At 68.1% G+C, this 53,860-nt stretch carries 60 protein-coding genes (2 of these 60 cut by a window edge); 36 read left to right on the top strand and 24 right to left on the bottom strand.

The window, feature by feature from the left end:
* Together ADE01S_RS01545 and ADE01S_RS32010 are read left to right on the top strand one after the other, a co-directional pair.
* On the top strand, window positions 1–189 hold the 3' end of the coding sequence (locus tag ADE01S_RS01545) for an oxidoreductase (protein ID WP_062679695.1). 990 nt of this gene lie to the left of the window's left edge; the window shows 189 of its 1,179 coding nt (coding positions 991–1,179); its start codon lies beyond the left edge, outside the window; its stop codon occupies window positions 187–189.
* A gap of 67 nt (window positions 190–256) precedes the next feature.
* Entirely contained in the window at window positions 257–727 is a 471-nt protein-coding gene (locus ADE01S_RS32010) for a YMGG-like glycine zipper-containing protein (protein ID WP_062679867.1), read from the top strand.
* A gap of 84 nt (window positions 728–811) precedes the next feature.
* Here the strand turns inward: ADE01S_RS32010 and ADE01S_RS01535 are convergent, their stop codons facing one another.
* Window positions 812–1,714, bottom strand: a complete 903-nt coding sequence (locus ADE01S_RS01535) for a LysR family transcriptional regulator (protein ID WP_062679694.1) — start codon at window positions 1,712–1,714, stop codon at window positions 812–814.
* A 92-nt stretch (window positions 1,715–1,806) separates the two neighbouring features.
* Between ADE01S_RS01535 and ADE01S_RS01530 the strand changes: the two genes are divergently transcribed.
* From ADE01S_RS01530 to ADE01S_RS01515, 4 genes are read left to right on the top strand one after another with little or no spacing between them, the layout of a single operon-like run.
* On the top strand, window positions 1,807–2,601 hold the full coding sequence (locus tag ADE01S_RS01530) for an SDR family NAD(P)-dependent oxidoreductase (protein WP_062679693.1): 795 nt from the start codon (window positions 1,807–1,809) through the stop codon (window positions 2,599–2,601).
* Window positions 2,602–2,613: 12 nt separating this feature from the next.
* Window positions 2,614–3,435, top strand: a complete 822-nt coding sequence (locus ADE01S_RS01525; protein WP_062679692.1) for an SDR family NAD(P)-dependent oxidoreductase — start codon at window positions 2,614–2,616, stop codon at window positions 3,433–3,435.
* Between the two features lie 25 nt (window positions 3,436–3,460).
* On the top strand, window positions 3,461–3,973 hold the full coding sequence (locus tag ADE01S_RS01520; RefSeq protein ID WP_062679691.1) for a carboxymuconolactone decarboxylase family protein: 513 nt from the start codon (window positions 3,461–3,463) through the stop codon (window positions 3,971–3,973).
* Between the two features lie 45 nt (window positions 3,974–4,018).
* Window positions 4,019–4,984 carry a tripartite tricarboxylate transporter substrate binding protein gene (locus ADE01S_RS01515; RefSeq protein ID WP_062679690.1) on the top strand — a complete coding sequence of 322 codons (966 nt, stop codon included), beginning with the start codon at window positions 4,019–4,021 and terminating at the stop codon, window positions 4,982–4,984.
* Between the two features lie 28 nt (window positions 4,985–5,012).
* Here the strand turns inward: ADE01S_RS01515 and ADE01S_RS01510 are convergent, their stop codons facing one another.
* The 5 genes from ADE01S_RS01510 to ADE01S_RS01490 are packed head-to-tail and all read right to left on the bottom strand — an operon-like array spanning window position 5,013 to window position 9,918.
* Window positions 5,013–5,837 carry a polysaccharide deacetylase family protein gene (locus ADE01S_RS01510; protein ID WP_062679689.1) on the bottom strand — a complete coding sequence of 275 codons (825 nt, stop codon included), beginning with the start codon at window positions 5,835–5,837 and terminating at the stop codon, window positions 5,013–5,015.
* Window positions 5,834–6,694: a polysaccharide deacetylase family protein gene (locus ADE01S_RS01505; RefSeq protein WP_082775665.1), complete on the bottom strand. Its 861-nt coding sequence runs from the start codon at window positions 6,692–6,694 to the stop codon at window positions 5,834–5,836. Before ADE01S_RS01505 ends, ADE01S_RS01510 begins: the two co-directional genes overlap by 4 nt.
* 16 nt (window positions 6,695–6,710) lie before the next feature.
* On the bottom strand, window positions 6,711–7,826 hold the full coding sequence (locus tag ADE01S_RS01500; protein WP_062679688.1) for a C45 family autoproteolytic acyltransferase/hydrolase: 1,116 nt from the start codon (window positions 7,824–7,826) through the stop codon (window positions 6,711–6,713).
* On the bottom strand, window positions 7,823–8,848 hold the full coding sequence (locus tag ADE01S_RS01495) for a Bug family tripartite tricarboxylate transporter substrate binding protein (RefSeq protein ID WP_075873451.1): 1,026 nt from the start codon (window positions 8,846–8,848) through the stop codon (window positions 7,823–7,825). Before ADE01S_RS01495 ends, ADE01S_RS01500 begins: the two co-directional genes overlap by 4 nt.
* Before the next feature lie 53 nt (window positions 8,849–8,901).
* Window positions 8,902–9,918: a Bug family tripartite tricarboxylate transporter substrate binding protein gene (locus ADE01S_RS01490; RefSeq protein ID WP_062679686.1), complete on the bottom strand. Its 1,017-nt coding sequence runs from the start codon at window positions 9,916–9,918 to the stop codon at window positions 8,902–8,904.
* Window positions 9,919–10,039: 121 nt separating this feature from the next.
* Between ADE01S_RS01490 and ADE01S_RS01485 the strand changes: the two genes are divergently transcribed.
* Window positions 10,040–10,933: a LysR family transcriptional regulator gene (locus ADE01S_RS01485; RefSeq protein ID WP_062679685.1), complete on the top strand. Its 894-nt coding sequence runs from the start codon at window positions 10,040–10,042 to the stop codon at window positions 10,931–10,933.
* Window positions 10,934–11,019: 86 nt separating this feature from the next.
* Here ADE01S_RS01485 and ADE01S_RS01480 read toward each other — a convergent pair whose 3' ends face one another.
* Window positions 11,020–11,997 (bottom strand): Bug family tripartite tricarboxylate transporter substrate binding protein, encoded by a 978-nt coding sequence (locus ADE01S_RS01480; RefSeq protein WP_062679684.1) that lies wholly within the window; start codon window positions 11,995–11,997, stop codon window positions 11,020–11,022.
* 42 nt (window positions 11,998–12,039) lie between these two features.
* Window positions 12,040–12,525: a MaoC family dehydratase gene (locus tag ADE01S_RS01475; protein ID WP_062679683.1), complete on the bottom strand. Its 486-nt coding sequence runs from the start codon at window positions 12,523–12,525 to the stop codon at window positions 12,040–12,042.
* Window positions 12,526–12,775: 250 nt separating this feature from the next.
* On the opposite strand from ADE01S_RS01475, the gene fabG reads away from it, so the two are divergent.
* The 7 genes from fabG to ADE01S_RS01440 are packed head-to-tail and all read left to right on the top strand — an operon-like array spanning window position 12,776 to window position 19,638.
* Window positions 12,776–13,522 carry a 3-oxoacyl-ACP reductase FabG gene (fabG, locus tag ADE01S_RS01470; protein WP_062679682.1) on the top strand — a complete coding sequence of 249 codons (747 nt, stop codon included), beginning with the start codon at window positions 12,776–12,778 and terminating at the stop codon, window positions 13,520–13,522.
* A 22-nt stretch (window positions 13,523–13,544) separates the two neighbouring features.
* Window positions 13,545–14,741 (top strand): CaiB/BaiF CoA transferase family protein, encoded by a 1,197-nt coding sequence (locus tag ADE01S_RS01465; protein ID WP_062679681.1) that lies wholly within the window; start codon window positions 13,545–13,547, stop codon window positions 14,739–14,741.
* A gap of 28 nt (window positions 14,742–14,769) precedes the next feature.
* Window positions 14,770–16,023 carry a thiolase family protein gene (locus tag ADE01S_RS01460; protein WP_062679680.1) on the top strand — a complete coding sequence of 418 codons (1,254 nt, stop codon included), beginning with the start codon at window positions 14,770–14,772 and terminating at the stop codon, window positions 16,021–16,023.
* A gap of 24 nt (window positions 16,024–16,047) precedes the next feature.
* The gene (locus ADE01S_RS01455) at window positions 16,048–16,908 is read left to right on the top strand and encodes a MaoC/PaaZ C-terminal domain-containing protein (RefSeq protein ID WP_062679679.1); all 861 of its coding nucleotides are present in this window, start codon (window positions 16,048–16,050) and stop codon (window positions 16,906–16,908) included.
* A 25-nt stretch (window positions 16,909–16,933) separates the two neighbouring features.
* Entirely contained in the window at window positions 16,934–18,085 is a 1,152-nt protein-coding gene (locus ADE01S_RS01450; RefSeq protein WP_062679678.1) for a CaiB/BaiF CoA transferase family protein, read from the top strand.
* 54 nt (window positions 18,086–18,139) lie between these two features.
* Complete coding sequence (locus tag ADE01S_RS01445) at window positions 18,140–19,015, top strand: IclR family transcriptional regulator (RefSeq protein ID WP_062679677.1); 876 nt, start codon at window positions 18,140–18,142, stop codon at window positions 19,013–19,015.
* A gap of 35 nt (window positions 19,016–19,050) precedes the next feature.
* Window positions 19,051–19,638: a GrpB family protein gene (locus tag ADE01S_RS01440; protein ID WP_062679676.1), complete on the top strand. Its 588-nt coding sequence runs from the start codon at window positions 19,051–19,053 to the stop codon at window positions 19,636–19,638.
* Window positions 19,639–19,645: 7 nt separating this feature from the next.
* Here the strand turns inward: ADE01S_RS01440 and ADE01S_RS01435 are convergent, their stop codons facing one another.
* Window positions 19,646–19,825, bottom strand: a complete 180-nt coding sequence (locus tag ADE01S_RS01435) for a hypothetical protein (RefSeq protein WP_062679675.1) — start codon at window positions 19,823–19,825, stop codon at window positions 19,646–19,648.
* A 247-nt stretch (window positions 19,826–20,072) separates the two neighbouring features.
* Between ADE01S_RS01435 and ADE01S_RS01430 the strand changes: the two genes are divergently transcribed.
* The 6 genes from ADE01S_RS01430 to ADE01S_RS01405 all read left to right on the top strand — a co-directional run bounded on the left by ADE01S_RS01430 (window position 20,073) and on the right by ADE01S_RS01405 (window position 26,018).
* Entirely contained in the window at window positions 20,073–21,209 is a 1,137-nt protein-coding gene (locus ADE01S_RS01430; protein ID WP_062679674.1) for a CaiB/BaiF CoA transferase family protein, read from the top strand.
* A 33-nt stretch (window positions 21,210–21,242) separates the two neighbouring features.
* Window positions 21,243–21,884, top strand: coding sequence for a TetR-type transcription factor C-terminal domain-containing protein (locus ADE01S_RS01425; protein WP_062679673.1), 642 nt, complete (start codon window positions 21,243–21,245; stop codon window positions 21,882–21,884).
* A gap of 96 nt (window positions 21,885–21,980) precedes the next feature.
* On the top strand, window positions 21,981–22,751 hold the full coding sequence (locus tag ADE01S_RS01420) for a crotonase/enoyl-CoA hydratase family protein (protein WP_062679672.1): 771 nt from the start codon (window positions 21,981–21,983) through the stop codon (window positions 22,749–22,751).
* Window positions 22,752–22,759: 8 nt separating this feature from the next.
* A complete protein-coding gene (locus ADE01S_RS01415) occupies window positions 22,760–23,770 on the top strand; it encodes an NADPH:quinone oxidoreductase family protein (protein ID WP_062679671.1) in 1,011 nt (336 codons plus the stop codon).
* A 64-nt stretch (window positions 23,771–23,834) separates the two neighbouring features.
* Window positions 23,835–24,791: a Bug family tripartite tricarboxylate transporter substrate binding protein gene (locus ADE01S_RS01410; protein ID WP_062679670.1), complete on the top strand. Its 957-nt coding sequence runs from the start codon at window positions 23,835–23,837 to the stop codon at window positions 24,789–24,791.
* Window positions 24,792–24,878: 87 nt separating this feature from the next.
* Window positions 24,879–26,018: a CaiB/BaiF CoA transferase family protein gene (locus tag ADE01S_RS01405; protein ID WP_062679669.1), complete on the top strand. Its 1,140-nt coding sequence runs from the start codon at window positions 24,879–24,881 to the stop codon at window positions 26,016–26,018.
* A gap of 45 nt (window positions 26,019–26,063) precedes the next feature.
* Here ADE01S_RS01405 and ADE01S_RS01400 read toward each other — a convergent pair whose 3' ends face one another.
* Window positions 26,064–26,435, bottom strand: a complete 372-nt coding sequence (locus ADE01S_RS01400; protein ID WP_062679668.1) for a tRNA-binding protein — start codon at window positions 26,433–26,435, stop codon at window positions 26,064–26,066.
* Window positions 26,436–26,595: 160 nt separating this feature from the next.
* Between ADE01S_RS01400 and ADE01S_RS01395 the strand changes: the two genes are divergently transcribed.
* A complete protein-coding gene (locus ADE01S_RS01395) occupies window positions 26,596–27,195 on the top strand; it encodes a nitroreductase family protein (protein WP_062679667.1) in 600 nt (199 codons plus the stop codon).
* A 99-nt stretch (window positions 27,196–27,294) separates the two neighbouring features.
* Here the strand turns inward: ADE01S_RS01395 and ADE01S_RS01390 are convergent, their stop codons facing one another.
* The 4 genes from ADE01S_RS01390 to ADE01S_RS31420 all read right to left on the bottom strand — a co-directional run bounded on the left by ADE01S_RS01390 (window position 27,295) and on the right by ADE01S_RS31420 (window position 31,210).
* The gene (locus ADE01S_RS01390; RefSeq protein WP_062679666.1) at window positions 27,295–28,647 is read right to left on the bottom strand and encodes a CsgG/HfaB family protein; all 1,353 of its coding nucleotides are present in this window, start codon (window positions 28,645–28,647) and stop codon (window positions 27,295–27,297) included.
* 61 nt (window positions 28,648–28,708) lie between these two features.
* A complete protein-coding gene (gene lpoB, locus ADE01S_RS01385; protein ID WP_062679665.1) occupies window positions 28,709–29,323 on the bottom strand; it encodes a penicillin-binding protein activator LpoB in 615 nt (204 codons plus the stop codon).
* Window positions 29,324–29,342: 19 nt separating this feature from the next.
* Window positions 29,343–30,662, bottom strand: coding sequence for a COG3014 family protein (locus ADE01S_RS01380; RefSeq protein ID WP_131828755.1), 1,320 nt, complete (start codon window positions 30,660–30,662; stop codon window positions 29,343–29,345).
* Window positions 30,663–30,880: 218 nt separating this feature from the next.
* Window positions 30,881–31,210, bottom strand: a complete 330-nt coding sequence (locus ADE01S_RS31420) for a hypothetical protein (protein ID WP_131828756.1) — start codon at window positions 31,208–31,210, stop codon at window positions 30,881–30,883.
* A gap of 89 nt (window positions 31,211–31,299) precedes the next feature.
* Between ADE01S_RS31420 and ADE01S_RS01375 the strand changes: the two genes are divergently transcribed.
* The 10 genes from ADE01S_RS01375 (at window position 31,300) to ADE01S_RS01330 (ending at window position 39,009) form a co-directional block, all read left to right on the top strand.
* Entirely contained in the window at window positions 31,300–31,800 is a 501-nt protein-coding gene (locus ADE01S_RS01375) for a cupin domain-containing protein (protein WP_062679663.1), read from the top strand.
* A 40-nt stretch (window positions 31,801–31,840) separates the two neighbouring features.
* Complete coding sequence (locus ADE01S_RS01370; RefSeq protein ID WP_082775650.1) at window positions 31,841–32,155, top strand: NIPSNAP family protein; 315 nt, start codon at window positions 31,841–31,843, stop codon at window positions 32,153–32,155.
* A 10-nt stretch (window positions 32,156–32,165) separates the two neighbouring features.
* Window positions 32,166–33,107, top strand: coding sequence for a 3-hydroxyacyl-CoA dehydrogenase (locus ADE01S_RS01365; protein WP_062679661.1), 942 nt, complete (start codon window positions 32,166–32,168; stop codon window positions 33,105–33,107).
* Window positions 33,104–33,628, top strand: a complete 525-nt coding sequence (locus tag ADE01S_RS01360) for a TRAP transporter small permease (RefSeq protein WP_062679660.1) — start codon at window positions 33,104–33,106, stop codon at window positions 33,626–33,628. Before ADE01S_RS01365 ends, ADE01S_RS01360 begins: the two co-directional genes overlap by 4 nt.
* A 2-nt stretch (window positions 33,629–33,630) precedes the next feature.
* Window positions 33,631–34,899, top strand: coding sequence for a TRAP transporter large permease (locus ADE01S_RS01355; RefSeq protein WP_062679659.1), 1,269 nt, complete (start codon window positions 33,631–33,633; stop codon window positions 34,897–34,899).
* 27 nt (window positions 34,900–34,926) lie between these two features.
* Window positions 34,927–35,910, top strand: coding sequence for a TRAP transporter substrate-binding protein (locus ADE01S_RS01350; RefSeq protein WP_062679658.1), 984 nt, complete (start codon window positions 34,927–34,929; stop codon window positions 35,908–35,910).
* Window positions 35,911–35,920: 10 nt separating this feature from the next.
* Entirely contained in the window at window positions 35,921–36,712 is a 792-nt protein-coding gene (locus tag ADE01S_RS01345; protein ID WP_062679657.1) for an alpha/beta fold hydrolase, read from the top strand.
* Window positions 36,709–37,515 carry an aspartate dehydrogenase gene (locus ADE01S_RS01340; RefSeq protein ID WP_062679656.1) on the top strand — a complete coding sequence of 269 codons (807 nt, stop codon included), beginning with the start codon at window positions 36,709–36,711 and terminating at the stop codon, window positions 37,513–37,515. The genes ADE01S_RS01345 and ADE01S_RS01340 overlap by 4 nt, the downstream gene beginning before the upstream one ends.
* Window positions 37,516–37,525: 10 nt before the next feature.
* Window positions 37,526–38,293, top strand: coding sequence for an SDR family oxidoreductase (locus ADE01S_RS01335; RefSeq protein ID WP_062679655.1), 768 nt, complete (start codon window positions 37,526–37,528; stop codon window positions 38,291–38,293).
* An 83-nt stretch (window positions 38,294–38,376) separates the two neighbouring features.
* Complete coding sequence (locus ADE01S_RS01330) at window positions 38,377–39,009, top strand: TetR/AcrR family transcriptional regulator (RefSeq protein WP_062679654.1); 633 nt, start codon at window positions 38,377–38,379, stop codon at window positions 39,007–39,009.
* Here the strand turns inward: ADE01S_RS01330 and ADE01S_RS01325 are convergent.
* The 10 genes from ADE01S_RS01325 to ADE01S_RS01280 form a co-directional block, all read right to left on the bottom strand.
* Window positions 38,909–40,336: an MmgE/PrpD family protein gene (locus ADE01S_RS01325; RefSeq protein ID WP_062679653.1), complete on the bottom strand. Its 1,428-nt coding sequence runs from the start codon at window positions 40,334–40,336 to the stop codon at window positions 38,909–38,911. The genes ADE01S_RS01330 and ADE01S_RS01325 overlap by 101 nt on opposite strands.
* On the bottom strand, window positions 40,333–41,211 hold the full coding sequence (locus ADE01S_RS01320) for an alpha/beta fold hydrolase (RefSeq protein WP_062679652.1): 879 nt from the start codon (window positions 41,209–41,211) through the stop codon (window positions 40,333–40,335). The genes ADE01S_RS01325 and ADE01S_RS01320 overlap by 4 nt, the downstream gene beginning before the upstream one ends.
* Window positions 41,212–41,215: 4 nt before the next feature.
* Window positions 41,216–42,097: a polysaccharide deacetylase family protein gene (locus tag ADE01S_RS01315; RefSeq protein ID WP_062679651.1), complete on the bottom strand. Its 882-nt coding sequence runs from the start codon at window positions 42,095–42,097 to the stop codon at window positions 41,216–41,218.
* Between the two features lie 14 nt (window positions 42,098–42,111).
* Entirely contained in the window at window positions 42,112–42,861 is a 750-nt protein-coding gene (locus ADE01S_RS01310; RefSeq protein WP_062679650.1) for an ABC transporter ATP-binding protein, read from the bottom strand.
* Between the two features lie 7 nt (window positions 42,862–42,868).
* A complete protein-coding gene (locus tag ADE01S_RS01305) occupies window positions 42,869–43,711 on the bottom strand; it encodes an ABC transporter permease (protein WP_082775649.1) in 843 nt (280 codons plus the stop codon).
* A gap of 47 nt (window positions 43,712–43,758) precedes the next feature.
* A complete protein-coding gene (locus ADE01S_RS01300) occupies window positions 43,759–44,736 on the bottom strand; it encodes an ABC transporter substrate-binding protein (RefSeq protein WP_062679649.1) in 978 nt (325 codons plus the stop codon).
* Window positions 44,737–44,817: 81 nt separating this feature from the next.
* Window positions 44,818–45,624 (bottom strand): enoyl-CoA hydratase, encoded by an 807-nt coding sequence (locus ADE01S_RS01295; protein ID WP_062679648.1) that lies wholly within the window; start codon window positions 45,622–45,624, stop codon window positions 44,818–44,820.
* A 25-nt stretch (window positions 45,625–45,649) separates the two neighbouring features.
* Window positions 45,650–46,846 carry a CaiB/BaiF CoA transferase family protein gene (locus ADE01S_RS01290; protein ID WP_062679647.1) on the bottom strand — a complete coding sequence of 399 codons (1,197 nt, stop codon included), beginning with the start codon at window positions 46,844–46,846 and terminating at the stop codon, window positions 45,650–45,652.
* A 10-nt stretch (window positions 46,847–46,856) separates the two neighbouring features.
* Window positions 46,857–48,236: an amidase gene (locus ADE01S_RS01285; RefSeq protein ID WP_062679646.1), complete on the bottom strand. Its 1,380-nt coding sequence runs from the start codon at window positions 48,234–48,236 to the stop codon at window positions 46,857–46,859.
* Window positions 48,233–48,418: a hypothetical protein gene (locus ADE01S_RS01280; protein WP_062679645.1), complete on the bottom strand. Its 186-nt coding sequence runs from the start codon at window positions 48,416–48,418 to the stop codon at window positions 48,233–48,235. Before ADE01S_RS01280 ends, ADE01S_RS01285 begins: the two co-directional genes overlap by 4 nt.
* Before the next feature lie 93 nt (window positions 48,419–48,511).
* On the opposite strand from ADE01S_RS01280, the gene ADE01S_RS01275 reads away from it, so the two are divergent.
* From ADE01S_RS01275 to ADE01S_RS01255, 5 genes are all read left to right on the top strand, one after another.
* Complete coding sequence (locus tag ADE01S_RS01275) at window positions 48,512–49,174, top strand: GntR family transcriptional regulator (RefSeq protein WP_062679644.1); 663 nt, start codon at window positions 48,512–48,514, stop codon at window positions 49,172–49,174.
* Between the two features lie 110 nt (window positions 49,175–49,284).
* The gene (locus tag ADE01S_RS01270; protein ID WP_062679643.1) at window positions 49,285–49,554 is read left to right on the top strand and encodes a XapX domain-containing protein; all 270 of its coding nucleotides are present in this window, start codon (window positions 49,285–49,287) and stop codon (window positions 49,552–49,554) included.
* A gap of 114 nt (window positions 49,555–49,668) precedes the next feature.
* On the top strand, window positions 49,669–50,361 hold the full coding sequence (locus ADE01S_RS01265; protein WP_062679642.1) for a hydrolase: 693 nt from the start codon (window positions 49,669–49,671) through the stop codon (window positions 50,359–50,361).
* A 76-nt stretch (window positions 50,362–50,437) separates the two neighbouring features.
* Complete coding sequence (locus tag ADE01S_RS01260) at window positions 50,438–52,054, top strand: MFS transporter (protein ID WP_062679641.1); 1,617 nt, start codon at window positions 50,438–50,440, stop codon at window positions 52,052–52,054.
* Window positions 52,055–52,150: 96 nt separating this feature from the next.
* On the top strand, window positions 52,151–53,860 hold the 5' portion of the coding sequence (locus ADE01S_RS01255) for an amidohydrolase (RefSeq protein WP_062679640.1). 162 nt of this gene lie beyond the right edge of the window; 1,710 of the gene's 1,872 nt are visible here — the first part of the coding sequence; its start codon is at window positions 52,151–52,153; its stop codon lies beyond the right edge, outside the window.

Below are 53,860 nucleotides of genomic sequence, written 5' to 3'. Positions count from 1 at the left end.
GAGGCCGATTTCGTTTCGCTCGGCCGCGGCGCGCTTGCGCATGCCGACTGGCCCGCGAGGTTGCGGGCCGGGGCGGAGTTCGAGCCGTTCGATCGGGAGCTGCTGGCGCCGATCGCGGACCTCGCCAACGCGGCGCGCCATCGCGAAACGGTTCGGCGCGGCGCCGGGTCGGACCAGGCGCCGCGTTGATCCGCCGGAATGCCGCCGCAGCGCTACACTGCTAGCTCCAGGTCCCTGAATATCGATGGAGTTTTTCATGAAAAAGTCCATATATTCCTGCGCGGGGTTGTTCCTTTCGGGGTTCTGCCTGTGCGCCACGGCACAGACAGTGACGCCACTCAAGGGACAGACCCCCCAAGTTACCCAGCAAGACATCAGCCAGTGCCAGGCCATGAGCGGCAGCACGAGCAGCACCAGCGCCGACAATAATCCGCAGGCCGGAGGACGCGTGCGCGGCGCGGCCGCCGGGGCGGCGGCGGGCGCGGCGGTGGCCGGCGCGCGTGGCCGCCAGCATGAGGAGGTGTACGACCGCATGGACGACGACACCAAGCAACAATACCGGCAGAACCAGGCGAAGGACGCCGCGGCGGCGGGGGTGGTCGTGGGCGGTTCGCGCCAGCGCCAGGATCGTCGCGAGGATCGCGCGAACCAGGCGCAGGCAAGCTCCTCCGCGGCCTCGGCCTACAGCAGCTGTATGCAGCAGCGCGGCTATCAGGTCACGCCCTGAGCCGCGCGCGCCGTCGGTGTCGCGAGCCGGCGCCGCCATGCTTCCCGCCATGGCGGCCTGCCAGCAGGGGTGTCGCCGGCGGCCTCAGGACGAGGACTGCCGGTCCCGGCCCAGGCGGCGCAGTTCGTCCAGGGTGTGGCGCAACAGGCGCGATGGCTGGCTTTCGCGGCGCACGTACATGCCGACGGAACGCGAGAGCGCCTGCCGCAGCCGGGTCTTGCGCACGCCGCGCTGGGTCGCGTTGTCCAGCGAGGATTCGGGCAAGAGCGCGATGCCGCAATCGTGCTGCACGAAGCGGGCGATGGTGTTCAGGTCGCGCAGGGAATAGACCGGATTGAAGGGCTGCGACGCGGCCTGGAAGGCGCGCTCGGTCAGCACGCGCACGCTGGTGCCCGGCGGCATGCTGATCAGGGGCAGGCGGGCGAGCTCGGCGGGCGCCCAGTGCGCGATGCCGGGTTTCACCTGCACGCTGTGGAACAGCACGAAGGGCTCGGTATAGAGTTCCTGGTACACGAGGTCGGAGGCGCCTGCCTCGTTCATCGTGGTGACGGCGATATCCACGCGCCGCTCGCGCAGCAATTGCAGGGCCTCATTGGCGATGGGGTCGAAGACGTCGACGCGCACCGGCGGATGCCGGCGGGCCAGGCTCTGGATCAGCAACGGAATGATCGAGGCCGCGAGCGTGGGCAGCGCCGCGATCGCCACCCGGTTGTGGCGGTCGCGCAGGCGCTGATCCAGTTCCAGCATGCCCTTCTCATGCAGGGCGGTGATCTTGCGAGCGGTATCGAGGATGTCCTGGCCCTCGCGCGACAGGCGCACCATGCGGGTGGTCCGCTCGAAGAGCTTGACCCCCAGCGTCTCTTCCGTTTCTTTCAGCAGCTTGCTCAGCGTGGGTTGGGTCACGTGCAGCATTTCGGCCGTTCGCTGAAAGCTCAGCGTTTCGGCCAGCAGCACGAAGATGCGCAGTTGTCTCGTCGTCAGATTCATTCTTTTTGTCTATCAATGGCGTCCGAATCGGAACTTCACCCGGGGGGCGCGCTGCTTTAGCCTGTGCATCAAGGACTCACTCGGGAGCGGGAATGTTTCGTCTTGATGGAAAGGTGGCGCTGGTGACCGGCTGCGGCACGCTGGGCGAGGGCTGGGGGAACGGCAAGGCCGCCGCGGCGGTGCTGGCCAGGCAGGGCGCAACGATCTATGGTTGCGACCTGAATCTCGATGCGGCGCGCCAGTCCGCCGCTGCGGTGACCGCGGAAGGCGGGAAGATCGCGGTGCGGCAGTGCGACGTCACGGACGGCGGGCAGGTGGCGGATCTGGTGCAAGCCTGCATCGACACCTACGGCCGCATCGACATCCTGGTCAACAACGTCGGCCGGTCGGAACCCGGCGATCCGGTCTCCATGTCGGAGGACCTCTGGAACGATCAGATCCAGGTGAACCTGACGTCGGCATTCCTGTGCTGCAAGCACGTGATACCTCTCATGAAGCGCGCCGGTGGAGGATCGATTATCAACATTTCGTCCATTGCCGGGTTGCGTTATGCGGGCAAACCCCAGGTGGGCTACGCGGCGGCGAAGGCGGCCCTGATGCAGATGACGGCCACCACCGCCGTCATCCATGCGGCCGATGGCGTGCGCCTGAATTCCGTGGTGCCGGGCCTGATGTTCACGCCCCTGGTCGAACGCCTGGCGCAGAAGTACGCCCAGGGCGATTACGAAGGCTTTGTGGCGCACCGGCACGCGCAGGTGCCCTCGGGACGCATGGGCGACGCCTGGGACGTGGCGCACGCCGTGGCCTTCCTGGCCAGCGACGAGAGCCGCTACATCACGGGGCAGCAGATCGTGGTGGATGGCGGCATCACGATGGCCACGCGCTAAGGGAGGCGGACGATGCATGCGAACGAGCAAGCGGGCGCCGGGCGACTGGCCGGCAAGGTGGCCCTGATCTTCGGCGCGGGCTGCGTCGGGTCGGGCTGGGGCAACGGGCGCGCGATCGCGGTGCGCTTCGCGCAGGAAGGCGCGACGGTGGTGGCGGTGGACAAGCGGCCCGAGTCCTTGCCGGAAACCCTGGAGCTGGCCGGCGACTGCCGCTCGCGCATTGAAACGCATATCTGCGACGTGGGCGACGCGGCCGAGGTGGCCAGGCTGGTCGACGTGGTGCTGCGGCGCCACGGGCGGGTCGACATCCTGGTCAACAACGTGGGCGGCCCCGTCCCGGGCGGGCCGGCGGACTTGTCGCACGCCGATTGGCAGCGCCAGCTCGACCTGAACCTGACCTCGGTGTTCACGACCTGCCAGCAGGTCCTGCCGATCATGGAAGCGCAGGGCGCGGGCGCGGTGGTCAACGTGTCTTCGACCTCGGCCATCAGATGGACCGGCGCGCCCCAGGTGGGCTACGCGGCGGCCAAGGCCGGCGTGATGCAGTTCGGCCGCGTGGCCGGCGTGGAATACGGCAGGAAGGGCGTGCGCATCAACACGGTCCTGCCGGGGCAGTTGCACACGCCGCTGGTGGATGCCTTCCTGGCCGGCCAGCAGACCGAGGGCGACGTCGAGGCGCTGCTTGCGCGGCGGCGCCGCCGCATTCCGCTGCCGCTGTCCGGAGACGGGCGGGACACGGCCAACGCCGTGCTCTTTCTGGCCTCCGACGAGGCGCGTTTCATCACGGGCACCGAGCTGGTCGTGGATGGGGGCATGAGCGCCCGCTGCGACTGACGACAACACCAAGGGGAATAGAACGATGGCGCGAATTGAATACGCGGATGTCGCCAGGCCGGAAACGCGGGCGCTGGTGGAACGCATCGAGCGGGAACGCTCCAGCCTGCCGAATCTGTACCGCATGCTGCTCAACAGCCCGCCGGTGGCGCAGGGCTGGCTGGCCTATCTCACGGCGATACGCCAGCAAACGAGCTTGCCGGCCCGGCTGCGCGAGATGCTCATCCTGCGGGTCGCGGTCCTGAACCAGGCCGATTACGAATTCGAGCAGCACCTGCCCATCGCCTTGCGGGCAGGCTGCGGCGAGGCCAAGGTGGCGGGCCTGAAGCGCGGCGATTTCTCATCCCTGGAGGCGGGAGAGCGCGCGGCGATGGCGTACTGCGACGAGATGACGCGCGAGATCCGGGTGCGCGACGCCACGTTCGCGGCGCTGCGCGAGGCCTTCGACGACAGATCCATCGTGGAGATCACGGCCACGGTGGGCGCCTACAACATGGTGTCGCGCTTTCTGGAGGCGATCCAGGTCGATCACGAATGAACGGCTCGTTCGAAAGCCGGTGAACAACAATACAAGGAGACAAGCATGCATGGCATCAAAGGATTGAGCGGCGCGTTCGCGTCCTTCGCGCTGGGCCTGGCCTTGAGCGCGCCGGCACTGGCGGCGTACCCGGCAAAGCCGGTGCAGTTGGTCATTCCGTTCTCGCCCGGCGACACCGACCAGATGCTGCGGCCCATCACCGAAAAGATGGGGCAATACCTGGGGCAGCCCATCGTGATGAACTACAAGCCGGGCGCGGGCGGCGGCATCGGCGCGGCCTACACGGCGTCGGCGGCGCCCGACGGCTACACCATCGTGGGAAGCTCGCCCGGGGCGCTGGTGGTGGTGCCGCTGGCCAACAAGGAGATCAAGTACACGACGGATTCCTTTGCGCCGGTCGCCGCGATTTCGCTGGGCGGCATGATGATCGTCGCGTCGGGGAAATCCAAGTACAAGACGCTGGCCGACGTGGTGGCCGACGCGAAGGCGCGCCCCGACGGCATTTCGTATGGCACGTCGGGCGCCATGGGTATCAGCCATCTGCTGGGCGAGACCTTCGCCTCCGAGGCCAGGATCCAGCTGCGCCACATTCCCTTCCAGGGCAGCGCCCCGGCGGTCACCGCGCTGCTGGGCGGGCACACGGACATCGCCGTGTCCGCGGTGGGGCCGGCCCAGGCGCATATCCAGTCCGGCGGCCTGCGGCCCCTGGCCATCTTCAGCAGCAAGCGGCTGGCCGCCTATCCGGACGTCCCGACCCTGCGCGAGCTGGGCTATGACGTGGGCAGTCCCACCATCTACGGCCTCATGGCGCCCAAGGACACGCCGCCCCAGGTGATCGATACCTTGTACCAGGCCGCGCGCAAGGTCGTGGCCGAACAGGGCGACGAGGTCAACAAGACCCTGGGCACCATCGGCGCGGAGATCAGCGTGCTGAGCCCGCAAGAGTACGGCACCTATCTGCAGGAGCAGCGCGCGCTGTTTTCCAAGGCGATCGGGCTGATCCGGGAGTGAGGGGCGGCCGGGGCCGCCCCGGCGGGCGCTACAGTTCCGGCGCCAGCATGACCGGATACGGCTCGGTGGCGGGATGCGCGGCGCGCCACGCCGCGGCCAGCTGGTCCGCCCGGTAGAAGGCCACGCCCGGGCGGCGGCCGAGTTCGCGCAGGAACTCGCCCACGCGGCGCGCTCGCGGAGGGCGTCCCGAACCCGAGTCGCCGCGCGTGTGCAAGGTCAGGTTGACGTATCCGCCGGCGCAGTACTGGGCGTCGGCTTCTTCCCGCCAGGCCTTGGCGGCGCGGGCGTCGCTGTGGCGCTGCGCGAAGAACAGGCTGTCGGTGAGGTAGTCGAACACCGGCAGCTCGACCAGCGCCGCGCCGCCGGGGGCCGCCATCACATAGGGATTGTCATCGTCCTGGGCGCTGCTGTCGTAGGCATAGCCGGCCGCCGCCAACGCGGGCAGCGTGGCCGCGGTGGCGATGCCGTTGAGCGCGCGCCAACCCTGAGGGCGCACGCCCGCTATCCGTTGCAGCGCGTCGCGATCGGCCGCCAGCCTGTCCAGCGTCTCGGGGGCGCCGGCGCGTTCGCGCACCAGGCCGCGGACGGCGAGTTCATGCCCGCCGTCCAGGATGGCCGCCAGCACTCGCGGATGGCGCTCCAGGTCCTCGGGGATCACGAAGAACGTGGCGTGCGCGCCGTTGTCCGCCAGCGCGTGAAGCAGGTGCCAGATGCCTTCGCGGGCGCCGTAGCGTCCGTAGGAATAGCGGCCGAACAGGCCCGCTTCGCCGGCATTGGCCGCGTCCACGGCGTCGATGTCGACATTGATGCCCACCATGACGGGGCAGGCGGCGATGGTTTGCTTGGCGTTCATACCCGGACCTCGTCGAATTGCTGCGCGGCGTCTGCCACCCATTGCTGGATGTCGCCCAGCGATGCGAACTTCACGCCTTCGTGGCGCTGGATGTGGCGCAGGGTGTCCTCCACGGCGCGTACGCGCGAGGGCGTGCCCGAGCCCCAGCCCGCGCGAGGGTGCACGGTCAGCATGAAGAAGCCGCCCCGGGCATAGCGCTCGTCGAATTCGTCGCGCCACTGTTCCGCGACTTCCGATACCGGCGTCATGGAAAAGTGGAAGAAGGGGAAGTCGTCGAGGCTGTAGGTATTGTTCGGGATCTCGACCATGGTTCGGCCCTGGCCCAGGTCGAGCAGGTAGGGATGGTCGGCGTCCTTGTCGCTGCTGTCGTACCGGTAGCCCAGTTCGTGCAGGACGGGGAGGGTCACGCCGGTTTTCTGGCCCGAAGGCGAGCGCCAGCCGCGCGGCGCCTGGCCGATCAGGTCGGACAGGATGCGGTGGGTCAGGCGCAGGCGGCGCGTTTCCTCGGCGGGCTCGAACAGCGTGCCTTCATGCACATAGCCGTGGGCGGCGATCTCGTGGCCGGCGGCATGGATGGACCGGACCGACTCCGGCGAGCATTGGGCGTCGTAGCCGGGGACGAAAAACGTTGCCGGTATGCCGAGGCGCTCCAGCATGTCCAGATGGCGCGGCACGCCGCGGCGTGCCGAATAGCGGCCCGCCGAGTGCATGCCGAAGGGCTCCAGCCCTTTGCCGACTTCGTTTCCGGTGCCGTCGAAATCCACGGTGTAGGCGACCACGCAGCGCGCGCCCGCCGCGGCGGCCAGCGCGCCGGGCAACGGGCCGAGCCGCGTGAGTTGGGGGTAGGCGAGGGACATCATGGCTCCTTGCGGTTCAATCGTCGAAACCGTAGCGGCTGAATTCCGGATTCACGGCGGGCAGCGCCGCGACTTCCATGGTCAGGGCGGCCGGCTGCATGACCAGCGTGGCCACGGTGGCGCTCAGGTTGCTGGCCAGGTTCAGGCGCGGCGGCCGGCACACCGACCAGGGCGAAGCGAAATCGTCCAGCAGCGCGGCCTTGATATGGGACACGTCGATCTTGCCGCGGTGCGGCTCCAGCAGTTCGTGCACGCGCGTGTCGCGGTACAGCGTATCGGGAGTGGAGGCGATGCCGGTGTCGCGCAGCTTGCCCAGGGCGATCGGGCTGAGCCAATGGTTGGCATGCACCAGCAGGCCGCCGCTGGGATGCAGCAGGAAAGTCTCGTTCGGCGCGCACTCGAAGTTCAGGGCCACGCCGCCGGCGTGGCTGATCATCATGTTGTTCGAGCCGGATTTGCGCGTCACGTAGGCGGCGCGCATCGCCAGGGCCAGGTGCTCCTGTTCGAGGATCTTGCGGCGGATCAGCGGTAGCGGCACGCCGACCTTGCGGTAGTCCAGGTCGGATTCGAGGAAGTTGGCCGTGAGCGCGATGCCCGCCGCGTTCAGTCCGGAGCGGGCCAGGCCGCCGGCCTCCGTGAACGTGAGGATGTCCGGTCCGTCCTCGCGGCGCACGCGCAGGACCACCGCGGTTTCCGCGCACTCGTGCTTCCAGTCCCAGTTCTGCGCGTGCAGCAGCTTCCCGTCGGCCGTGGCCGAGGGCATGGCGATGACGCCGGTGCAGCCGTCGTCCACTTCGCCCGCCGCCTGCAGGCGTTCGCGCATCGCCGGGCTGGCGGCCAGCTTAAGGATTTCGCTGCGCGCGTTCAGCAGCACCACGTCCTCGAAGGGAATCCCGGCGCCTTCGGCGATGCCGCGCATTTCCTCGACGTGCGCGGCGTCGAAGTTCTCCATGATCGGAAGATAGTCGCGGATGATGGCGGCCAGCTTGGGCTGGTCGAGCCCGAGCTTGACGATCTGGGCGGCGTAGTGGCTGACGCCCTTGGAGATGCGCTCGGCCGCCAGGCGGCCATACTGCCGGCCGCGTTCGCGGGGCGGACCCGAAATGTCGATCAGCGGAAATGCCAGACTCATGTTGCTCCTTGCATGGCGCGCGCGGCGCCGTGATTCATTGAAATCAATTTGGCGCGGCGCAATTGCTCGCCGCTGGCCTCGTAGGTGGCTTTCGCATACGCGGCGAACGCCTGCGGATCGCGGTACCAGCGGGGCTGGTTCAGCACCCCCAGCACCTCGGCGATGGCCGGCTCGTCCATGGCGCGGCGGAATCCGTCGTGCAGCCTGGCCAGGACGTCGGGCGGCATGCCCTTGGGGCCGACCAGTCCCATGGGAGCGCTGAACACCACCTCGTAGCCTTGTTCCCGCGCCGTCGGCACGTCCGGCCAGCCCGCGAAGCGCGCCTCGCCCAGGGCGCCCAGCAGGCGCAGCTTGCCGCTGCGGATCTGGGGCACGTAGGTGCCGACCGAATCGATCACGACATCGACGTGGCCGCCCAGCGCGGCGGCCACCATGTCCGAGCCGCTCTTGAAGGGGATGTGCTGGAAGCTCACGCCATAGCGTTCCTGGATGCCGGCCATCGAAACGGGCACCAGGGTGGTGGGATCGCCGGCGGCATACTGGACCTGGCCCGGCCGCTCGCGGCCGGCGCGCATGAAGTCGGCGAAGGACTTGAGCGGCGAATCGGCGCGCACCACGGCGCAGAACTCCAGGCTGGTCATGCCGATCACGTAGGTGAAATCGGTCAGGGGCGAAAAGCCGATCTTGGGTTCCAGCCAGGGCGCGCGGAAGGTGGAGCCCGTGGTCATCGCCAGCGTGTAGCCGTCGGGGTGCGCGCGGGCAACCATGGCCGCGGACAGCGTGCCGCCCGCGCCGGGCTTGTTTTCGATGATCACGCTCTGGCCCAGGTGCGGCGCGGCGGCCACGCTGAGCGCGCGCATGTACTGGTCCACCGTGCCGCCGGCGCCAAACGGGCAAAGCAGGGTGATGGGACGGCTAGGGAACGACGCGGCGCGCGCCGGGGCGCCCGCCAGGGAGGCGGCCAGCGGCGCGGCCAGGATGGCCAGCGCCCGGCGGCGTCCCGCGGAAACTTCGCAAGACATGCTCATGCTCTCCAGAACGGCGCGGGCCGCGCCCGCGCGGTGAAACCCGTCGATCAACCCGCCACGATCTTGCCGGCCTTGACCAGCTTGCCCCATTTCTCCGATTCGCGGTCGATGAAGGCCGCCATTTCCTCGGGCGTCGTGGAGAGGGTTTCCAGCCCGCCCGCCTTCAGGGCGTCGAACGCGTTGCCGGCGATGGTTTTGCGCAGGCTCTCGTTGAACAGGCTGATCGCCGCCTGCGGCGTGCCGGCAGGCGCCATGACGCCGCCCCAGCCGATCGCCACGATGGAAGGGAAGCCGCTTTCAGAGATGGTGGGAACGTCCGGCAGCACGGGCGAGCGTTCGGCGCCCGTGGTGGCCAGGGCCAACACCTTTCCGGCCCGGATGTGGGGCAGCTGGTTGATGACGGTATCCATGAAGACGGGGAACTGCCCGCCCAGGAAATCGCTCACCGCGGCGGACGCGCTGCGGTACGGCACGCCCTTGATGTCCAGCCCGGCCTCGCTCTTGAGCAGTTCCATGGCGAGGTGGCTGGAGCTGCCGTTCGCCGTGATGCCGTAGAAATACTTGCCGGGCTGCTTGCGCAGCAGCGCGACCAGGTCTTTGAGCGTCTTGGCCTCGAAATCGGGCCGCACCACCAGCACATTGTTGTACTTGCAGACCAGCGAGACGGGCGCGAAATCCTTGATGGGGTCGTAGGGCAGGTCCGGGTAGAGGAACTGGTTGACCGTGTGCGTGCCGGTGATCGCGAAGAGCAGGGTGTGGCCGTCGGGCTTGGCCCGCGCGACCGCCTGGGCGCCGATGATGCCCGCCGCGCCCGCCATGTTCTTGACCACGACGGCCTGGCTCAGGCTTTCGCCCAGCCCGCGCGCCGCGATCCGGGCCACCACGTCGGTGCCCGCGCCCGGCCCGCCCGGCACCACCAGTTCCACCGGCCCCTGTCCGGCGAGCCCCTGCGCGAGCGCCTGGCGCAGCGTCAGCGGCAGGGTGAAGGCGGCCGCGGCCAGCCCCAGCGCCTGGCGACGTGAAACCAGCATCCCTCCGGCTGGCGGCGAAGACTTCTTACTCATGACTCACCCCTTGTGTCGCGATTCATCGCATCTATTTGGAGCGAGCACTGTGAGCGAATTCATCTAGAAAGTAAAACTAGAATATATTTTCAATATATAAAGAAATCCTTTGGAGCGGCGAGTGAGCAGCATTCGCGTATTCCGCAGTTTCGTGGCAACCGCGGCCCATGGTTCCTTCGCGGCGGCGTCGGAGCAGGTGAGCCTGACGCCCGCGGCCGTGGGCCTGCAAATCCAGACGCTGGAGAAAGACCTGGGCTACACGGTCTTCGACCGCGTGGGCAGGAGCATCGTCCTGAACCAGCGGGGCCACCGCCTGTTGCCGAAGGCGCGTCAACTGCTCGCGCTCTACGAGGACATGCACAATCTGGAGCTGGAGCAGACGGAGCTGGCCGGCACGGTGAAAATGGCGTGCATCGCCACCGCGATGGGCATGGTGGTGCGGGCCGTGCTGCGGATCCGCGAGATCCATCCGCGCCTGAACATCGAGCCGGGCATCAGCTATTCGGGCACGCTGGTCTCCCGCATCAAGGAAGGGGATATCGACGCGGCCGTGTCGGTCAGAGGCGCGCACAAGCTGCCGGCCGACGTGCTGTATACCCAGCTCTACCGCGAACCGCTGGTCTTCATCGTGAACGCGCGCACGCCGCGCGCCGACCCTCGCGAGATCCTCGCGCAACGCCTGTTCCTGCAAGTGTCGCGCAGCTCCAATACCGGCACGCTGATCGACGAATTCATGCGGCGTCTCCATCTGCGCGCCAACGATGCGCTGGAGATGAACGCCATGCGGACCATCATCGACATGGTCAAGGAAGACCTGGGCGTCACCTTGCTGCCGCTGCCGCGCGGAACGGACTGGGACCGCGATCCCGACCTGCGCATCGAGTACTTCGACGATCCGCAAGCCTTTCGCAACATCGGCCTGTTCGAAAGCGAGAACCGCGGCTTTCTCACCAGCGTGCTGCGGGAGCAATTGCTGGCGTTGCTGGCGCCGCGAGGCAGTGCCGCGAGCGGTTGAATGTGGGCGGGCGGCCGTTCCGCGGCGCAGGCAAAGACGAAAGCCGGCTTCCGCCGGCCTTCGCGCCTCACGGTCGGGCCGAGGACCTACTGAGGCTCAAGACCCGCCTGTTTCACGATGTCGCCCCAGCGCGGCAGCTCTTGGCGCAGCATGGTCTCGAAGCCTTCCGGCGTGGTCGTATGCGCCACCACGCCCAGCCCTTCCAGCTTCTCGACGATGTCCTGGTCCCGCAGCACGGCATTGAACACGCCGTTCAGCTTCTGGACCACTGCGGGCGAGGCGCCCTTGGGCAGGAGGAACCCGATCCAGACGTGGGCCGGCACGCTGCCGAAGCCGCTTTCCTTCATGGTCGGAACCTCCGGGAACAGTTTGAGCCGCTGTTCGGAGCCGATGGCCAGCCCTTTGAGTTTGCCGGCGCTGACGAAGGCCTGCACGGCCGGCACCGTGTCGAAGGCGATGTCGACCTGTCCGGCCAGCAGGTCGGTCATGGCGCGCGCGCTGCCCTGGTAAGGGATGTGCTCGATGCGCAGCCCGTTCTGGTGTTTCAGCGTTTCCATCGCCAGGTTGGACGAGGTGCCCGTGCCGGGGCTGGCGTAGTTCAGCTTGCCGGGATGTTGCTTCGCATAGGCGACCAGGCCGGCCACGTCGTTGAACGGCATGCCCGGTCGGGCCACCAGCACGAGGGGCAGATCGGCCACCAGGCCGACCGGCGTGAAGTCGTCCGGGGTCTTGTAGTTCACCGTCTTGTACAGAAAGTGATTGGTGACCGCCGCGCCGGTCGCGGCGATCGTCAGCGTATAGCCGTCCGGCGGTTGGCGCACGAACGATGACAGCAGCACGCTGCCTCCCTGGCCGGGCTTGTTTTCCACGATCACGGGTTGGCCCAGCCGGGCCGCGGCGCGCTCGGCCAGCATGCGGGCGACGGTATCGGTGGCCTGGCCCGGCGGGAAGCCGAGCTGCAAGGTGATCGGTTTTTGCGGGTAGTTGTCCTGGGCCGCGTGTGCGGCCAATGGCGCGGTGGCGATGCACGCGGCCATGATGAGGCGGATTGCCGACTGCTTCATGTTGTCTCCCTCCTTCCTGTACGCCGGCGCGGGCGTTTTTCGTTATTCGGTCGGACGCTTTCTCAGCAGGTAGGTCTGCGAGCCTTCCATCACGGTCTCGCCGCGCTGGTTCACGACGCGGCTCGCCATGCGGACCGTGCCCGTGGTCCGGCCGGGCTTGAGCTCCACGATTTCCAATGAGCTGTACAGCGTGTCGCCCACATAGACCGGGCCCACGAAGCGCGAGCTTTGCTCGATGAAGCCCTTCATCGATGCCTCGGTCATGTGCGGGAACAGGCCGGCGCCCGCGGCCGTCTGGATCGCCACCTGGAAACCATGGGCCAGCATGTGCGGCATGCCGTTGGCGCGGCAGTACTCGACGTCGTAATGGATGGGGTGGTTGTCGCCGCTGGCCAGCTGGAATGCGGCGAACAAGGCGTCGGTCATCGTGCGCGACGGCAGGACGAAGCGCTCGCCCACTTTGAAGTCGTCGAAATAGCGTTGTTCGCACATTTGGTGCGCGGTGGGGTCGAAGCCTGGGCTTGGCATGGGTCGTTGTCTCCTGTCCATGTGGTTGAAAGTCGGCTCAATGTACATTACGAAAATGATTTTCGCAATAATCTGCGCGGCATGTTTACTGGATGAAATCCCTGACTCGGCCAACCATGTTGCCAGCGTGATCGTTGTTCATATATATTGCGGAAATGATTTCTGCATTTTGATTGGTGGGGCGGTAGATCCTGCCAGGGCGCGGCGCGGCAGCGTCGTCCCGTTCCGCAACATAAGACTGGAGACACGAATGGATTTGGGATTGGAGGGGAAAGTGGCCGTCGTCACGGGCGGCGGCAGCGGCATCGGCGCCGCGATATGCACGCAGCTGGCCCGCGAAGGCGCCGTCGTCTTCGTTGCGGACATCAACGGCGAGGCCGCCCAGGCCCAGGCCGACGCGGTGGCGCGCGAAGGCGGTCGCGCGCATGCCTGCCAGGTGGACGTTACCGACGAGGCCTCCGTGCTCAAGCTTTTCGAGCGCGCGGGCGCCGACTATGGCGGCGCGGACATCCTGGTGAACAACGCCGGGTTCACGCGCGACATGCGCATCACCAAGATGGGCCTGGAGGACTGGGACAGCGTGGTCGACGTGATTCTCAAGGGCGCCTTTCTCTGCACCCGCGAAGCGGCGCGGCATTTCGCCAAGAAGAACTGGGGCCGCGTCATCAACATCTCGTCGCGCGCCCACCTGGGGAACGCGGGCCAGGCCAACTATTCGGCAGCCAAGGCCGGCCTGATCGGCTTCACGCGCGCCATGGCCCTGGAGCACGGCCGCTACAACGTGACGGTCAATGCGGTGGCGCCCGGCATTATCGATACCGAGGCGGTGCGGCGGCTCCCGCACTACGAGAAGATCCGCGAGGCGGCTCAGGCGACTACGCCGATTCCCCGCATCGGTCACGTGAAGGACGTCGCCAGCGTCGTCGCGTTCCTGGCGTCGGAGCCGGCCGGCTACCTGACGGGGGACGTCGTCCACGTCACCGGCGGCCGCTACTGATCCGACGGGGAGAGAGCACACCATGTCCATCAAGCCTCTTGCGGGCATACGCATCCTGGACTTCAGCAAAGTGCTGGCCGGCCCCATCTGCACCCAGGCGCTGCAAGACCTCGGCGCCGAGGTCATCAAGGTGGAAGCCAGCGACACGGGCGACGATACCCGCGGCTGGCCGCCCTTCAGGAACGGCGAAGGCGCGGTTTTCCACTATGCCAACCGGGCCAAGCGCAGTATCGCGCTGGACCTGAAATCCGCCGAAGCGCTTTCGGCGGTGCACAAATTGGTCGAAAGCGCCGACGTGGTCGTCGAGAGTTTCGGCCCTGGCGTGGCCGAACGGCTGAAGATCGATTTCGACACGCTTTCCGCCATCAATCCGCGGCTGGTCTATTGCAGCATTTCCGGTTACGGACGCAGCGGCCCGCTGGCGCACGGCAAGGGCTACGACATGATCCTGCAGGCCTTCGTCGGCATGTGTTCGATCATGGGAGAGCAGGGCAGCGGCCCGGTGCGGGCGCCGTTTTCGCCGGTCGACCAAGGCACCGGCATGCAGGCGACCAGCGCCATCCTGGCGGCTTTGATGCAGCGCGGCCAGACCGGCGCCGGATGCCGCATCGAAGCCTCGTTGTTCGAAACCGGCATGGCATTCCTGGGCTACATGTTCCAGAGCTTCTGGGAGCGGGGAACGGAACCGCAACGCTTTGGTTGCGCCCATGAATCCCTTTGCCCCTACGAGGCCTACCAGGCGCGCGATAAACAGATTCTGATCGGCGTGGCCAGCGAGGCCCTGTGGCGGCGTTTGTGCGACGTGCTGGGCCTGGATGACATGCGCGACGATCCTCGCTTCGAGAGCAATGCCAAGCGCGTGCAGCATCGCGGCCTGGTCGCGCAACGTCTGAACGAGGTGCTGGCGGGGCAGGATGCGGCGCATTGGCAGGACTTGCTGCTGAACCACGGCATCCCCGGCGCGCAGATCAATACCTTCGCCGATGCCTTGAACCATCCGCACACCCTGGCCAGCGGCATCCTGGTCGATGTGGACAGCGAGCGCTACGGTCCCATGCGGACGGTCGGACAGCCGGTCAAGTTCAACGGCCAGCGCAGCATGGCCACGGGCCCGGCTCCCGCGCATGGCGAACATACGCGCGCGATCCTGGGCGAACTCGGATACGCCGACGAACAGATCGAAGCCCTGCGCCGGCTGGGCGCGGTCAAGCTGGCCTGACGCGCCACCTACACGGAAAGAGAGAAATATGAGCGAGACGTACATCGTGGGCGTGGGCATGACGCCCCTTGCAAAGCACCTGAGCCTGAGCGTGAAGCAGCTGACTGCCATGGCCGTGGACAAGGCCCTGCAGGATGCCGGGCTGGAACGCGGGGCCGTCGAGGCGGCCTGGTTCTGCAATACCCGCCAGGGCGCGCTCGAAGGCCAGCATGGCGTGCGCGGGCAATGCTCGCTGCGCGCCTATGGCTTCGAGGGTATTGCCATCTTCAATACCGACAACGCGTGCGCGAGTTCGAGTTCAGGCCTGTTGCAGGCGCACGCCGCCGTCAAGGCCGGGCTGTACGACGTCGCCCTGGTCGTGGGCGCCGAAAAAATGAACTACCCGGAAAAGCGCGAGCAGATGTTCGAGGCCTTCAAGGGAAGTTGGGACCGCGACCTGGCCGAGCAGCACATGCAGGCGTTGCTGGCCATGGGGGCAGGCATGGAGCTGCCGCCCGAGGCGTTGGCCGAAACGGGCGAGCGCTCGGTCTTCATGGACATCTACGCCGCGCAGGCACGCTTCCATATGAAGACCTTCGGCACCACGCAGCGCCAGATTGCCGCGGTGGCCGCCAAGAACCACTGGCATTCGCAGTTCAACCCCCTGGCGCAGTACCGGACGCCCATGACCGTGGAGGAAGTGCTGGCCGACAAGCTCGTCGCCTGGCCCATGACGCGTTCGATGTGCGCGCCGATGAGCGATGGGGCGGCCGCCCTGGTGGTCGTGTCCGAGAAAGCGCTCAAGCGCCTCGACGCCCGCCGGGCCGTGCGGATCCGCGGCATCGCCGCGAGCAGCGGCTCGCAGCGCACCGCGGACCAGGTCGACCGCCATCTCACGCGGGTCGCCGCCGGCCGCGCCTACGAGGCGGCAGGCGTCGGGCCGCAGGATATCTCGCTGGCCGAACTGCATGACGCGTCGGCCATCGCGGAGATCCTGCACAGCGAGAACTGCGGTTTCTGCGACTACGGCGATGGCGGGGCGCTGGTTGAAAGCGGCGCGACGCGCCTGGGCGGTCGCCTGCCGCTGAACGTATCGGGCGGCCTGCTTTCCAAAGGGCATCCGATAGGCGCGACCGGGGCGATCCAGGTGCACGAGATCGTGACGCAGTTGCGCGGCGAAGCGGAGCAGCGCCAGGTTCCCGGCAATCCGCGCCTGGGCATGACCGAGAACGGCGGCGGCTTCTACGGGTTGGAAGAAGCCGCCTGCGTGGTCGGCATTTTCGAAGCGCCGTCGCGCCCATAGGGCGAGGCCACCAGGAGCATGGCGATGCCCATCGACCGAGAGCAGTTACTGAACTGGACCATCCCCGACGTCCGGCAAACCTATACCGAGCGCGACACCATGCTTTATGCGCTGGGCCTGGGCGTCGGCGACGATCCGCGATCCCCCCAGGCCTTGCGCTTCGCCTACGAACGCGATCTGCGGGCGCTGCCCACCATGGCGGTGGTGCTGGGCTACCCCGGCCTGTGGATGCGCGATCCCGCGCTCGGCCTGCAATGGCACCGGATGCTGCATGGGGAGCAGGGCATGGCGCTGTACCGGCCGCTGCCCGCCGCCGGCACGGTGATCGGCCGCACCCGGGTCACCGAGGTGTACGACCGTGGGCCGGAAAAGGGCGCGGTGGTGCATACCCGGCGCGACGTCGTCGATGCGGCAACCGACGAGCTGCTGTGCAGCCTGTTCGCCACCTCCATGCTGCGCGCCGACGGCGGCTTCGGCGGACCGCCGCCACCTGTCCGGCAGAGCGTGGCCATGCCCGCGCGCGCTCCGGACTACGTGCGGGACCAGGCCATCCTGCCGCAGGCCGCCTTCATTTATCGGCTCTCGGGCGACTACAACCCCTTGCACGTGGATCCGAGACTGGCCGAGGATGCGGGCTTCCAGGCGCCGATCCTGCATGGCCTGTGCACCTTCGGCATGGCCGGGCGCGCGTTGCTGGACGCTGTGTGCGGGAATGAGCCCCAACGGCTGCACGCCATGGACGTGCGCTTTTCGGCGCCGGTGTACCCTGGCGAAACGCTACGCACGGAAATCTGGATGAATCACGGCGCGGCGGTGTTCCGCAGCAGCGCGCTGGACCGAGGCGCCGTCGTGCTGAACAACGGCAGCGCCAAGATAGGGGCATGACATGACCGGGCACAAGGAGAAAGCAATGGGTCCCCTGGCTGGACTGAAAGTCGTGGAGTTCCCGGCCATCGGTCCGGTCCCGATGTGCGGCATGCTGCTGGCCGACCTGGGCGCCACCGTCATACGGCTGGAACGGCAGCAGCCCGCGGCCGACCTCGGCGTGGAGCGCCCGCTCAAGTACAACCTGCTGATGCGCAATCGTCCCAGCGTCAGCGTCGACCTGAAAGCGCCCGACGGCGCGCGTTTCGCCATGGAGTTGCTCGACTCCGCCGATGCGCTGCTTGAAGGCTTCCGCCCCGGCACCATGGAGCGGATGGGGTTCGGGCCGGAGCCGTGCCTGGCGCGCAATCCCCGGCTGGCCTATGGCCGAATGACCGGATGGGGGCAGACCGGCCCCTACGCCGCCATGGCTGGACACGACCTCAACTACATCGCCATGACCGGCGCGCTCAATGCCATCGGCCGCCAGGGGCAGCCGCCCACGCCGCCCCTGAACCTGGTGGGCGATTTGGGCGGGGGCGCCCTGTACCTGGCCCTGGGAGTCATGGCGGCGGTGTTCGCGGCGCGTGGCGGCGGCAAGGGGCAGGTGGTCGATGCGGCCATGGTCGATGGGGCCGCCTCGCTCATGACGCCGTTTTTCGGCATGGCCGCCGCGGGCCTGCTCAATCCCGAGCGCGGCACCAACGTGCTGGACTCCGGCGCGCCGTACTACGACGTTTACCGCTGCGCCGATGGCAAATACCTGTCCATCGCGCCCATCGAGACGCGCTTTCGCAGGGTCTTTTTCGACAAACTGGAAATGGGCGGCGATTCCATTTCCGGCGACCCGCGAGCCGGCTGGGACGCTTTGCGGGAGGAGATCGCGGCGCGTATCGCGACGCGCACCCAGGCGCAATGGTGCGCGGTCTTCGATGGCACGGATGCCTGTGTCGCGCCCGTCCTGTCGATCGCCGATGCGCCGGCTCATCCCCACAACCGGGCCCGCGGCACCTTCATCGATATCGACGGCGTGGTCCAGCCCGCGCCGGCGCCGCGCTTCGGCGGCACTCCCGCGGCCACGCCCCGTCCACCCGAGCCCGTCAATAGCCGCTACGAGCAATGTCTGCGCGACTGGGGCTGGTCTGACGCCGCCATTTCCCGGTGGCAAGGCAATCCCGCCGTCGGCCCTGGCGCCTAGGCCGAAACGCCCGACCCGTCTGCTAGACTCATACGCCTGAATTCGGACCTCCCCATGAGCAAGACTGACCCCAACCCTGCGCCCGCGAAGGGCCGGCGCCGCAAGGCGATGGATGCCGGCTCCGCCGGCCCCTCGGTTGCCCCCGACGACTTGAAAGACAGTTCCGACCGGCAATTCGTCGTCGCCCTGGCGCGCGGCCTCGATATCCTCAAGGCTTTCCGGCCCCGCGAAGGCCCGCTGGGCAACCGCGAATTGTCCGAGCGCACCGGGATGCCGGCCGCCACCGTTTCGCGCCTGGCCTATACCTTGTGCCGTCTCGGCTATCTGGAATTCAATCCTCGCCAGGAAAACTACGAGCTGGGCAGCAGCACGCTGGCGCTGGGGCAGGTCGCGCTGGCCCGCCGCAACATACGCAAAGTGGCGGCGCCCCTCATGCAGGAACTCGCCGACCGCAGCAACGGCAACGTCGGTTTGGGCATTCTGCACAAGCGCATGATGCTGTACATCGAAACCTGCGAAGGCTCGGGCCTGATCGGCCTGCGCCTGTTCAACGGCTCGCGCATCCCCGTCATCACCAGCGCCATGGGGCGCGCCTATCTGGCCCGCATGGAAGAGGGCGAGCGCGAGCGCCTGCTGGAAGTGCTGCAACCCCAATTCGGCGCGGACTGGGCGACTGCCATGGTCGGCCTGCAAAAAGCCATGCGCGACATGGACCGCTACGGCTTCTGCACCTCGCTGGGTGAATGGCAAAGCTACATCCATGGGGCCGGCACCGCCATACGCTTGTCCGACGGCAGCTTGTATGGCCTGAATCTGGGCGGGGCGGCCTATCTGCTGCCGGAACGCGAGCTGCAGGAAGTCTACGGTCCGCAACTGGTGGAAGTGGCCGAGAAAATCCGCAAGGCCATGAGCGTGCCGGATGAGGCCTGATACGGGGCGGCGCTGCGGGCAGGAGGAATGAAGGCATGGCCACGCCCGCAGCCATCATGAAGCACTACGACTCGGACCCGGACGAAGACCCCTGGGTCCGCGGCAAGCCCGCGCCTGCGCCCGTCGAGGTCGTGCCCTACGATCCCGCGTGGCCGCGGCGCTTTGGCGAGCTGGAGGCGCGGATACGCGAGGCGCTGGGGCCGGCGGCGCTGGACGTGGAGCATATGGGATCGACGGCCGTGCCGGGCCTCGCGGCCAAGCCCGTGATCGATATCGACCTGACGGTGGCCGATCCGACGCGAGAGGGCGCCTACGTGCCCGCGCTGGAGGCGATCGGCTACGTCCTGGTGCTGCGGGAACCGTCCTGGCACCAGCACCGGCTGCTGCAGCGCGACGCGCCGGGCGTGAACCTGCATGTGTTCGGCCCGGACTGCCCCGAGAACATCCGGCACCGGATGTTTCGCGACTGGCTGCGCGGGCATGACGAAGACCGTGACCGGTACGCGCGGGCCAAGCAGGCCGCGGCCGGCGGGGTGATGGAAGTGATGGCTTACAACAAACGCAAGGAAGCGACCGTGCGCGAGATCTATGCGCGCATGTTCCGCGCGGCGGGCTTTCTGTGAGGCGCGCTCAGGCGCCCGGCAGCATGTAGCGGGCGGAGACGGCGAGGATGCGCTGGGCGGATTCGCGCAGCAGGCGCGCTTCGCGGTAGGCCTGCAGCGAGACGACGGCGTCGTAGCGCCGCGAGCTGCGCGGGCCGGCGAGCAGCGCGGGGCGGCGGCTCAGGATCGGGGATATCAAGCGTTGCATGGAGGGACCTTTCTGCGGGCTCCTGGCCCGGTATATGGCTGGCATCGTAAGCCGGCCGGGAATGCGCGCCAACGATTTACCTTTCATATGGATATCCGGGCTTTCCCCAGGGCATGGCCCGGGAGCGCGCGCACTGCGCCGCCAGTATCGCCGGCGGATATGACAGTCTGATGCCAATCCGCCCGGTATTGTGAATTCTGATACTACGCGGTAGCATTAAAAAAAGAACGCTGGATCGGAGACGGAAATGGCCTTGCCTTTGGATGGTCTGTTGGTGATCGCCGTGGAACAGGCGGCCGCGGCGCCTTATGCCTCGTCGCGCCTGGCCGATGCCGGCGCGCGGGTGATCAAGATCGAACGCGCCGCCGGCGATTTCGCGCGCGGCTACGATGGCGCGGTCATGGGCGACAGCACGTATTTCGTGTGGCTCAACCGCGGCAAGGAGTCCATCGTGCTGGATTTCGCCCAGCCCGACGACCTGGCCTTGCTGCGCACGCTGATCCTGCAGGCCGACGTGCTGATCCAGAACCTCGGCCCGGGCGCGGCGGCGCGCGCGGGTTTCGGCTGGCAGGAAATGCGCGCCGCGAATCCCCGCCTGATCACCTGCGACATCACCGGCTATGGCGAGACGGGGCCGTACGCCGACATGCGCGCCTATGACCTGCTGGTACAGGCCGAGTCCGGCATCGCTTCGGTGACCGGCACGCCGGAGGCGCCCGGGCGCATCGGCATTTCCGCCTGCGACATCGGCACCGGCATGTACGCGCACGCGGCCATCCTGGAAGCGCTGTTGCAGCGTGAACGCACCGGGGAGGGCAGCGCCCTGCACGTGTCGCTGTTCGACGCGATGGCCGACTGGATGACCGTGCCCTTGCTGCACTACGACTACGCTGGCACGGTATGGCCGCGCGTGGGCCTGGGGCACCCCACCATCGCTCCCTACGGCGCATTCGCCTGCGGCGATGGGCAGCAGCTCCTGATCGGCGTGCAGAACGACGGCGAGTGGCGCCGTTTCGCCACCGAGGTCCTGGAACGGCCCGAATGGGTCGAGGACGCGCGCTACCGCAGCAACCAGGACCGTGTGCGGCATGCGGAGGAATTGAAGGCGGGGATCGAGTCCGTGCTGGGCGGGATGGATGTGGCCGAACTGCGGCGGCGCCTGACACAGGCCAAGATCGCCTACGCTTCCGTCAACGGCGTCAAGGAATTGTCGAGCCACCCGCACCTGCGTCGCGTGGAGGTGCGCACCGCGCATGGCGAGGCGTCCATCGTCGCCCCGCCGGTCCAGGTGCGCGGGGAGCCGCGGCAACTCGGCGAGGTGCCGGCCGTGGGCGCCCACACGCAGGCCATCCGCGCCGAATTCGGCGGGCGGGCCCGAGGGTAGAATTTCGCCTTTGAATCTCGCCACAAGGACACCATGGGACGGCCCAGCCTGATCGACAGCACGGAAGGCATAGAGAAGCGCCTCGCGATTCTCGACGCGGCCGCGTCCGTGTTCATGAACCTGGGATTTTCCGCGGCCTCGCTCGATGACATCAGCGAGGCCTATGGCGCGACCAAGGGCATCATCTATTACTACTACCGCAACAAGTCGGCGCTGTTCTTCGCCGTGCAGCGGCGCGCGATGGAGTTGACGCGCGAGGCGATCGAGCCCCACGCCCTGGCCGACGGCCGGCCCGCCGCGCGCCTGCGCGGGATGGCGCACGACCACACGCTGTTGATGATGGAACACCTGGCTTATCTGCGCGTCGCCGCGCAAGGCCTGGAACTGCACCTGACGGGCCGCACCACGGCCTCCGAGCGCGCCGAGCTGGAAGAGATACTCAAGTTGCGGGCCGCGAACGAAGCCTTGTACGTGCGCGTGATCGAAGAAGGAGTGGCGTCGGGAGATTTCCGTTCGATGGATCCCAAGCTGCTGGTCAAGCCGCTGCTCGGCGCATTGAACTGGACGTCGCGCTGGTATCACCCGCGCAAGAACGAAACCGCGAAAGACCGCGGGCATGTCGCCGACGAGCTGGCCGGTTTCGCCGTCAGCGCGTTGCTGCCGCATCCTCGCTGAACGCCGGACCGCGCGTGCCGTCTTGGGCCGCGCGGTTTTTTTGAATCAGTTTTGATACTAATCGGTATTATTTAAATAACAGGACGACAGCGATCTATGGCTCCGAAAATCCTGGTGGAACGCACCGGCTTTGTGACGACGGTGATCATCAACCGGCCCGAAGTGCGCAATGCGCTGGACCGCGAGGCGGCCGCCGGCCTGGCCCGGGCCCTGCGTGAATTCGACGCCGACGAGCAGGCACGCGTGGCCGTGCTGTGCGGCGCGGGCGGCGCCTTCTGTTCCGGCGCGGACCTCAAGGAACTGGCCGGCGGCACCGACTACGAGCCGTGGGCGGGCAGCCCGGAAGGGCCGCTGCACGCGCCGCTGTCCAAGCCGGTGATCGCGGCGGTGGCCGGGCATGCCTGCGCCGGCGGCCTGGGCGTGGCCTTGTGGTGCGACCTGCGGATCGCGGAGGAGAGCGCCTCCTTCGCGGTGCTGTCGCGGCGCTGGGGCGTGCCCATGAGCGACGGCACCACCGTGCGCCTGCCCCGGCTGATCGGCATGAGCCGCGCGCTGGACATGCTGTTGACGGCCCGCATCGTGTCGGCGGCCGAGGCCGAGCGCTACGGGCTGGTGAGCCGGCTCGTGCCCGATGGGCGCGCGCGCGCCGAGGCGGAGGCGCTGGCGCACCAGATGGCGCAGTTCCCCCAGATCGCCATGCGCTCCGACCGGCAATCGGCCTACGCGCAGGCCGGCATGTCCGAGGGCGAGGCGGTGGCGGCCGAAATGGCCTATGCCGCCGAGGCGCGCCGGCTCGAAGCGCGGGCGGGCGCGCAACGTTTCCAACAGGGCGCGGGCCGCCACGGCGCCTTGCCCGAGACTGAATAGGAGTGGCCATGCGAGCCGTTGTTTGCCGAGGGCTGGACGATCCCGCCCAGGTCGGGGTGGAGACTTGCGCCGCGCCCGCGATGATTCCGGACGGCGTGCGTATCGCCGTGCATTCCTGCGGCGTGAGCTTCGCCAATCTGCTGGTCCTGCAGGGCAAGCACCAGAACCGGCCGCCACTGCCCCTGACCCCGGGCACCGAGGTCGCGGGCATCGTCACCGAATGCGCGCCGGGCGTGACCCTGTTCCGCCCCGGCGACCGGGTGGTCGCCGGCGTGCGTTCGGGCGGCTATGCCAGCGAGGTGGTAGCGCCGGTGGACACCACGTTCGCCCTGCCCGAGGGCGTCGATTTCGACAGCGCGGTGCAGTTTCCGACCATTTATGCGACGGCCTATGGCGCGCTGCGCTGGCGCGCGCAGTTGCAGCCCGGCGAGACCGTGCTGGTGCATGGCGCCAGCGGGGGCAGCGGGCTGGCGGCGATCGAGATCGCCAAGAGACTGGGCGCGCGAGTGATCGCCTGCGCCAGCACGCAAGCCAAGCTCGATGCGGCGCGGGCGCATGGCGCCGACGAAGGACTGAACTACCGCGACGGCGACTTCCGCGACGCCGTGCTGGCGCTGACCGGTGGGCGCGGCGCCGACGTGATCTTCGATCCGGTGGGCGGGAAAGTCTTCGAGGAGTCGTTGCGCTGCGTGGCGCCGGAAGGGCGGCTGATCCCCATGGGCTTCGCCGGCGGCGACATCCCGCAGATTCCCGCCAACCTTCTACTGGTGAAAAATGCCACGGCCATCGGCATCTACTGGGGCTATTACATGGGGTGGGGCCGGGTGCCGCTTCCGCCCGAGCGCCGCCCCGCGGTGCGGGCCGCGTTCGCGACCTTGTTCGACTGGGTGGTCGAGGGCGCGCTGAAGCCCCGCACGCAGCGCACCTTCCCGCTGGAATCCTATGCCGAGGCGCTGGCCGTGCTGGCCTCGCGCGAAGTGATCGGCCGCGTGGCCCTGCATCCGCAAGCATCCCCCTGACAACGGGCGCTCAGACCCGTATTCCAACAACCGACGACAAAGCACTATCAAAGGAGCTGGAGACATGAAACGATTGATCAAGCTGCTCATCGGCGTCACGCTCGCCGTGGGCGCGCAGGCAAGCTACGCCTTTCCCGACAAGCCCATCCGGCTGATCGTCCCGTATCCGCCGGGCACCGGCACCGACACGCTGGCGCGCTATACCGCCCGCCAGCTGGAGGCCAGGCTGGGCCAGCCCGTGATCGCCGAGAACCGGCCGGGCGCAAGCGGCATCATCGCCACCCAGACGGTGGTGTCGGCCGCTCCCGATGGGTACACGCTGCTGCTGGCGGCCAACGCGCCGGTGGCGACCAACGTGGCGGCTTTCGCCAAGCTGCCCTACGACCCGCTGACCGATCTGGCGCCGGTAGCGGTGCTGGCGCAGGCGCCGATGGGCTTCTACGTCTACCGGGATTCGCCCTACAAGTCCGTGGCGGACCTGGTGGCGGCCGCGAAGAAAGAGCCGAAAAAGCTGAACTACGGCGCGGGCAGCGCCACCTACCAGATCGCCACCGAGTGGTTCCTCTCGCTCGCGCAGGCCAGCGCCAACGGCATTTCCTACAAGGGGGCGGGCCCGGCGCTCAACGATCTGGCGGGCAAGCAGGTGGACTTCGTGATCGCGGAGTACAGCGGCGCGCAGGCCCTGGTGCAGGCGGGCAAGCTGCGGCTGCTGGCGGTGACGACCCACGAACGGCTGGCCAGCGCGCCGGACGTGCCGACCCTGCAGGAGCTTGGGTACAAGGATTTCTTCAAGGTGGCCTGGTGGGCCATGTTCGCGCCCGCCAAGACGCCCGCCCCGGTCGTCAAGACCTTGCAGGATGCCCTGCTGGCGATCTACGCCGAGCCCAAGACCCGCGACTTCCTGGCGCAAAGCAACTTCATTTCCTTCATCGGCGACGCCGAGGCGCTGGCCCGGTTCCAAAAGAAGGAAATCGAGCTGGAGATCGCCACGGCGCAGAGCGCCAATATTCCCAAGCAGTAATCCGATACCCGCGACAGGACGCTACCCCATGGATATGCAAGCCGCGCGCACCGATACGCGGGCGACATTCAACCAGGAGGAACGGATATGACAGGTCCTTTGTCCGGCATGCGCGTCATCGACGCCAGCAACTTCGTGTTCGGGCCGATGGCGACCCAACTGCTCGCGGATATGGGCGCCGAGGTGATCAAGGTCGAGCCGCCGCAGGGCGATCCGATGCGCATGGTCGGCGGCTCGCGCAATCCGAAGATGGGTTCCTTTTTTCTCAACCTGAACCGAGGCAAGCGCAGCGTGGTGCTGGACCTCAAGGCCGCCGGCGACGTGGCGCGCCTGGACGCGCTGCTGGCCACGGCCGATGTCTTCGTGCACAACATGCGCCCCGCGGCCGCCCGGCGGCTGGGCATCGACTACGACAGCCTGGCCGCGCGCCATCCGCGGCTGGTCTATGCCGTGGCGCTGGGCTTTCACCAGGACGGCCGCTACGCGGAGCGCCCGGCCTACGACGACGTGATCCAGGGAATGAGCGGGGTGGCGGGCCTGCATGCGCGCATGTACGGAGAGCCGGGATTCGTGCCCATGCTGTTCACCGACAAGCTCTGCGGCGTCTATCTGGCCGGCGCGATCGCGTCGGCCCTGGTGGCGCGCGCGGCCAGCGGGCAGGGGCAGCAGGTGGAAGTGCCCATGTTCGAGACCATGGCGTCGTTCAATCTGGTCGAGCACCTGGCCGACGACATTTTCAGCGGGCCGGCCGCGGCCGCGCCCGCGCGCGGCTACGAGCGCGTCTTCAGCCGCTACCATCGGCCCTTGAAGACCGGCGAAGGCTACGTCTGCCTGGTTGCCAATACGGACGCGCAATGGCAGCGCCTGTTCGCCCTGCTGGGCCGGTCCGAATTGGCGGCGGACCCGCGCTTTGCCACGATGGGAGACCGCATCCGCCATGCGGAGCCGCTGTACGAAGCGATCAGCGGCAGCCTGCTGGAGCGCGGCGCGGTCGAATGGCTGGCGCTCTTCCTGGAACACGACATTCCCGCGGGGCCGGCCAACGGCCTGGATGAACTGCTGAACGATCCGCACCTGGAAGACGTGGCGTTCTTCCAGACCGTGGAGCATCCGACCGAGGGCACGCTGCGCTGCGCGCCCACGCCGCTGCGATTCTCGGCCAGCCCCCGCGCGGCCGCGGGCGGCGCGCCGGCGCTGGGCGAGCACAACGCGGACTTCCTGGGCTAGGGCGCCCGGACCCGGCCTGGCGGGGGCGCCGAGGCGGCGCGCGCGTCAGGTCAGCCGCGTGCCGTTGGGCACCGCCCCGTCGGGGACGCCCAGGACGATGCCGCCTTCGGCGTCCGCGAAGCCCAGTACCAGGACTTCGGACTTCACCGGGCCGATCTGGCGCGGCGGGAAGTTCACGACCGCCATCACCCGCTTGCCCGCGAGATCCGGCAGCGCATAGTGCTCGGTAATCTGCGCCGAGCTCTTCTTGATGCCCACGCCCGCGCCGAAATCTATCGTCAGCTTGTAGGCGGGCTTGCGCGCTTCGGGAAAGGCCTCGGCCTGCAGGATCGTGCCGATGCGGATATCGACCTTGAGGAAGTCGTCGAAGGAGATCGAGGGGGCGGGAGGGGAGTCGGGGTCCTGCGTGAAATGCATGCGTGCTCCATGGTGGAAAGGGATTTGCCGCATGCGTGGAACAGTTTGTTCCGCGCCAAATCGCGGCTTTATGGCCGGGAATCGTGTCGTGCGCGATCGCCGGCCGGTAGAATTCCTTCGTGCATTTTCCCCTATCTACCAGTCGGAAGGCTATATCGTTATGAGCAACGCTTATCTCGACGCTCTGAAGAAGCGTCGCACGCAGTACTCGCTGGGCCGCAACCTGTCGGTTTCCAAGGAAGCGCTGGCGTCCCTGATCCAGGAAGCGATCAAGCACAGCCCCTCGTCCTTCAATTCGCAGAGCTCGCGCGCGGTGATCCTGTTCGGCGCGGAAAGCGAAAAGCTCTGGGATATCGCCATCGACGAAGTGCGCAAGGTCGCCCCGGCCGAAGGCTTCGACAAGACCGAAGCCAAGCTCAAGAGCTTTGCCGCCGGCGTGGGCACGGTGCTGTTCTACGAAGACCAGGACGTGGTGCGCAGCCTGCAGGAAAAATTCGCGTTGTACGCGGACAACTTCCCGGTCTGGTCGGAGCAGGCGGGCGGCATGGCCCAGCTGGCGGTCTGGACCGCGCTGGCCAATGCCGGCGTGGGCGCCAGCCTGCAGCACTACAACCCGCTGATCGACGCCGCCGTGGCGCGCCAGTGGGACGTTCCCGCCTACTGGAAGCTGCGCGCGCAGATGCCGTTCGGCTCGAACGAAAACGGCTTCGGCGACAAGCCCTTCATGGACGACGCCGAGCGTTTCCGCGTCATCGGCTGAGGCGCCGCGCCGGCAAGGCGCCCGTTACGGAAAAGCCCGCATCTTTTTGGGATGCGGGCTTTTCTTATCTGGGCCACTCGCGGGCGGCCAGCCTGGGCGTCAGAGGATGACGCCGCCGGCCGAGTCGATCTTCTGGTCGGACTTGGGAGGCGCCGCGCGCTTGGGCGGCGTCTTCTTGGCGGGCTCGGCGGGCGGGGCGGCCATCCGCGCGATGGCGCCCTTGGTGATCGATTCCAGCTGGCCGGTCGTCACGGCGCCATAGGCGACCTTGGCCTTGATCTCGCCGATCTTGATCGTGGCGACCTTTTCCTCGGTCGCGCCCAGCTTCTCGCCGGTGTCGGGGTCCACCAGTTCTTCGCCGGTGGCGTAGATGTCGTAGACCTGGCCTTCCGCCACGCTGCCCATGCCGCGGTTGATGATCACGCGGCCATTCTGCACGGCCACGACCTTGGCGGGGTTCACGATTTCGATGATGTCGCCGACCATCTTGGCCTGGAACTGTTCCATGGCGGCGCTGATCTTGTTGCCGCCGGAGGCGAACGAGGCCGAGTCCGACCATTTCACGGCGCGAGTGGCGGCTTCGACCAGCGTGTAGCGCACCGAGGCTCGCGTGGACTGCGACACTTCGCGGGTGGATTCCCCGGTGAGCTCGACGTTGTTTTCCTGGACGCGCGTCGCCACGCTGGCCTGGGTCAGGTCGATGATCAGCAGGAAGTCCGCGCCGGCCGCCTGCCCGAGCCGGGCGCGCTGCTGGTCGGACACGTTGTCGCTGGCCAGGAAGTCGTTTTCCTTTTCGAACGCGGCGTCGTTGCTGCGGTCCAGCACGGTGAAGCGGCCGCTCTTGACCAGCTTGTCGGTGACCGATTGCCGCATATCGGCCGAGAGGGCGGTACGGCGCAGCTTGCCCGTCGTGACGATGGCGATGCTGTCGCGGTCGAGCTTGGGGGTCTTGGCCTGGTACTCGAACTTTTCGATCGTGACCGAGAGTTCGACCATGCAGCCCTTGCTGCCGCCGCACTCCTGCTTGGTCACCGAGTAGCCTTTCACCTTGCCCTGGGCGCGCACGTCGTTCGTGCTGCCCACGCCGGCCTCGACCGTCGTCTTGCTGGACGTCTCGGCCTGCGCGGACGCGTTGGCGTTGAGGTTCTGCTCGTTGCCGGTAACGGTGTCCTTGAGCAGGCCGCTTTGCGTGTTTTGCTCCGTGCGCTTGGCGTTCAGCTCGGCGGACGCCTGGCCCTCGGCATCCTGCTTGACCTGCACATAGGCCTTGGGGCTGGCGGAACGCGTTGCCACGGCGGCGCCGTTCACCTGCTTGATGGCGTTGCCCAGGGCCGATTCGACGGCCTGTTCGAACGTATCGCCGTAGCCGACCGCCGGGACAGTGACGTCTTCGGCGTGCGCCATCTGGGCGGCGCAGAAGAGCGCCGCGCCCAACATCCATTTCTTCATCATGAATCTGCTCTCGAAAAAAAGACCGCCTGCGGCAAGCAGGCGGTCTGTTCGTCCGCGACCCTTACCAGGTCACGGTGCGGTTGTCGCCGCGCTTGATGATGGCTTCTTCGCCTTCCCAGTACGCCAGCCCGTTGTCCAGGTTGGTGAGCGTCAGCTGGAAGTAGTAGTCGACCTGCTGGGTGCGGCTGTCGACGCGGTTGTTACGCTGCATGATCTTGCCGGACAGGGAGAAGTCCGGCGCAATCACGCGGCCGTCCTTCTTCACGGTGGCCTGGTTCACCATCTTCGAACCCTTCAGCGCGCGCGACTTGGCGGTCATCGCGTCCTCGGGGCCGTTCAGGCCGACCGCGGTGGTGATGACGAAGCGGCCCGAGTTGAGCAGGCTCACGCGGATCTTCTTGGTCAGCTGGTCGGTGTCGATGCGCTGCGCCGTGTCGTTGGTGATGTTGGACATCGCGATCACGAAGCGTCCGCCCTGGGCGGCCTTCGGGTGCACCATCAACGGCGAGTTCAGCATGTCGTTGACCATCTTGTTGGCGGCGGACTCGAAATCCTTGTAGTCCAGGCCCATCACCGCGACCTTGTCGGTCTTCTGGTCGACGTACTGGGTGGTGGTGGCGCAGCCGGCCAGCGTCGCCGCCAGCAGGGCGGCGGAAAGAGAAAGCTTCACGCTCATGGGTGTTCCTTGTAGATCGTTATTTGGAAGCGAGGATGTCGACCCGCGGCGGCGTCGCGGCGTTCAGCGCGCGCACGTACACGACGACGGGGCGCTTTTCCTGGGGCAGGTCGACCACGATGCTTTCATGGCCGGGGAAGCCCAGCGTCAGCTGGTTCGACTGGGGATAAGGCACGTTCATCAGCTGGAAGTTGTGCGGCAGCGTCGACCACGAGCGCAGGTCGGCCTGCGTCGAAGCGGCCTGTGCCACCGCGGCCAGCGTGCCCAGCAGGGGGCTGGAGTCGTTCAGCTGCTTCTGCAGCACGGTCTTGGCCGTGGCGCGCACGATTTCCTTGATGAGGATCGCGTTGAAGCGCGTTTTGAATTCGCCGCGGATGATGGTGTCCATGTCGGCCAGCATCTGGGTCTGCTGGCGGCCGACGGTCAGGAACGGATAGGCGGGCACGCCGTCGCGCATCACCGGCAGCGCGATGCCGGTGTATTTCACGTTGCCGCTCACCAGGAATAGCGGCAGGTCGATGCGCAGTTGTTCCTTGTACGCCGCGGTGCCGTTCTCGAACACGACCCAGACCGAGGGCTTGATCTTGCCGGCCTTGCGCTGGGCGGCGGCCAGGTCGATCTTGACCTGCGTGTTCTTGGTCAGCGCGTAGGCGCGTTCCAGGCTGCTGCGCGCCTTGTCGGCGTCCGCCTGCCCTTCGCCGTTGAAGAGGAAGTAGAGGCCGTGGAGATAAACGGCGGCCGGGTTCACGTAGCCGGCGTAGGGCGCCCACTGCGACAGGTCGACGCCGGCCTTGAGCAAGGCCTCGTCCGTGCTGGACAGGCTGCGGTTGACCAGATCGGCGTTTTCGTCGGATTTCACTTCATCGCGCTGCTTGGCGATTTCGGACTCGAAGTGCTCGGCGGCGCGGCGCTGACGGTCGTCGCTGCGGTTCCATTCGACGCGGGCATTGGCATGGTCGCCCAGTTGCCAGAAGTTCAGTGCCTTGTAGGTATTGAGCATGACCGTGTCGTATACGGTCGGCGCATAGGGCAGGACGTTGTCGTTGGCCACGAGCGACAGGGCGTGATTGCCGGCGCTGGCGGCGAGGTTGCGCGTGTCGTCGTCCTTCATGAGGTCTTCGGCGCCGTCCAGCATCTTCGTGGACCGCTCCGACAGGCCGCTTTGGCGCAGAAGCGCGCCGGCTTCCAGGGCCCAGGGCAGGTCGGTGGGCGGCGCATCCTGGGGGCCCGCGGCGAGTACCGCGCTACTGGTGGCCGCCGGGAGATTCCCCGCCGCCAGATCCCGTGAAAAGTCCTTTCGCGCCTGGGGGTTGGCGCAACCTGCCAGCACCAAAGCCAAACCTGCAACTGCTGCCCACTTCATCGCTTCTCCGCAAATGATACTATATGTTATTAAAAGTGAACTTATTTAGTATTTTGTTCACATTTAATCACAATATCAAAACGTGAGCAATTTATTGACTCATTTGGTCTTATATTGTTGATAACTCGGACAGATTTAAAGCCGGAGCGCTGTTTTCAATTCGGACGGCCGGCTTATTCGCCGTTATCCGCGGGTCAGGCAATCGGAAAGAAGAAAAACCATTTATCCGACGGTCTGGCAGTCGACGATTTGGCGGTGCTTTCGGGGTATTGGCAGCGTTCTGCCGTGCCATGCCCGACTGCCACGTTTTCCACGCAATCGAATACGTTTTCCGCCGCGCGGGCCGATATCCGGAATATCGGAAAAAAGCCGTCCAGTACGTCGCCTGGTAAACCGCAGGGAGGCGGTCTGGCGCTGAAGCCGGAGCCGGCCGCGCAGCTCGCCACGGCCCGCCAGCCTTCCTGGGCGGCAGGCCTTCGCCTGGCCTTCGGGGCACGGGCATCAACATTAGTACTGACAACCATGTCAGTTTTCTTGAGGGAATTCCCTAGTATGTGAAGTTTTTTGCGCGCCCCTATACTGACTGTCATGTCAGTAAATTGCGGAGTGCGAGATGGTTTCTGAACATCAGCCCGGCGTAGCCGTGGTGATCGGCCCGGACGAGGGCGACAGCTATTGGCAGCCGGTGCCGGCCAACGGTTTCGTGCGCACGCTGCTCAATCGCGCCAATACCGGCGCCTCGATGGATTTCAGCGCCGGCACGCAGACGGTGGCGCCTGGCTGCCACGTGCGCGAGCACTTCCATGACGATCGCGAAGAGGTGATCTACGTCACCGAAGGCCGCGGCGTGGCGGTCGTGGACGGCACCGAATATGCGATGGCGCCCGGCACCTGCTTGTTCCTGGGCAAGCAGCGCAAACACCGCTTTCTCAATGACGGCGCACAGCCGCTGACTTTTTTCTGGATGCTGATGCCCGGCGGCCTGGACGATTTCTTCCGCCAGATCGGCCGGCCGCGCGCGCCGGGCGAATCGGCTCCCGCGCCTTTCCCGAGGCCGGACGATATCGAGCGCATCGAAGCCAATACGGTATTCGGCTGGACCGCGAAGTCCTGAGCCGCGGCCAGTTCCCCTTTTCCTGCAACGGATGTCCCCAGTGTTTATCGAAGAACGCGATTACCGCATCAAGCCCGGCAAGGCCGGCCTGTTTGTGTCGACCTATGAGCAATACGGCCTCGGGCTGCAGAAAAAATACCTGGGCGAGTTCCTGGGCTATTTCATGACGGAGATCGGCGAACTGAACCACGTGGTGGCCTGGTGGGCCTACGACAGCCTGGACGAACGCGATGCCGCGCGCACGCGCATGCTGGCCGATCCCGAATGGCAGTCTTACCTGGACCGGGTCACCGACCTGATCGACATCCAGCAGACCCGGATCCTGAAGCCGGTTTCGTTTTCTCCGATCCGCTGAGCAGCACACCATGAAGCATGCAGTCGTTGTGGGGGGAGGCATCATCGGCGCCTCCTGGGCCATCGTGTTCGCGCGCGCCGGCTTGCGCGTCACCGTCGTGGAGCGGGACCCCGCCAGCGTGGCGGATATGCCCGCGCGCCTTCTCCGGATGCTGGAGCACAGCGCGGGCCTGCTGCGCGAGAGCGATACGCCGGCCAGCGTCGCCGCGCGCATCGGCGCGACCGACGACCTGGCCCGGGCGGTTCCCCAGGCCGACTACTTGCAGGAAGCCGTATCGGAAGACCTGGAGCTCAAGCGCAGTCTGTTCGCCGACCTGGACGCGCTGGCGCCGCCGCATGCCGTGCTGGCCAGTTCCACCTCCACCTACGGCGCCAGCCAGTTCACCGCCGGCCTGCCCGGGCGGGGACGCTGCCTGGTGGCGCACCCCATGACCCCGCCGCATCTGTCGCCGGTGGTCGAGATGTCTTCCGCTCCCTGGACCGAGCCGGACGTCGCGGCCCGGGCCGAGGCTTTCATGCGGGAGCTGGGGCAGCACCCGGTGCGCATCAATAAAGAGATTCCGGGGTTCGTGCTGAACCGGCTGCAGGGCGCCTTGCTGATGGAGATGTTCCGCATGATCGCCGGCGGCGTGATCTCGCCGGCAGACGCCGACGCGCTGATCAGCCAGGGACTCGGCCTGCGCTGGGCGACGCTGGGCCCGCTCGAAGGCGTGGACCTGAACGCCCCGGGCGGCATCGCCGATTATCTGCGGCGCTACGGCCACATCTTCAACGGCATGGCCGCCGAGCAGGGCCTGCCGGCGCCCGTGGACGAGGAACTGATCACGGTCCTGGACCAGGCCTTGCGGCAGGCGCTGCCGCTGGCGGGGCTGGAGGCTAGGCGGCAATGGCGCGACCGGGCGATCGCCGGCGTGCGCGTGGCGCTAAGGGATTACACAGGGGAAAAACCATGAGACTTATCGCCGCCGTCGACGGCTTGAACCGCCTGGTGTGCTGGCTGCTTGCGGCCATGATGCTGGGCATGACTTTATGCACGATATGGCAGGTGGCCGTGCGCTTCCTGCTGACCGGCCTGGGATGGAACATGGCCGCGCCCTGGACCGAGGAGGTGGCCCGCTACCTGATGATCTGGATCATCTTCCTGGGCGCCGGCGTGGCCTGCCGCCATGCGCAGCTCATCGCGCTGGAACTGGTGGTGACGCGCCTGCCGCCGGTGCTGGGCCGCCTGCTTCGTTATGCCGCGCTGCTCGGCTGCCTGGCGTTCTTCGTGCTCATGATCGCGCTGGGCATGGAGTTCGTCGAGTTCGGCGAAATCGAGACCAGCCCGGTGCTGTCCATGCCCAAGATCTGGGTCTACCTGGCGATGCCGTTCGGCTTCGGCCTCATGTTCCTCAACACCCTGACGCTGATCGGCGAATGCCTGTTGCAGCGTGGCGATATCCGCCACGCCGGCCAGGCCCATGCCGCGGAGTAATCATGCTATCTGCCGTCGTATTGCTGTTGCTGTTGTTCGCCGCCAGTATTCCGGTGGCGCTGAGCCTGGGCATCGCGCCGCTGCCGGCATTGCTGGCGCGCGACGTGCCGCTGTTGGCGGTGCCCCAGACCATGTTCGAGGCCATGGACTCGTTCGCCCTGATGGCGGTGCCGTTCTTCGTGCTGGCCGGCCGCCTGATGCAGACGGGCGGCATCGCCAGCCGCCTGATGGATCTGGGGCTGGCGCTGATCGGTTGGGTCAAGGGCGGGTTGGGCGGCTCCGCGGTGCTGACCACGATGTTCTTTTCCACCATCTGCGGATCGTCGTCCGCCACCACCGCGGCCATCGGTTCGGTGATGATCCCGGAAATGGAGCGTCGCGGCTATCCGCGTCCGTTCGCCGCTTCGGTGGTGGCGTCCAGCGGCGAGCTGGGCGTGATCCTGCCGCCTTCGGTGCCCATGATCATCTATGCGATGCTGACCGGCGTGTCGGTCGCGGACATGTTCGTGGCCGGCATCCCGGCGGGCCTGCTCATCGGCCTGTCGCTGATCATTACCATCATGGTGATGTCGCGCCTGTATGACTACGGCGAATCCCAGAGGTTCAGCCTGGGGCAATGGGCGGGCAACGTCTGGCGCTCGCTGCGCCACGCCAGCCTGTCGCTGCTGATGCCGGTCATCATCCTGGGCGGCATCTACGGCGGCTTCTTCACCGCCACCGAGGCCGCGGTCGTGGCGGTCGCGTACACCTTCATCGTCAGCGTCTTCATCTACCGCGAAATCAAATGGAAGGACCTGCCCGCGATCTTCTGGTCGTCCGCGGTCACCTCCGGCATCGTGCTGCTGATCGTGGGGTTCGCGTCGGTGTTCGCCTACGTCCTGTCGCTGTACCAGGCGCCGCAACAAGTGGCCCAGCTCCTGCTCGGCGTGTCCGACAACCCGCTGGTGTTCCTGCTGCTGGTGAACATCGCCCTGCTGGTGATCGGCCTCTTCATGGAGACCTTCGCCGCGATCCTGATCCTGGCGCCGGTGCTGGCGCCGGTGGCGGTCAGCCTGGGCATCGACCCCGTGCATTTCGGCCTGATCGTGATCGTCAACCTGGCGGTCGGCATGGTGACGCCGCCGGTCGGCGTGAATCTTTTCCTGGTCTGCGGCATCGCCAAGGTGTCGATGGAGCGGCTGATGCGGCCCCTGTCGGTATTCCTGGCCGTGCTGTTGCTGGACCTGATGATCATCACCTATGGGCCGTCGCTCTACGCCCGTTTTTTTTGAACCCGTAAGTTCCAGAGGAAGTGCATCATGACCATCGTCAAATCCCTGCTCGCCGCGCTGGCCCTGGCCGGTGTGTCCCTGGGCGCCGCCGCGCAGCCCATCCAGATCAATATCGGCCATGCCCTGGGCGACACCAGTTCGTACCAGGCCGCCGGCCTCCACTTCGCCGAGCTCATGAAGCAGAAGGTCGGCGACAAGGTCAAGGTCACGCTTTATCCGTCGGGCGGCCTGGGCGGTGAACTCAAGCTGGTGCAGGGCACGCGCACCGGCGTGGTCGACGCGATGATCATCGCGCAGGCTTCGCTGGAGAACACGGTGAAGGAATACCGCGTGCTGTCGCTGCCTTACCTGTTCAACGACTACGAAGAGGCCAATCGCATCATGCAGGGCCCGGTGGGCGACCGCCTGCTGGGCGTGCTGCCCAAGTACAGCATGGTGGGCCTGGGCTGGGGCGCGGTGTACGCGCGCAGCCTGGCCTCCATGAAGCCGATTCCGGACCTGGACGCGATGAAGGGCCTGAAAGTCCGCGTGATCCAGTCCCCCGGCTTCGTCGAGGCCTACCGGGCGCTGGGCTCGCAGCCCACGCCGACCGCCTACGCCGAACTGTTCCTGAGCCTGCAGAACGGGGTGGTCGACGCGGCCGAGCTGAGCCCCGACCAGACCGTGGCCGACGGCTTCGCCGAGGTGATCAAGTACTACTCGGCGACCGCCGTCCACCAGCTGCCCAGCCTGTTCATCATTTCCAAGGCCAAGTACGACCGCCTGCCCGAGGACGTGCGCGCGGCGGTGGTCGAGGCGGGACGCGAGTCCATGAAGGTGGCCGTGCAGTTCCAGGACAAGAAGCTGGCCGAGGCGTTCGACGTGCTCAAGCAGCGCGGCGTGAACGTGCAGTACCCGGACCAGGCGCCGTTCCGCGCCGCGGCGCGCGGCGCCTGGCCCGAGATCGCCAAGGCGGCTCCCGGCGGCGAGCAGTTCCTGGCCGAGATCGAAGCCGCCCGGGCCGCCAAGTAAGGCGGCGGCCATGACCGACTTCACCGTGGCCCTGCCGGACGGGGCCAGGCTGGCGGCGCGCGAGACGGGCGAGGGCGACCCGGTGCTCCTGGTCAGCGGACTGGGTGGCACCGGCGGATTCTGGCGACCCGTCGTGGCCGCCATGCCGCGGCGCCGCTGCGTGGTGTTCGACCAGCGCGGGGTCGCGGCCTCGACCCGGGGCGAGGCCCCGGTCGATATCGCGCAACTGGCCCGCGACGCCTGGGCCGTGCTGGACGCGCGCGGCATCGGCCGCGCGCACCTGGTGGGCCATTCCACCGGCGGCTGCATCGTGCAGGAAATGGCGCTGCAGGCGCCTGAGCGCGCGGCGGGCCTGGTGCTGGGCGGAACCTGGGGTGGGCCCGACGCCTATATGCAGGCGCTTTTCGCGATGCGCCTGGCCTTGCTGGATGCCTCGCCCGCCTTGTACGAGCAGACCGGCGCTTTTCTCTCCTATCCCGCGCCGTGGCTGCGCGAGAACGCGGCGGCGATCCAGCCGCCGGCCGGAGACTGGCCCGCCGCCCGCGTCGCCGTCGTGCGCGAACGCATCGCGGCGCTGCTGGCCTACGACCGCCGGGCCGACCTGCCGCGCCTGGCGGCGCCGGCGCTGGTGCTGGGCGCGCGCGACGACCAGATCGTCCCGTTCGCGCTCCAGCAGGCGCTGGCCGCGGCGTTGCCCCGGGCGGCGCTGCAGGCGCTGGACGGCGGCCACTTTTTCCCTGTCGTGCGCACCGCGGACTATGCCGCGGCGCTCACGGATTGGTTTGGACAGCATTCCCTATGACGCATCGCATCGCATTCATCGGCCTTGGGGCCATCGCCTCGGACGTGGCCGCGGGCCTGTCCGAGGATCCCGGCATGGCCTGCACCCTGGCCGCGCTCACCCACAAGGCGGACACGTCGGCGCCCGACCAATGGGCCGGCCGGATCGCGCCGCTGTCCTCGCTGGACGAACTGCTGTCCTGGCGGCCCGACCTGGTGGTCGAGATGGCCGGCCAGCCCGCCGTCCAGCAGTACGCCGAGGCTTGCCTGGAGGCGGGCCTGGACATGGTGATCTGCTCGGTCGGCGCGCTGGCCGACGACGGCCTGCTGAGCCGCCTGGTTGCCGCCGCCGAGCGCGGCCGCGCCCGGATCCGCGTGCCGGCCGGCGCGGTGGCGGGCCTGGATTACCTCCAGGCGCTCGCGGGCCGCGCCGACGCGGAGGTGGTCTATGAATCGCGCAAGCCGGTGGCGGCGTGGCGCGCCGAACTGCCGGCCCTGGGCATCGATCCGGAAACGCTGGATGCCAGCCGGGTGCTGTTCAGCGGCTCGGCGCGGGAAGCCGCGCTGCGCTTTCCCAAGAACCTGAACGTGGCCGCCACGCTGGCGCTGGCCGGCATCGGCATGGAGCGCACGCGGGTGGAGGTGGTCGTCGATCCCCAGGCGCGCGGCAACCAGCACACCGTGCGCGTCAACAGCCCGCTGGGCGACATGCAAATCCAGCTGGTCAACGCGCCCGCGCCCACCAATCCCAAGACTTCCTGGCTGGTGGCCCAGAGCGTGCTGTCCACCATAAGGCGCCATCTGGCGTTTTTCACCATAGGCTGACGGAGGATCCATGTCTCAACGCTTGAAGGGCAAGATCGCGGTCGTGACGGGCGCGGGTTCCGGCATCGGCGAGGCCACGGCGCGCCTGATGGCGCGCGAAGGCGCCATCGTGGTGCTCGCAGACAGGGCGGCGCCGGCCGCCGAAGCCGTGGCCCGGGACATCGCCGCGCAGGGCGGCACGGCCGAAGCGCGCGAGGTGGACGTGGGCGACGCGGCCGCCATGCGCCAAATGATAGAGGCCGTCGCGCAGCGTCATGGGCGGCTGGACGTGCTGGTCAACAATGCCGGCTACGGCATCGCCGCCAACGTGGTCGACACCGCCGAGGACGACTGGGCCAGGCTGATGCGCGTCAACGTCGACGGCGTGTTCCACGGCTGCAAGTACGCGATTCCCATTATGCGGCGCCAGGGCGGGGGGGCGATCGTGAACACCGCCTCCGCGGGCGCGCTGGTGGGCCTGCGGGAACGCGCCGCCTATTGCGCGTCCAAGGGCGCGGTGGCGGCGCTCACGCGCGCGATGGCCCTGGACCACGCCACGGAGGGGATCCGGATCAATTGCGTGGCGCCCGGCACCATCGAATCGCCGTATTTCCGCGAGATCTATGCGCGCAGCGCGGATCCCGAGGCCTTGCGCGCCACCCTGGCGGCGCGCCAGCCGATGAACCGCCTGGGAAGCCCGGAAGAGGTCGCGCGGGCCATCGTGTTCCTGGCCAGCGACGATGCTTCCTTCGCCACCGGCAGCACCCTGGTGCTCGATGGCGGGTTGACGGCCGCGTAGCGCCGGCGGCGCGGATCGTATGCCCTAGAATGTGGCAAGTCCGCGCCGAGGAGGGCGCCGCGCACGCAGGAGGTATCCGTACGGTGAAAGAAACCCAGGCCCAGGTGCCGATGAAGGAACGCATCAAGGAAGTCGCCGCCGATATGCTGATCGAACACGGAAGCTCGGGCTTCCGTTTCCAGCAGATCGCCCAGGCGCTCGACTGCACGCGGGGCAACATCCATTACCACTACCGCCACAAGCGCGAGCTCGTGGAGGACGTGACGATCGAATACTGCCAGCGCACGATCGGGCATTTCGACCAGATCTGGCTGTCGGCGTCCTCGCTGTCCGAGAAGATTCGGCTCAGCATGCAGTTCAACGAGATGCGCTACCTGAAGCGCAATCCCCAGGGCAACACCAGCAACCCCTGGAGCCTGATCGCCCGCATGCGCCTCGAAAGCGCCTTGATCACTCCCGCGGCGCGGGAGGCGCTGGCCCGCTATTCCCATGACCTGCAGCGCAGCGTGGCCGCGGGCGTCAGGCAGGCGGTGGAATCGGGCGAGCTCAAGCCCGACACGCCGGTGGAGCTGGTGGCGCTGCCCATCATCGAAATGGCCAACAGCGCCGATCCCATCACCCGAGATGCGGGCCGCTTCGACCGCCTGCGCCTGATGTACGAAGCGATCGACCGATTGATCCACGACGCCTACGGCGTGCCGAAGGCACCGGGCTGAAATCGTCGCCGCCGAGCCGCGGCAGCATTTCCAGCGACAGGATCGCTTCCATCCGCCGCCTGGCGCGCTGCGGCGTCCAGCCGGCCGACGTCATCAGGAGCCGGGCAAGGTCCAGCACCTGGCCGGGCGCCATTGGCCGCTCCGGATCGCCCAGCGCGTCGTGGACCTGATGCCGCAGTTCCCGGCCGTTCTTGAGGACCACCGTGACCGTCGCGCCGAAATGCCGCGGATACCGCGCGGAGCAGTGCTCGCAGGGCGCCGCGCGGACCAGGGCGCGCACGCGCGCATGCGCGGTGTCGGCGATCGCGCTCTCGGAAAAATCCCCGGCCTCGGGCCAGCCTTTGTTCAGGGCGACCGCGACGGCGTGCTGCAGGCTGAAGCGCGCCTCATGAGGCGTGGCGGGCCGGGCTCGGTCGCAGAACGCGATTGCGTCGCCGTAGGTGTCCACGCGGATCGCGGCGATGTCGGCGGCGGGCAGCGCCCGCCAGCCGTCCCGTTCGCGCCAGGCGTCGCGCAGCGCCAGCGCGGCGTCGATGGCTGGATGGGCATGCCGGCAGGCGGCCCAGGGCTTGAACGTGGTCTGGTGGATTTTCCAGGGGGCGGCGGGGTCGGCGCCGATCCGCTCGGGACGCGGGTCCGGGCAGGTTGCCGTGTAAAAGCCCTTTTCCCCCTCCAGGGCGCGGGCCGGACCGCGTATGCCGGCCTGGGCCAGCAGGGCCGCCTGCACGCCCGTCTGCGAGGCGCGCGCCATGCTCCAGGGCTTGGCGTCGCAGGGATCCAGGCGGATCTGCCACAGGCCGGAAGGCTGCGTGACGGCCAGCGCCAGCGCGTCGGCGCTGCGGGCCGCGTCCAGGCCCAGCAGGCTGGCGGCGGCCACGGCCGCGCCCGCCGCGCCGCAGGACGAGGTGTTGTGCCACTGCTCGTAGTGGCGCGGGCCCACCGATTCGCCCATCCGTATCATGGCCTCGTAGCCGCGCACGATGGCCAGCAGGGTTGCCGCGCCGCTGGCGGCGGTGCGCCGGGCGACATGCAGGGCGGCGGGGATCACGACCGGGCCGGGGTGCACCAACGCTTCGCGATGGAAGTCGTCGAGCTCGTGCATGCAGCCCAGCGAGGCTTCCAGCAGCAAGCCGCTCCAGCCGTCGCCGGCGCCGGGGGCGATGCCGCCGGGCGGTCCATAGCCGCGGCGCAGCGCGGCGGCCAGCGGGGTGGCCGCGCCCAGCGCCGCCGCGCCCGTCCACGCGGCCACGTGGAGCGCGGCGCGCTCGCGGTCGTCGCGCGATGCCGGCCGCAGGCAGATCCGGGCGAGTTCGCCGACCAGGCTCATGAGAGCTTCATGACCTCGCCGGTGGCGCGGGGATCGCGCGCCGTCCAGCGTCCGGCCTCGACGGCGGCGATGAAGTCCAGCACGGCCCGGTTGAATGCCTCGGGCTCCTCCAGGTTCAGCGTATGGCCGGTCTTGGGCAGCATCAGCAGGCCGCTGGCGGGCAGGGTGCGCTTGAGGAAAAGGGCCGGCTCCAGGGCGTGGTCGTCCTCGTCGCCGGCAATGATGAGCGTGGGCGCCGACAACCCGCCTAGCGGGCCCGCCAGGGTATCCAGGGCGGGGCGCCCGGCCTGGACGCCGCGCAGGGTCAGCGCGGCGCCGGTGGCGTCATGGCGGCTCAGGGCATCCGCGAAGACCTGCCAGCCGCGCGGATCCTTGTTCTGGTATTGAACCCGCGCCGCGCCGGCCGCGTAGGTGGGGCCGTAGCCGGCGCTGCCCAGCGTTTCGAAGCGCTCGGCGGCCTGCAGCGAGGCTTCCCGGAAGGCGGCGTGGCCGGACGCGAGCGCGCCGTAGCCCACGCCGGCGATGGTCAGCGAGCGCACGAGTTCGGGATGGGCCAGGCCGAAATGCAGGGCCGCGAAGCCCCCCATGGAGAGGCCGACGACATGGGCGCGGTCGATGCCGCGGGCCGCCAGCACCGAGGCCAGATCGCGGACGGCGTTGTCCTGGGAGTAGGCCGCGGGATCGGTGGGCACGTCGGACGGCGGGTAGCCGCGGGCGGCGTATACGACGCAGCGGTGGCGTCGCGCGAAGGCCCGCAGCTGGGGTTCCCAGCTCAGGTGGTCGCCCGCGAATTCGTGGACGAACACGACGGGAGAGCCCTGTCCGGCTTCTTCCACGTGCAGGCGGTATCCGTCATGGGTGAGGGCGGTAGGCATGGGGTTAGGCGAGAGAGGGAGGGGGGCGGCGCTGCTTGAACCAGTCGGCGATCTGGCCGCCGGTCATGAAGTCGACCTTCGGATGGCGCAGCAACAGGTCCAGCATTTCCTCGAAGTAGCCGTAGCGGTGCGGCACGCCCATCAAGTGCGGGTGCAGGCCCAGCGCGAGCACTCTGGGCTGCGTTTCGCATTCGCGCTCGAACAGCGCCAGGGTGCGCGTCAGTCGCAGCAGGAATTCGGGCGAGGAGTGCTTTTCGACGGCATAGATGACCGAGTCGTTCAGCTCCAGGTTGTACGGCATCTGGATCAGCGAACCGCGCTTGACGCGCATCCAGTTGGGCAGATCGTCCAGGACCCAGTCGCACACGTATTCCACGCCGGCGTCGGCCAGCAGGTCGGGCGTGTCGGGCGTTTCGCGCAGGCCCGGGCTGAGCCATCCGCGGGGGCGGCTGCCGGTGAAGGCGCGCAGTTTCTCCAGGCAGGCCGCGATCAGCTCGGCCTCGGCGTCCGCCTGGTTCAGCGTCTTCTGGTGCATGCCGTGCCCGATGAACTCCCATCCCGCCGCGAGCATGGCCTCGGCCGCGCGCGGGTAGGCGTCGATGACGCTGGCGTTGCAGCTGGTCGAGGCGGGCAGGCCGCGGGACCGGATCGCGGCGAGCATGCGCGGCAGGCCGGCGCGCATGCCGTACTCGGCCCAACTGTAGTTGGGCACGTCCGGCACGGTCTCGCGGCCGTGCGGCGGGGTGATGATGGTGCGCGGCATGGGCTGGTCGAACGGCCAGTGCTCGACGTTGATGACCAGGTGCACCATGATCCGGCCTTGCCCCGGCTCGGCCAGGGCGGGCGGATCGGCGGAGAACGCGTAGGGGATGCGGGGAGTCGCCATGAGGGATCCAGGGGTCAGTGACGCATTTGCTTGAGGATTTCGCGCTTGAGTCCGTTGAACGCTTCGCCGGTGATCAGGTCGAGCGAGCGGGGGCGCTCGATGGGAACCGTGATGCGCGTGGCGATGCGCCCCGGGCGGGCCGACATGACGTAGATCGTGTCGGCCAGCAGGATGGCTTCGTCGATGTCGTGGGTGACGAAGACCACAGTGGTCCGCAGCTTCTGCCACACCGACAGCAGCAGCTCCTGCATGGTGAGCCGCGTTTGCGCATCGAGCGCGCCGAACGGTTCGTCCATCAGCAGGACCTTGGAGCCCAGCGTCAGCACGCGCGCGATGCCCACGCGCTGGCGCATGCCGCCCGAGAGCTGGATGGGCAGGTGGCGGGTGAACGCCGACAGGCCGGTGATGCGCAGCATCTCTTCGGCGCGCTCGGCGTATTCGGCCTTGGACAAGCCCGCGATCTTGGGGCCGAAGACCACGTTCTCCCATACGTTCAGCCAGGGAAACAGCGCGGCTTCCTGGAACACGACGCCGCGTTCCGGGCCGGGCCGCGTCACGGGTTCGCTGTCGACGGTCAGCGCGCCGGAGGTGGGGGATTCGAAGCCCGCGATCAGGTTCAGCAAGGTGGACTTGCCGCAGCCGGATGGCCCCAGCAGGGCCACGAACTCGCCGGCGGGAACGTGCAGGTCGATGCCGTCCAGCGCTTGCACCGGGGTCGCTCCCGGATAGGTCTTGCTCAGGTTCGTGACGGAAATATCAGACATGGCACCCTCAATGATTCTGCAGCATGCGCCAGACCAGGACCCGGCGTTCGATGATGACGATCAGGCGGTCGCTGAGGAAACCCATCAGCCCGATGGAGACCATGTCCGCGAGCACGATGTCCATGCGGCCGACGTAATAGGCGTCCCACAGCACATAGCCCAGGCCGGATTTCACGGCCACCATTTCCGAGACGATCACGGCCGTCCACGAGATGCCCAGGCCGATGCGCAGGCCCGTGAAGATGGCGGGCATGGCGGCCGGCAGCACGACCCGGCGCAGCAGTTGCGTGGAGGAGGCGCCCATCATGCGCGCCGCGCGCACCAGGTTGCGGTCAACGTCGCGTGCGCCCTGCGTGGTGTTGACCACGATGGCGTAGAAGCCGCCCAGGAAGATCAGGAAGATGGAGCCCATGTCGCGGATGCCGAACAGGGCGATGGAAAACGGCAGCCAGGCCGTGATCGGAATGGGGCGCAGCCCCTGTATCAGCGGGTCCAGCGTCTGGGAAGCCAGGCGGCTCCAGCCGATGGCCAGGCCCAGCGGAATCCCCAGCAGCATCGCCAGCGCGAACCCCTGGATCACGCGCATGGCCGAGTACTGCACGTTGCCCGCCCAGGTGCCCTGGTAGGGGTTGAGCCCCATCCCCGGCGGGCCGAAGATCCAGGCATACCACGCGCGCGCCACCTGCACCGGCGTTGGCACCACGCCGGCCATGTCGGGCGACTGCCCTGCCAGTTGCCAGACGATCAGGATCAGGGCGGGCACCGCCAGCCCCAGTCCCGCCTGGCCGATCGCGCGGCGGGAGCGGCGGATCGGCGTTGCGCATTTCAGTGTTGAAGCGTTCACCAGCATCTCCTTGGCTGGCGGCCGGCCCCCAGGCCGGTCCGCGAGCCGCGCAATCACATGACTTCCTTGAGCAGCTCGGCATCCCATACGGTATCGATCTGCCCGCTCACGTCTTTCGGAATGACGCCCAGCTCATTGAAGGTCTTGGCCTGGCGACGCATCTGGTCCAGGTCCAGCACGCCGCCCAGCTTGATCAGCTTGGCCGATTCCCGGGTGACGTTCAAGGGCAGCCCGGTGTACTTGGAATAGGCTTCGGCGAAGGCCTCCGGGTCCTTGGCGAGCCTTTCCTCGGCGTTCTTGTAGGCCCACAGGAAGCACTTGACCGCTGCGCGCTTGTCGCGCAGCGCGTCGCGCGTGGTGGCGAGCAGGCCCAGTTCGGCACCCACCGCCTTGCTCTGGCTGTATTCCAGGTTCTTCGCGAAGAAGGCGGTGCCGTCGGCCACCAGCTGGGATTCGAACGGCTCCCACAGCGCGACCGCGTCCACGTCGCCGCGTTGCAGCGACTGGACGAAAGCCGTGCCGCCGCCCTGGATGTTGACGGCGGTGAAGGTGTTGTAGGGCACGCCCTTTTCGGCGAGCATGGCCGCCCACTGGAACCAGACGGCCGAGCCCGGCGCGATGCCGACGCGCTTGCCGGCCAGGTCCTTCCAATCGTCCATCTTGACGCCCTTGCGCGTCACCAGGTACTTGGGCGAGGACGCGACGCCGGACAGCCCGACCAGCTTCTGGCTGCCCTGGGCCAGCGCGATCGCCAGGTCGGCCGGGCCGATGCCGGACACGTCCACCGAACCCGACAGCAGGGCGGTGCGCGCATCGGCATAGCGGACGAATTCGACGGGCTTGACCTCGACGTTGCAGGCCTTCAGGTCGTCCGCGACGAAGATGATGGGAGAGAGGTGGCCGACCTTGACGTAGCCCACCGTCAGCACCTGCTTTTGCGGCGCGGGCGCCGGCCGCGGGCCGACGGCGTGGCTGCCCGCGGCATAGGCGCAAAGCGCGCCGGCGAGGGTCATCCTGTAGAGCGTTTTCATGCATTTTCCCCTTGTTGCTTGATAAACACTGCGAGTGGCGCGGGCGGTGCCGCGCCAGGAAGAAACCGAGCCGGATTGCGCTCAGCTTCCGGTGAACACGGGCGGCCGCTTCTCGCGGAACGCCAACTGCCCTTCCTGGTAGTCCTGGCTGAGAAAGCAGGCTCGGACGGCTTCGTCGACGGCCTCGGCGGTCGGGGCGGACGGCTCGCCCGCCAGGTGCCGCAGGGCCATCTTGGCGGCGCGCAGGGTCAGCGGGGCGTTGCCCGCCACTTCCCCGATGCGCCTGGCCACGGCCTGGTCGAATTCCTCTTCGGCGTAGACCTCGTGCACCAGGCCGATGCGCGCGGCTTCGATGCCGTCCAAGGTTCTCGCGGTCATGAACAGGTCGGCGGTGCGCGCCGCGCCCAGTATGTCGCGCATGCGCTTGAGGCCTTCCATCGCATAGCCCAGCCCCAAGCGTCCCGCCGGCATCCGGAAGCGCGAACCCTGGCTGCAGTAGCGCAGGTCGCAGGCCAGCGCGAGCGCCATGCCGCCGCCCATGCAGATGCCGCGTATCGCCGCGATCACGGGCAACGGGCAGGCGCTCAAGGCGCGCATGGCGCCGGCCACCGCGGCGTCGTAGCGGGCGATCTGGGCGGGATCCTTGCGCTGGGCGCCGAATTCGGAAATGTCGGCGCCGGACACGAAGGCGCGGTCGCCGTCGCCCGCCAGCACAATGGCGCGCGCGTCGTCGCGGTTGCCGGCTTCCCGCAGGACGCGCGCCAGTTCTTCCCACATCGCCAGGGACATGGCGTTGTAGCGCGCCGGGTTGACGATGCGGACGCGCACGACGTTGCCTTCCAGGGCGACGTCCAGGCGGCCGGGGGCGGGTGAGGATGCTGGGGTCATGGGAATCTCCGCGTGGGCAGTTGCATCAGATGGCGCGGGCGTCGCGCAGCCGTTCGATATCCGCGTCAGCGTAGCCGGCTTCCAGCAGGATTTCCTCGGTATGTTCGCCCCAGCCGGGCGCGGTGCGCGCGATCTCGGCCGGCGTGCGGGCGAGCGTGACCGGCTGCGTGATCAGCGTGCGCTCGCCGCCTTGCCAGGCCGGGCAGGTCCGCGCCGTCTGCAGGTGCCGAACCTGCGGGTCCTCGAACATCTGCGGCACGGAATAGACCGGGCCGGCCGGCACGCCGGCCTCGTTCAGCAGCGTCACCCAATGGTCCACGTCCGCATTGAGGAACATGGCCTGGATCTCGCGGTTCAGGCGCTGGCGGTTGGCCACGCGCAGCTTCTCGGTGGCGAATTCCGGATCCGACTCCCAGTCGTGGCGTTCGAGTGCGGCGCAAAAGCGTTTCCAGTTGCCTTCGCCCGCGGCGCCCAGGTTGAACATCCCGTCCTTGGCCTGGAACAGGCCCATCGGGCTGCTGGTCGGGTGGTCGTTGCCTTCCTGGCGCGGGACGTCGCCGTCGTTCAGGTAGCGCGCCGCCTGGAAGTCCATCATGGCGATCTGGGAATGCAGCAGCGAGGCGTGGACCCACTGCCCCTCGCCGGATTGTTCGCGTTCCAGCAGCGCCGTCAGGATGCCGAGGGCGGCATACAGGCCCGTGCTGGAGTCGGCGACCGCCAGGCCGGCGCGCACCGGCCCCTGGCCGGGCAGGCCGGTGACCGACATCAGCCCGCCCATGCCCTGGATGATCTGGTCGAAGCCCGGCCGGCCCGCGTAGGGGCCGGTCTGGCCGAAGCCGGAGATGCTGGCGAGGATCAGCCTGGGGTTGAGCCGGCGCAGCGACTCGTAATCCAGGCCCAGTCGCCGCTTGACGTCGGGGCGCCAGTTCTCGACCACCACGTCGGCCTCGGCCGCGAGGCGCTTGAACACGTCCAGGCCTTCGGGCGTCTTGAGGTTGAGGGTCAGCGAGCGCTTATTGCGGTTCAGGTTCTGGAAGTCCCCGCTCCAGCGGTCGGCGGCGAACATGGCTTCGTTGGGATCGACGCCCGGCGGCGGCTCTATCCGGATCACGTCCGCGCCGAAGTCGGCCAGCATGCGCACGCAGGTGGGGCCCGCCCGCACGCGGGAGAGGTCTAGCACGCGGAAGCGCCGCAGGGCTGGCGAGGCGGAGAGTTGTGGCATGGTCTCGGCTTCAGAGAGGTGAGGGAAGGAAAGAAGCGGCGCGCGGACGCGCCCGCTCCACGTGGCGGGCGAACGCGAGCAGCCGGGCTTCGTGGCCGGGGCGGGCGATCGCCTGGATGCTGATGGGCCGCTTGCGGCTGTCCAGGCCGATGGGGAACACGATGGCGGGCAGGCCCAGGTAATTGACGAAGGCCATCCAGCTGAACATATCCAGCAATTGGCGCGGCTCGAACGTGTCGGTGCCGGTCAGTACCTGCCGCCAGTCGGGCACGCCGCGCGGCAGGGCCGGCGTCAGCAGCAGGTCCACCCCGCGCAGCGCCTGGGCGACGAACCGCCGGGCATGCGCGCCGCGCTGGCGCAACGCGTCCAGGTACCAGACGGCGGGCAGCGCCGCGCCCGCCAGCGCCACCGTGCGGGTCAGCGGCGTCAGGGCGGGGGCGTCTTCGCGCAGGGCGGCCGAGTGGATGGACGCCGCTTCGGCATGCAGCAGGGTATCGGCGAGCCGGGTCCAGGTCGGCAGGCCGTCCAGCGCGACCGGCTTGCGCGCCGTGCCCGCCGGCAACGCGTCCACCAGGCCCTGCAGCGCGTGGCCGACCTCCGAAGACAACGTGACGGCCGGGTTGGGATGCTCCCAGCAGGTGGCGACGCGCCAGGCGGTTGCGTCGGGCGCGTCGGCCCAGGCCTGGGCGCCCTGTGGAAAGAGGCGCCGCGCCTGCGCGGGAGCGACCAGGTTTTCGAGGATGAGGGCGGCGTCGGCCGCGTCGCGGGCGAGGATGCCGGCCGTGTCCAGGCTGGGGGCGAGCGGCGCGATGCCCTGAGTGGGCAACAGCCCGCGCGTGGGTTTGAGCCCCAGGATGCCGCAGGTGGCGGCGGGAATGCGCACGGAGCCGGCGGTGTCGGTGCCCAGCGAGCCGTAGCACAGGCCCGCGGCCACGGCGACCGCCGATCCGCTGGAGGACCCGCCCACCGTCGCCTGCGCGTCGACCGGATTGCGGGGCAGGGGGTAGTGCGGATTTTCCCCGGTCGCGCCGCAAGCGTGTTCGGCCATGGCCAGCGCGGCCAGCGGCTGGCTGCCGGCGGCGTCCAGCCGGCGGATCAGCGTTGCCGCGGCCGCGGACGGCGGGCCGGCATTCAGGGCGGGATCCGTGCCGCGGCCGGGAGCGCGGCCGCGCAGCATGAAGATGTCCTTGTGGGCCAGGCCCACGCCGGCCAGGGGCAGCGCGAGCCCGGGCAGGGACGCGGGCGGGTCGAACACCGCGGTCGCGCTGTGCAGCGGATCCGCGACGAAGGCCGCGTGCTGCCGCGCCAGGGCGTCCTGCAGGCCGATATCGCCGCGCAGCAGGGCGCCGCGCAGGGCCGCGATCCCCTCGGGCAGTCCGGCCGGCGTCATCGCGGCGCCTCCTGCCGGCGGAGCGGGGGCGCGAGCCGGGCGAGGGTCTTGGCCGCGCCGCGGACCTGGGCCTCGGTTGCCGGGATGCCTTGCCGCGCGAGCAGCTCGCGCACGCCCAGGACCCAGGGCGGCAAATCGGCCCGCGGATCCGGCGCCTGCTCGGCTTTGTCAGGAATGCCCATTCCTACCCCTTGCTTGTATTATTTGAACGTTTATAAATATATTTATAGAACAAGGGATAATTTACAGCAACACAATTTTTATACGTGGAAACCATGAAAGTCAGTGAACGCATCCGCCTGGCCGTCGAGGACGACATCCGCGCCGGCGTCTTGAAACCCGGCGACCCGATAGACGAGCAGGAGCTCGCCGCGCGCTTCGGCGTATCGCGCACCCCGGTGCGCGAAGCGCTCATCCAGCTGAAAGTGCAGGGCATGCTGGAAAGCCAGCCCCGCAACGGCATGGAGGTGGCGCGGATGGACGTGCAGGAGCTGCTGGCGATCTGGGAGCTGATGGCCGAGATGGAGGGGGTGTGCACGCGGATGGCCTGTCAGCGCATGTCCGACGAGGAGCGCCAGGAACTGGCCCGCATCCATCGCGACGCGGCGGGGCTGGTGGACGCCGACGACGCGGAAGGGTGGCGCGAGGCCAACCATGCGTTCCACGAAGTGCTCTACCACGGATGTCGCAACCCCTACCTCAGGCAGGAGCTCCTGAGCCTGCGCGCGCGCACGGGCGCCTACCTGCGGCACGCCTTCAGCGCGGTGGGGCGGGTGCGCGCCTCTTACGAGCAGCACGGCGAACTGCTGGAAGCGATCCTGGCCCACGATCCCGAGCGCGCCCACCAGATGATGATGCGCCACATCAGCCTGGCCCAGGGGGCCAAGGGCCTGGCCGACTTCCTGATCAACCTGCCGCGCTCCATGGTCAAGACCTGAGCGGGCGGCGGCGAGACGCAAATACAAATTCCGCGATACGGCCGTTCTAGCGCCGTGCCGCGAACTGCGGGAAAGTACCGACCCATGCAACTCATGGTTCGGAGCCCGCTATGTACCTGATATCCCTCGGCGCCGGCGTGCTCGTCGGCGTGATCTACGGGCTCATCAATGTCCGGTCGCCCGCGCCGCCGGCGATCGCCCTCGTCGGCCTGCTCGGCATGCTGATCGGCGAGCAGCTCGTCCCCATCGCAAAGCGCGTCATTCACCGGGAACCGGTATCCGTGTCCTGGTTCAGCAGTGAATGCGCCCCGAAAATCACCGGACTGCCTCCGCGCGCGGAGGACAAGGACGGCGGCGCCGGCAAGCCGCCCGCCGCCTGACGCGCCGCGCCCGCGAACGGCCGCAGGGCCGCAGGGCCGCCGCCGCGGGCATTCCCCCCCAAACGAGATCCACGGCGAACCCTCGCCCCAACCCGCTCGATCAAGGAGCCTTCCATGTCCAACCCGAAACTCGAACTGCTGACTCCGGGCAATTGCCAGATCATCTTCATCGACCATCAGCCGCAGATGGCTTTCGGCGTGCAGTCCATAGACCGGCAGGTCCTGAAGAACAACACCGTCGCCCTGGCCAAGGCCGCCAAGGTCTTCGGCATCCCCGCGATCATCACCACGGTCGAGACCGAGAGCTTCTCCGGCCATACGTATCCCGAACTGCTCGACGTGTTCCCCGGCCAGAAGCTGCTGGAGCGCACCTCGATGAACTCCTGGGACGACCAGAAGGTGCGCGACGCGATGAAGGCCGCCGGGCGCAAGAAGGTCGTCGTCGCCGGCCTGTGGACGGAGGTCTGCAACAACAGCTTCGCGCTCGAAGCCATGGACCAGGGCGGCTATGAAATCTACATGGTGGCCGACGCGTCGGGCGGCACCTCCAAGGAAGCGCACGACTACGCCATGCAGCGCATGGTGCAGGCCGGCGTCGTGCCGGTCACCTGGCAGCAGGTGATGCTGGAATGGCAGCGCGACTGGGCGCGCCGCGATTCCTACGACGCGGTCATGGATATCGTCAGGGAACACTCCGGCGCCTATGGCATGGGCGTGGACTATGCCTATACGATGGTGCACAAGGCGGCGGAACGCACGGCGTCGAAGCACGAAGTCCTGGCGCCGGTCGCCGCCGGCAGGTCCTGATCCCTGAACCCGGCCGCGGCATGCGCGGCGCGGCCCCGGCGCCGCGCGCGCCGCGGCATGCCAAAGCGAGCAAAACATGAACCAGGCAGCCACCGCCCGCCCGCAGGACGAGAAAGGCCCGTCCCCGTTCGCCTCCCGCAGTTTCACGGTGCTCTGGGTCGCGACCGTGCTCTCGAACATCGGCACCTGGATGCACGACGTCGGCGCGGGTTGGCTGATGACGTCGATGTCTCCGTCCCCGATGATGGTCGCGATGGTGCAGACGGCCACCTCCCTGCCGGTATTCCTGCTGTCGCTGCCCGCCGGCGCCCTGGCCGACATCGTCGACAGGCGCCGGCTGCTGCTGGGGGTGCAGGTGGGCCTGTGCGTCGTCGCGGCCGCCCTGGCCTGGCTGGTCTGGGCCGGCCTCGCGACGCCCGTCGCGCTGCTGCTGTTCACCCTGGCGATGGGGACCGGCACGGCGCTGATCGCGCCCGCCTGGCAGGCCATCGTGCCCAGCCTGGTGCCGCGTGAATCGCTGCAGCAGGCGATCGCCATCAACAGTGTCGGCGTGAACATCAGCCGGGCCATCGGGCCCGCGCTGGCCGGCTTCCTGATTACCGCGGTGGGCCTGGCCCTGCCGTTCGCCGTCAATGCCCTGAGTTTCCTCGTCGTGGCGGCGGCGCTGCTGTGGTGGAAACCGCCCGCGGACCGCAACCGCACCCTGCCGCCGGAGCAGCTCTGGGGCGCGATGGCGGCCGGCTTGCGCTATGCGCGCAACAGCAGCGCCCTCAAGGCCACGCTGGTGCGCGCCGTGGCGTTTTTCGTGTTCGCGAGCGCCTACTGGGCGCTGCTGCCGCTGGTCGTGCGCACGGTCTTGCAGGGCGGCGCGGAGCTGTACGGCATCATGCTGGGCAGCGTCGGCCTGGGGGCGGTGATGGGCGCGTTCCTGCTGCCCCGGATCAGGAAGGCCTGTGGCGCGGACCGCGTGGTCATGCTGGGAACCTGCGGTATCGCGATCACGCTGGCCGTGGTGGCGCTGCTGCGGGTGCCGGCCGCGGCCATCGCGGCCAGCCTGCTGGCCGGCGCCTCCTGGATCGCCGTGCTGTCCTCGCTGAACGTGTCCGCGCAGACGGCGCTGCCGGACTGGGTGCGGGCGCGCGGCCTGTCCATTTTCGTCACCGTGTTCTTCGGCTCGATGAGCGCGGGCAGCCTGCTGTGGGGGCAGGCCGCAAGCCTGTTCGGCATTCCCCAGGCCATGCTGGCGGCCGCGGTCGGCGCGCTGCTGGCCATCCCCCTGACCTGGCGCTGGAAACTCCAACTGGGCGCCCAGCTGGATCTCGCTCCGTCGATGCACTGGCCTGCGCCGGTCCTGAGCGCGGACGTGAGCCATGACCGCGGGCCGGTCATGATTACCGTGGAATACCACGTCGACGCCGCGTCGCGCGACGCCTTCCTAGCGGCCATGGACAAGGTCGGCGAACAGCGGCGGCGCGACGGCGCCTATGCCTGGGGAATCTTCGAGCACACCGGGGAACCCGCGCATTACATCGAGTATTTCCTGGTGGCGTCCTGGGTGGAGCATCTGCGGCAGCACGACCGCGTGACCATGTCGGACCAGGACCAGCAGGCCTCGGTGCGGCGCTACCACCAGGGCGAACAGCCCCCGATCGTCCGGCACTACCTGGCGCCGGACCGGCCGGGCAAGGGATGAATCGTGCCGTCATTCGATCGCAATCGCAGGACCACCGTTAAAACGCTGGTCGCGCTGGGCCTCGCGCCCGCCGCGGCCCTGGGAAGGAGCGCAAGCATGAAGACTGAACCCGATCTGATCCTCCACGGAGGCAAATTCACCACGCTGGATCCGTCGCGCCCGCAGGCCGATGCCGTGGCCGTCAAGGACGGCCGCTACGCCGCGGTGGGAACCGCGGCCGAGATCCTGCCGCAGGCGGGCGCGGGCACCCGGGTCATCGACCTGGGCGGGCGCCGCGTCATTCCGGGGCTGATCGACAGCCATACCCACGTGATCCGCGGCGGCCTGAACTACAACATGGAACTGCGCTGGGACGGCGTGCCCAGCCTGGCCGACGCCATGGCCATGCTGAAGCGCCAGGCGCAGAACACGCCGCCGCCGCAGTGGGTGCGGGTCGTGGGCGGCTTCACCCGGCACCAGTTCGCCGAGAAGCGCCTGCCCACCCTCGATGAGATCAACGCGGCGGCGCCCGACACGCCGGTGTTCATCCTGCACCTGTACGACCGCGCGCTGCTGAACCGCGCCGCGCTGCGCGCCGTGGGCTATACCCGCGACACGCCGAACCCGCCGGGCGGAGAGATCCAGCGCGACGCCAATGGCGATCCGACCGGCCTGCTGATCGCGCAGCCCAACGCGACCATCCTGTACGCCACCCTGGCCAAGGGGCCGAAGCTGGATCCGGACATCCAGCTCAATTCCACCCGCCATTTCATGCGGGAGCTGAACCGGCTGGGCGTGACCAGCGTGATCGATGCCGGCGGCGGCTTCCAGAACTATCCCGAGGATTACCAGATCATCGAGAAGCTGCATGCGGACGGCCAGCTCACGCTGCGGCTGGCCTACAACCTGTTCACGCAGAAGCCCAAGGACGAACTCGCGGACTTCCAGAGCTGGGGCCGCCAGGTGCGGCCCGGGCAGGGCGACGACCTGTACCGCCACAACGGCGCGGGCGAAATGCTGGTCTATTCCGCCGCCGACTTCGAGGACTTCCGCCAGCCCCGGCCCGAGATGCCGCCCAACATGGAGGCCGACCTGGAGCCGGTGATCCGCCAGCTGGTCTCGCAGCGCTGGCCCTGGCGGCTGCATGCCACCTACGACGAAACCATCTCGCGCGCGCTGGACGTATTCGAGAAGGTCAACGCCGACCAGCCTTTCGAGGGCCTGCACTGGTTCTTCGACCACGCCGAGACGGTCAGCCCGCGCAACATCGACCGCATCGCGGCGCTGGGCGGCGGCATCGCCGTGCAGCATCGCATGATGTACCAGGCGGAGGATTTCGTGGAGCGCTACGGCGCGCCGGCAGCCGAGCAGTCGCCGCCGATTTCCCGGATGCTCGCGGCCGGCGTGCCGGTGGGCGCCGGCACCGATGCCACGCGGGTGGCCTCGTACAACCCCTGGGTGTCGCTCAGCTGGCTGGTCACCGGCCGCAGTCTGGGCGGCCTGCGCATGTACCCGGCCGCGCAGCGGCAAAGCCGCGAAACCGCATTGCGCCTGTGGACCGAAGCCAATACCTGGTTCTCCAACGAAGAAGGCAAGAAGGGCCGCATCGCCGTGGGCCAGCTGGCCGACTTGGCGGCGCTGGACCGCGACTACTTCACCGTGCCCGAGGATGAAATCATCGCCATCGAAAGCGACCTGACGCTGCTCGGCGGCAAGGTGGTGTGGGGGACGGGCAGCTTCTCCAAGGACGCGCCGGCCGTGCCTCCGCCGGCGCCGGACTGGTCGCCGGTCCGGACGTTCGGCGGCTATTTCTCGCGCAAGACGGCA

It is taken from the genome of Achromobacter denitrificans NBRC 15125 (genome assembly GCF_001571365.1).
Lineage (GTDB): Bacteria > Pseudomonadota > Gammaproteobacteria > Burkholderiales > Burkholderiaceae_B > Achromobacter > Achromobacter denitrificans.
This window is presented reverse-complemented; position numbering and strand designations above follow the sequence as displayed.

Coding starts and splice junctions, on each gene's coding strand:
- ADE01S_RS32010 (WP_062679867.1), top strand. CDS start 257: ATGAAAAAGTCCATATATTCCTGCGCGGGGTTGTTCCTTTCGGGGTTC.
- ADE01S_RS01535 (WP_062679694.1), bottom strand. CDS start 1,714: ATGAATCTGACGACGAGACAACTGCGCATCTTCGTGCTGCTGGCCGAA.
- ADE01S_RS01530 (WP_062679693.1), top strand. CDS start 1,807: ATGTTTCGTCTTGATGGAAAGGTGGCGCTGGTGACCGGCTGCGGCACG.
- ADE01S_RS01525 (WP_062679692.1), top strand. CDS start 2,614: ATGCATGCGAACGAGCAAGCGGGCGCCGGGCGACTGGCCGGCAAGGTG.
- ADE01S_RS01520 (WP_062679691.1), top strand. CDS start 3,461: ATGGCGCGAATTGAATACGCGGATGTCGCCAGGCCGGAAACGCGGGCG.
- ADE01S_RS01515 (WP_062679690.1), top strand. CDS start 4,019: ATGCATGGCATCAAAGGATTGAGCGGCGCGTTCGCGTCCTTCGCGCTG.
- ADE01S_RS01510 (WP_062679689.1), bottom strand. CDS start 5,837: ATGAACGCCAAGCAAACCATCGCCGCCTGCCCCGTCATGGTGGGCATC.
- ADE01S_RS01505 (WP_082775665.1), bottom strand. CDS start 6,694: ATGTCCCTCGCCTACCCCCAACTCACGCGGCTCGGCCCGTTGCCCGGC.
- ADE01S_RS01500 (WP_062679688.1), bottom strand. CDS start 7,826: ATGAGTCTGGCATTTCCGCTGATCGACATTTCGGGTCCGCCCCGCGAA.
- ADE01S_RS01495 (WP_075873451.1), bottom strand. CDS start 8,848: ATGTCTTGCGAAGTTTCCGCGGGACGCCGCCGGGCGCTGGCCATCCTG.
- ADE01S_RS01490 (WP_062679686.1), bottom strand. CDS start 9,918: ATGAGTAAGAAGTCTTCGCCGCCAGCCGGAGGGATGCTGGTTTCACGT.
- ADE01S_RS01480 (WP_062679684.1), bottom strand. CDS start 11,997: ATGAAGCAGTCGGCAATCCGCCTCATCATGGCCGCGTGCATCGCCACC.
- ADE01S_RS01475 (WP_062679683.1), bottom strand. CDS start 12,525: ATGCCAAGCCCAGGCTTCGACCCCACCGCGCACCAAATGTGCGAACAA.
- fabG (WP_062679682.1), top strand. CDS start 12,776: ATGGATTTGGGATTGGAGGGGAAAGTGGCCGTCGTCACGGGCGGCGGC.
- ADE01S_RS01465 (WP_062679681.1), top strand. CDS start 13,545: ATGTCCATCAAGCCTCTTGCGGGCATACGCATCCTGGACTTCAGCAAA.
- ADE01S_RS01460 (WP_062679680.1), top strand. CDS start 14,770: ATGAGCGAGACGTACATCGTGGGCGTGGGCATGACGCCCCTTGCAAAG.
- ADE01S_RS01455 (WP_062679679.1), top strand. CDS start 16,048: ATGCCCATCGACCGAGAGCAGTTACTGAACTGGACCATCCCCGACGTC.
- ADE01S_RS01450 (WP_062679678.1), top strand. CDS start 16,934: ATGGGTCCCCTGGCTGGACTGAAAGTCGTGGAGTTCCCGGCCATCGGT.
- ADE01S_RS01445 (WP_062679677.1), top strand. CDS start 18,140: ATGAGCAAGACTGACCCCAACCCTGCGCCCGCGAAGGGCCGGCGCCGC.
- ADE01S_RS01440 (WP_062679676.1), top strand. CDS start 19,051: ATGGCCACGCCCGCAGCCATCATGAAGCACTACGACTCGGACCCGGAC.
- ADE01S_RS01435 (WP_062679675.1), bottom strand. CDS start 19,825: ATGCAACGCTTGATATCCCCGATCCTGAGCCGCCGCCCCGCGCTGCTC.
- ADE01S_RS01430 (WP_062679674.1), top strand. CDS start 20,073: ATGGCCTTGCCTTTGGATGGTCTGTTGGTGATCGCCGTGGAACAGGCG.
- ADE01S_RS01425 (WP_062679673.1), top strand. CDS start 21,243: ATGGGACGGCCCAGCCTGATCGACAGCACGGAAGGCATAGAGAAGCGC.
- ADE01S_RS01420 (WP_062679672.1), top strand. CDS start 21,981: ATGGCTCCGAAAATCCTGGTGGAACGCACCGGCTTTGTGACGACGGTG.
- ADE01S_RS01415 (WP_062679671.1), top strand. CDS start 22,760: ATGCGAGCCGTTGTTTGCCGAGGGCTGGACGATCCCGCCCAGGTCGGG.
- ADE01S_RS01410 (WP_062679670.1), top strand. CDS start 23,835: ATGAAACGATTGATCAAGCTGCTCATCGGCGTCACGCTCGCCGTGGGC.
- ADE01S_RS01405 (WP_062679669.1), top strand. CDS start 24,879: ATGACAGGTCCTTTGTCCGGCATGCGCGTCATCGACGCCAGCAACTTC.
- ADE01S_RS01400 (WP_062679668.1), bottom strand. CDS start 26,435: ATGCATTTCACGCAGGACCCCGACTCCCCTCCCGCCCCCTCGATCTCC.
- ADE01S_RS01395 (WP_062679667.1), top strand. CDS start 26,596: ATGAGCAACGCTTATCTCGACGCTCTGAAGAAGCGTCGCACGCAGTAC.
- ADE01S_RS01390 (WP_062679666.1), bottom strand. CDS start 28,647: ATGATGAAGAAATGGATGTTGGGCGCGGCGCTCTTCTGCGCCGCCCAG.
- lpoB (WP_062679665.1), bottom strand. CDS start 29,323: ATGAGCGTGAAGCTTTCTCTTTCCGCCGCCCTGCTGGCGGCGACGCTG.
- ADE01S_RS31420 (WP_131828756.1), bottom strand. CDS start 31,210: ATGGTTGTCAGTACTAATGTTGATGCCCGTGCCCCGAAGGCCAGGCGA.
- ADE01S_RS01375 (WP_062679663.1), top strand. CDS start 31,300: ATGGTTTCTGAACATCAGCCCGGCGTAGCCGTGGTGATCGGCCCGGAC.
- ADE01S_RS01365 (WP_062679661.1), top strand. CDS start 32,166: ATGAAGCATGCAGTCGTTGTGGGGGGAGGCATCATCGGCGCCTCCTGG.
- ADE01S_RS01360 (WP_062679660.1), top strand. CDS start 33,104: ATGAGACTTATCGCCGCCGTCGACGGCTTGAACCGCCTGGTGTGCTGG.
- ADE01S_RS01355 (WP_062679659.1), top strand. CDS start 33,631: ATGCTATCTGCCGTCGTATTGCTGTTGCTGTTGTTCGCCGCCAGTATT.
- ADE01S_RS01350 (WP_062679658.1), top strand. CDS start 34,927: ATGACCATCGTCAAATCCCTGCTCGCCGCGCTGGCCCTGGCCGGTGTG.
- ADE01S_RS01345 (WP_062679657.1), top strand. CDS start 35,921: ATGACCGACTTCACCGTGGCCCTGCCGGACGGGGCCAGGCTGGCGGCG.
- ADE01S_RS01340 (WP_062679656.1), top strand. CDS start 36,709: ATGACGCATCGCATCGCATTCATCGGCCTTGGGGCCATCGCCTCGGAC.
- ADE01S_RS01335 (WP_062679655.1), top strand. CDS start 37,526: ATGTCTCAACGCTTGAAGGGCAAGATCGCGGTCGTGACGGGCGCGGGT.
- ADE01S_RS01325 (WP_062679653.1), bottom strand. CDS start 40,336: ATGAGCCTGGTCGGCGAACTCGCCCGGATCTGCCTGCGGCCGGCATCG.
- ADE01S_RS01320 (WP_062679652.1), bottom strand. CDS start 41,211: ATGCCTACCGCCCTCACCCATGACGGATACCGCCTGCACGTGGAAGAA.
- ADE01S_RS01315 (WP_062679651.1), bottom strand. CDS start 42,097: ATGGCGACTCCCCGCATCCCCTACGCGTTCTCCGCCGATCCGCCCGCC.
- ADE01S_RS01310 (WP_062679650.1), bottom strand. CDS start 42,861: ATGTCTGATATTTCCGTCACGAACCTGAGCAAGACCTATCCGGGAGCG.
- ADE01S_RS01305 (WP_082775649.1), bottom strand. CDS start 43,711: ATGCTGGTGAACGCTTCAACACTGAAATGCGCAACGCCGATCCGCCGC.
- ADE01S_RS01300 (WP_062679649.1), bottom strand. CDS start 44,736: ATGAAAACGCTCTACAGGATGACCCTCGCCGGCGCGCTTTGCGCCTAT.
- ADE01S_RS01295 (WP_062679648.1), bottom strand. CDS start 45,624: ATGACCCCAGCATCCTCACCCGCCCCCGGCCGCCTGGACGTCGCCCTG.
- ADE01S_RS01290 (WP_062679647.1), bottom strand. CDS start 46,846: ATGCCACAACTCTCCGCCTCGCCAGCCCTGCGGCGCTTCCGCGTGCTA.
- ADE01S_RS01285 (WP_062679646.1), bottom strand. CDS start 48,236: ATGACGCCGGCCGGACTGCCCGAGGGGATCGCGGCCCTGCGCGGCGCC.
- ADE01S_RS01280 (WP_062679645.1), bottom strand. CDS start 48,418: ATGGGCATTCCTGACAAAGCCGAGCAGGCGCCGGATCCGCGGGCCGAT.
- ADE01S_RS01275 (WP_062679644.1), top strand. CDS start 48,512: ATGAAAGTCAGTGAACGCATCCGCCTGGCCGTCGAGGACGACATCCGC.
- ADE01S_RS01270 (WP_062679643.1), top strand. CDS start 49,285: ATGTACCTGATATCCCTCGGCGCCGGCGTGCTCGTCGGCGTGATCTAC.
- ADE01S_RS01265 (WP_062679642.1), top strand. CDS start 49,669: ATGTCCAACCCGAAACTCGAACTGCTGACTCCGGGCAATTGCCAGATC.
- ADE01S_RS01260 (WP_062679641.1), top strand. CDS start 50,438: ATGAACCAGGCAGCCACCGCCCGCCCGCAGGACGAGAAAGGCCCGTCC.